General features: G+C 69.2%; 57 protein-coding genes and 1 pseudogene (1 of these 58 cut by a window edge). 33 read left to right on the forward strand and 25 right to left on the reverse strand.

Going from position 1 to position 54,583, the window contains the following annotated elements; genetic code table 11:
- Positions 1-366: 366 nt before the first annotated feature.
- Positions 367-852: a cupin domain-containing protein gene (locus ACWJI7_RS04205; RefSeq protein WP_479935648.1), complete on the reverse strand. Its 486-nt coding sequence runs from the start codon at positions 850-852 to the stop codon at positions 367-369.
- A gap of 567 nt (positions 853-1,419) precedes the next feature.
- On the opposite strand from ACWJI7_RS04205, the gene ACWJI7_RS04210 reads away from it, so the two are divergent.
- Positions 1,420-2,073 carry a cytochrome b/b6 domain-containing protein gene (locus ACWJI7_RS04210; protein WP_479935649.1) on the forward strand — a complete coding sequence of 218 codons (654 nt, stop codon included), beginning with the start codon at positions 1,420-1,422 and terminating at the stop codon, positions 2,071-2,073.
- A gap of 16 nt (positions 2,074-2,089) precedes the next feature.
- Positions 2,090-2,797: a molybdopterin-dependent oxidoreductase gene (locus tag ACWJI7_RS04215; protein ID WP_479935650.1), complete on the forward strand. Its 708-nt coding sequence runs from the start codon at positions 2,090-2,092 to the stop codon at positions 2,795-2,797.
- Between the two features lie 18 nt (positions 2,798-2,815).
- Here ACWJI7_RS04215 and ACWJI7_RS04220 read toward each other — a convergent pair whose 3' ends face one another.
- Entirely contained in the window at positions 2,816-3,274 is a 459-nt protein-coding gene (locus tag ACWJI7_RS04220) for a DM13 domain-containing protein (RefSeq protein WP_479935651.1), read from the reverse strand.
- A gap of 345 nt (positions 3,275-3,619) precedes the next feature.
- Between ACWJI7_RS04220 and ACWJI7_RS04225 the strand changes: the two genes are divergently transcribed.
- Positions 3,620-3,784: a hypothetical protein gene (locus ACWJI7_RS04225; RefSeq protein ID WP_479935653.1), complete on the forward strand. Its 165-nt coding sequence runs from the start codon at positions 3,620-3,622 to the stop codon at positions 3,782-3,784.
- 12 nt (positions 3,785-3,796) lie between these two features.
- On the opposite strand, the gene ACWJI7_RS04230 is transcribed toward ACWJI7_RS04225, so the two are convergent.
- On the reverse strand, positions 3,797-4,234 hold the full coding sequence (locus tag ACWJI7_RS04230) for a hypothetical protein (protein ID WP_479935655.1): 438 nt from the start codon (positions 4,232-4,234) through the stop codon (positions 3,797-3,799).
- A gap of 321 nt (positions 4,235-4,555) precedes the next feature.
- Here ACWJI7_RS04230 and ACWJI7_RS04235 point away from each other — a divergent pair, with 321 nt between their 5' ends.
- Positions 4,556-4,744 (forward strand): hypothetical protein, encoded by a 189-nt coding sequence (locus ACWJI7_RS04235; protein ID WP_479935657.1) that lies wholly within the window; start codon positions 4,556-4,558, stop codon positions 4,742-4,744.
- 62 nt (positions 4,745-4,806) lie between these two features.
- Here the strand turns inward: ACWJI7_RS04235 and ACWJI7_RS04240 are convergent, their stop codons facing one another.
- A complete protein-coding gene (locus ACWJI7_RS04240; RefSeq protein WP_479935658.1) occupies positions 4,807-5,514 on the reverse strand; it encodes an alpha/beta hydrolase in 708 nt (235 codons plus the stop codon).
- 341 nt (positions 5,515-5,855) lie between these two features.
- Between ACWJI7_RS04240 and ACWJI7_RS04245 the strand changes: the two genes are divergently transcribed.
- The 7 genes from ACWJI7_RS04245 (at position 5,856) to ACWJI7_RS04275 (ending at position 12,350) form a co-directional block, all read left to right on the forward strand.
- Positions 5,856-6,695, forward strand: a complete 840-nt coding sequence (locus ACWJI7_RS04245) for a zinc-dependent metalloprotease family protein (protein WP_479935660.1) — start codon at positions 5,856-5,858, stop codon at positions 6,693-6,695.
- A gap of 4 nt (positions 6,696-6,699) precedes the next feature.
- The gene (locus tag ACWJI7_RS04250) at positions 6,700-7,365 is read left to right on the forward strand and encodes a class I SAM-dependent methyltransferase (RefSeq protein ID WP_479935662.1); all 666 of its coding nucleotides are present in this window, start codon (positions 6,700-6,702) and stop codon (positions 7,363-7,365) included.
- 60 nt (positions 7,366-7,425) lie between these two features.
- On the forward strand, positions 7,426-7,803 hold the full coding sequence (locus ACWJI7_RS04255) for a VOC family protein (protein WP_479935664.1): 378 nt from the start codon (positions 7,426-7,428) through the stop codon (positions 7,801-7,803).
- A gap of 110 nt (positions 7,804-7,913) precedes the next feature.
- On the forward strand, positions 7,914-8,165 hold the full coding sequence (locus ACWJI7_RS04260) for a hypothetical protein (RefSeq protein WP_479935665.1): 252 nt from the start codon (positions 7,914-7,916) through the stop codon (positions 8,163-8,165).
- On the forward strand, positions 8,162-9,136 hold the full coding sequence (locus ACWJI7_RS04265; RefSeq protein ID WP_479935667.1) for an EamA family transporter: 975 nt from the start codon (positions 8,162-8,164) through the stop codon (positions 9,134-9,136). Before ACWJI7_RS04260 ends, ACWJI7_RS04265 begins: the two co-directional genes overlap by 4 nt.
- Before the next feature lie 342 nt (positions 9,137-9,478).
- Positions 9,479-11,962, forward strand: a complete 2,484-nt coding sequence (locus ACWJI7_RS04270; RefSeq protein ID WP_479935668.1) for a CPBP family glutamic-type intramembrane protease — start codon at positions 9,479-9,481, stop codon at positions 11,960-11,962.
- 7 nt (positions 11,963-11,969) lie between these two features.
- Positions 11,970-12,350 (forward strand): hypothetical protein, encoded by a 381-nt coding sequence (locus ACWJI7_RS04275; protein WP_479935670.1) that lies wholly within the window; start codon positions 11,970-11,972, stop codon positions 12,348-12,350.
- 11 nt (positions 12,351-12,361) lie between these two features.
- Here ACWJI7_RS04275 and ACWJI7_RS04280 read toward each other — a convergent pair whose 3' ends face one another.
- Complete coding sequence (locus tag ACWJI7_RS04280) at positions 12,362-13,168, reverse strand: prohibitin family protein (RefSeq protein WP_479935671.1); 807 nt, start codon at positions 13,166-13,168, stop codon at positions 12,362-12,364.
- A 164-nt stretch (positions 13,169-13,332) separates the two neighbouring features.
- Between ACWJI7_RS04280 and ACWJI7_RS04285 the strand changes: the two genes are divergently transcribed.
- Positions 13,333-14,052 carry a glutaredoxin family protein gene (locus tag ACWJI7_RS04285; protein ID WP_479935673.1) on the forward strand — a complete coding sequence of 240 codons (720 nt, stop codon included), beginning with the start codon at positions 13,333-13,335 and terminating at the stop codon, positions 14,050-14,052.
- 19 nt (positions 14,053-14,071) lie between these two features.
- Here the strand turns inward: ACWJI7_RS04285 and ACWJI7_RS04290 are convergent, their stop codons facing one another.
- Entirely contained in the window at positions 14,072-15,526 is a 1,455-nt protein-coding gene (locus ACWJI7_RS04290; RefSeq protein WP_479935675.1) for a multicopper oxidase family protein, read from the reverse strand.
- 166 nt (positions 15,527-15,692) lie between these two features.
- On the opposite strand from ACWJI7_RS04290, the gene ACWJI7_RS04295 reads away from it, so the two are divergent.
- The 4 genes and pseudogenes from ACWJI7_RS04295 to ACWJI7_RS04310 all read left to right on the forward strand — a co-directional run bounded on the left by ACWJI7_RS04295 (position 15,693) and on the right by ACWJI7_RS04310 (position 18,322).
- Positions 15,693-16,439 carry a DUF305 domain-containing protein gene (locus tag ACWJI7_RS04295; protein WP_479935676.1) on the forward strand — a complete coding sequence of 249 codons (747 nt, stop codon included), beginning with the start codon at positions 15,693-15,695 and terminating at the stop codon, positions 16,437-16,439.
- A 121-nt stretch (positions 16,440-16,560) separates the two neighbouring features.
- Positions 16,561-16,854 carry a hypothetical protein gene (locus ACWJI7_RS04300; RefSeq protein ID WP_479935678.1) on the forward strand — a complete coding sequence of 98 codons (294 nt, stop codon included), beginning with the start codon at positions 16,561-16,563 and terminating at the stop codon, positions 16,852-16,854.
- A gap of 318 nt (positions 16,855-17,172) precedes the next feature.
- A pseudogene (locus ACWJI7_RS04305) lies at positions 17,173-18,083 on the forward strand (heavy metal translocating P-type ATPase).
- Complete coding sequence (locus tag ACWJI7_RS04310) at positions 18,080-18,322, forward strand: hypothetical protein (RefSeq protein ID WP_479935679.1); 243 nt, start codon at positions 18,080-18,082, stop codon at positions 18,320-18,322. Before ACWJI7_RS04305 ends, ACWJI7_RS04310 begins: the two are co-directional and overlap by 4 nt.
- 45 nt (positions 18,323-18,367) lie before the next feature.
- Here ACWJI7_RS04310 and ACWJI7_RS04315 read toward each other — a convergent pair whose 3' ends face one another.
- The gene (locus tag ACWJI7_RS04315) at positions 18,368-19,018 is read right to left on the reverse strand and encodes an HAD family hydrolase (protein ID WP_479935681.1); all 651 of its coding nucleotides are present in this window, start codon (positions 19,016-19,018) and stop codon (positions 18,368-18,370) included.
- Between the two features lie 47 nt (positions 19,019-19,065).
- On the opposite strand from ACWJI7_RS04315, the gene acs reads away from it, so the two are divergent.
- From acs to ACWJI7_RS04335, 4 genes are read left to right on the forward strand one after another with little or no spacing between them, the layout of a single operon-like run.
- Positions 19,066-21,033: an acetate--CoA ligase gene (gene acs, locus ACWJI7_RS04320; protein WP_479935683.1), complete on the forward strand. Its 1,968-nt coding sequence runs from the start codon at positions 19,066-19,068 to the stop codon at positions 21,031-21,033.
- A 16-nt stretch (positions 21,034-21,049) separates the two neighbouring features.
- Entirely contained in the window at positions 21,050-21,931 is an 882-nt protein-coding gene (locus ACWJI7_RS04325; protein WP_479935685.1) for an FUSC family protein, read from the forward strand.
- On the forward strand, positions 21,928-22,983 hold the full coding sequence (locus ACWJI7_RS04330; protein ID WP_479935687.1) for an FUSC family protein: 1,056 nt from the start codon (positions 21,928-21,930) through the stop codon (positions 22,981-22,983). Before ACWJI7_RS04325 ends, ACWJI7_RS04330 begins: the two co-directional genes overlap by 4 nt.
- The gene (locus tag ACWJI7_RS04335) at positions 22,980-24,683 is read left to right on the forward strand and encodes a TolC family protein (protein ID WP_479935688.1); all 1,704 of its coding nucleotides are present in this window, start codon (positions 22,980-22,982) and stop codon (positions 24,681-24,683) included. Before ACWJI7_RS04330 ends, ACWJI7_RS04335 begins: the two co-directional genes overlap by 4 nt.
- Positions 24,684-24,710: 27 nt before the next feature.
- Here ACWJI7_RS04335 and ACWJI7_RS04340 read toward each other — a convergent pair whose 3' ends face one another.
- The 5 genes from ACWJI7_RS04340 to ACWJI7_RS04360 are packed head-to-tail and all read right to left on the reverse strand — an operon-like array spanning position 24,711 to position 27,800.
- Entirely contained in the window at positions 24,711-24,893 is a 183-nt protein-coding gene (locus tag ACWJI7_RS04340; RefSeq protein WP_479935690.1) for a hypothetical protein, read from the reverse strand.
- Positions 24,890-26,149, reverse strand: a complete 1,260-nt coding sequence (locus tag ACWJI7_RS04345) for an NHLP bacteriocin system secretion protein (RefSeq protein ID WP_479935692.1) — start codon at positions 26,147-26,149, stop codon at positions 24,890-24,892. Before ACWJI7_RS04345 ends, ACWJI7_RS04340 begins: the two co-directional genes overlap by 4 nt.
- Before the next feature lie 31 nt (positions 26,150-26,180).
- Complete coding sequence (locus ACWJI7_RS04350; protein ID WP_479935694.1) at positions 26,181-26,498, reverse strand: DUF805 domain-containing protein; 318 nt, start codon at positions 26,496-26,498, stop codon at positions 26,181-26,183.
- Between the two features lie 59 nt (positions 26,499-26,557).
- Entirely contained in the window at positions 26,558-27,331 is a 774-nt protein-coding gene (locus ACWJI7_RS04355) for a DUF1350 family protein (RefSeq protein WP_479935696.1), read from the reverse strand.
- A gap of 4 nt (positions 27,332-27,335) precedes the next feature.
- A complete protein-coding gene (locus ACWJI7_RS04360) occupies positions 27,336-27,800 on the reverse strand; it encodes a peroxiredoxin (RefSeq protein WP_479935698.1) in 465 nt (154 codons plus the stop codon).
- Positions 27,801-27,931: 131 nt separating this feature from the next.
- Between ACWJI7_RS04360 and ACWJI7_RS04365 the strand changes: the two genes are divergently transcribed.
- The 4 genes from ACWJI7_RS04365 (at position 27,932) to corA (ending at position 30,486) form a co-directional block, all read left to right on the forward strand.
- Complete coding sequence (locus ACWJI7_RS04365; protein ID WP_479935700.1) at positions 27,932-28,792, forward strand: 3'-5' exonuclease; 861 nt, start codon at positions 27,932-27,934, stop codon at positions 28,790-28,792.
- Between the two features lie 100 nt (positions 28,793-28,892).
- Positions 28,893-29,132, forward strand: coding sequence for a hypothetical protein (locus ACWJI7_RS04370; protein WP_479935998.1), 240 nt, complete (start codon positions 28,893-28,895; stop codon positions 29,130-29,132).
- An 80-nt stretch (positions 29,133-29,212) separates the two neighbouring features.
- A complete protein-coding gene (locus ACWJI7_RS04375) occupies positions 29,213-29,362 on the forward strand; it encodes a hypothetical protein (protein WP_479935702.1) in 150 nt (49 codons plus the stop codon).
- Positions 29,359-30,486 carry a magnesium/cobalt transporter CorA gene (gene corA, locus ACWJI7_RS04380; RefSeq protein ID WP_479935704.1) on the forward strand — a complete coding sequence of 376 codons (1,128 nt, stop codon included), beginning with the start codon at positions 29,359-29,361 and terminating at the stop codon, positions 30,484-30,486. The genes ACWJI7_RS04375 and corA overlap by 4 nt, the downstream gene beginning before the upstream one ends.
- Here corA and ACWJI7_RS04385 read toward each other — a convergent pair.
- The gene (locus ACWJI7_RS04385; RefSeq protein WP_479935706.1) at positions 30,483-30,896 is read right to left on the reverse strand and encodes a hypothetical protein; all 414 of its coding nucleotides are present in this window, start codon (positions 30,894-30,896) and stop codon (positions 30,483-30,485) included. The two genes, corA and ACWJI7_RS04385, sit on opposite strands and share 4 nt — an antisense overlap.
- 126 nt (positions 30,897-31,022) lie before the next feature.
- Here ACWJI7_RS04385 and ACWJI7_RS04390 point away from each other — a divergent pair, with 126 nt between their 5' ends.
- From ACWJI7_RS04390 to modB, 4 genes are all read left to right on the forward strand, one after another.
- Positions 31,023-32,105 (forward strand): PstS family phosphate ABC transporter substrate-binding protein, encoded by a 1,083-nt coding sequence (locus ACWJI7_RS04390; protein WP_479935708.1) that lies wholly within the window; start codon positions 31,023-31,025, stop codon positions 32,103-32,105.
- A 67-nt stretch (positions 32,106-32,172) separates the two neighbouring features.
- Entirely contained in the window at positions 32,173-33,072 is a 900-nt protein-coding gene (locus ACWJI7_RS04395; protein ID WP_479935710.1) for a CHAD domain-containing protein, read from the forward strand.
- Between the two features lie 67 nt (positions 33,073-33,139).
- Positions 33,140-33,949, forward strand: coding sequence for a molybdate ABC transporter substrate-binding protein (modA, locus tag ACWJI7_RS04400; RefSeq protein WP_479935712.1), 810 nt, complete (start codon positions 33,140-33,142; stop codon positions 33,947-33,949).
- Entirely contained in the window at positions 33,946-35,826 is a 1,881-nt protein-coding gene (modB, locus tag ACWJI7_RS04405) for a molybdate ABC transporter permease subunit (RefSeq protein WP_479935714.1), read from the forward strand. The genes modA and modB overlap by 4 nt, the downstream gene beginning before the upstream one ends.
- 46 nt (positions 35,827-35,872) lie before the next feature.
- On the opposite strand, the gene uvrC is transcribed toward modB, so the two are convergent.
- Together uvrC and ACWJI7_RS04415 are read right to left on the reverse strand one after the other, a co-directional pair.
- Positions 35,873-37,810, reverse strand: a complete 1,938-nt coding sequence (uvrC, locus tag ACWJI7_RS04410; RefSeq protein WP_479935716.1) for an excinuclease ABC subunit UvrC — start codon at positions 37,808-37,810, stop codon at positions 35,873-35,875.
- A gap of 26 nt (positions 37,811-37,836) precedes the next feature.
- Positions 37,837-38,355: a flavin reductase family protein gene (locus tag ACWJI7_RS04415; protein WP_479935718.1), complete on the reverse strand. Its 519-nt coding sequence runs from the start codon at positions 38,353-38,355 to the stop codon at positions 37,837-37,839.
- Between the two features lie 150 nt (positions 38,356-38,505).
- Between ACWJI7_RS04415 and coaD the strand changes: the two genes are divergently transcribed.
- Together coaD and ACWJI7_RS04425 are read left to right on the forward strand one after the other, a co-directional pair.
- The gene (coaD, locus tag ACWJI7_RS04420) at positions 38,506-38,997 is read left to right on the forward strand and encodes a pantetheine-phosphate adenylyltransferase (protein ID WP_479935720.1); all 492 of its coding nucleotides are present in this window, start codon (positions 38,506-38,508) and stop codon (positions 38,995-38,997) included.
- Position 38,998: 1 nt separating this feature from the next.
- Positions 38,999-39,961 carry a hypothetical protein gene (locus tag ACWJI7_RS04425; RefSeq protein ID WP_479935722.1) on the forward strand — a complete coding sequence of 321 codons (963 nt, stop codon included), beginning with the start codon at positions 38,999-39,001 and terminating at the stop codon, positions 39,959-39,961.
- On the opposite strand, the gene dacB is transcribed toward ACWJI7_RS04425, so the two are convergent.
- From dacB to dapF, 5 genes are all read right to left on the reverse strand, one after another.
- On the reverse strand, positions 39,906-41,282 hold the full coding sequence (dacB, locus tag ACWJI7_RS04430; protein WP_479935724.1) for a D-alanyl-D-alanine carboxypeptidase/D-alanyl-D-alanine endopeptidase: 1,377 nt from the start codon (positions 41,280-41,282) through the stop codon (positions 39,906-39,908). The two genes, ACWJI7_RS04425 and dacB, sit on opposite strands and share 56 nt — an antisense overlap.
- 1 nt (position 41,283) lies before the next feature.
- Positions 41,284-41,832: a DUF4330 domain-containing protein gene (locus ACWJI7_RS04435; RefSeq protein ID WP_479935725.1), complete on the reverse strand. Its 549-nt coding sequence runs from the start codon at positions 41,830-41,832 to the stop codon at positions 41,284-41,286.
- Between the two features lie 55 nt (positions 41,833-41,887).
- Positions 41,888-42,580 (reverse strand): DUF1995 family protein, encoded by a 693-nt coding sequence (locus tag ACWJI7_RS04440; protein ID WP_479935727.1) that lies wholly within the window; start codon positions 42,578-42,580, stop codon positions 41,888-41,890.
- A 78-nt stretch (positions 42,581-42,658) separates the two neighbouring features.
- Positions 42,659-43,843 (reverse strand): cysteine desulfurase family protein, encoded by a 1,185-nt coding sequence (locus ACWJI7_RS04445; protein ID WP_479935728.1) that lies wholly within the window; start codon positions 43,841-43,843, stop codon positions 42,659-42,661.
- Positions 43,827-44,912 (reverse strand): diaminopimelate epimerase, encoded by a 1,086-nt coding sequence (dapF, locus tag ACWJI7_RS04450; RefSeq protein WP_479935730.1) that lies wholly within the window; start codon positions 44,910-44,912, stop codon positions 43,827-43,829. Before dapF ends, ACWJI7_RS04445 begins: the two co-directional genes overlap by 17 nt.
- A 12-nt stretch (positions 44,913-44,924) precedes the next feature.
- On the opposite strand from dapF, the gene ACWJI7_RS04455 reads away from it, so the two are divergent.
- Positions 44,925-45,146: an Hfq-related RNA-binding protein gene (locus ACWJI7_RS04455; protein ID WP_479935732.1), complete on the forward strand. Its 222-nt coding sequence runs from the start codon at positions 44,925-44,927 to the stop codon at positions 45,144-45,146.
- Between the two features lie 113 nt (positions 45,147-45,259).
- Positions 45,260-47,929 carry a leucine--tRNA ligase gene (gene leuS / locus ACWJI7_RS04460; RefSeq protein WP_479935734.1) on the forward strand — a complete coding sequence of 890 codons (2,670 nt, stop codon included), beginning with the start codon at positions 45,260-45,262 and terminating at the stop codon, positions 47,927-47,929.
- Between the two features lie 4 nt (positions 47,930-47,933).
- On the opposite strand, the gene fghA is transcribed toward leuS, so the two are convergent.
- The 3 genes from fghA to ACWJI7_RS04475 are packed head-to-tail and all read right to left on the reverse strand — an operon-like array spanning position 47,934 to position 51,548.
- Positions 47,934-48,794 carry an S-formylglutathione hydrolase gene (fghA, locus tag ACWJI7_RS04465; protein WP_479935736.1) on the reverse strand — a complete coding sequence of 287 codons (861 nt, stop codon included), beginning with the start codon at positions 48,792-48,794 and terminating at the stop codon, positions 47,934-47,936.
- On the reverse strand, positions 48,791-49,906 hold the full coding sequence (locus tag ACWJI7_RS04470; protein ID WP_479936000.1) for an S-(hydroxymethyl)glutathione dehydrogenase/class III alcohol dehydrogenase: 1,116 nt from the start codon (positions 49,904-49,906) through the stop codon (positions 48,791-48,793). Before ACWJI7_RS04470 ends, fghA begins: the two co-directional genes overlap by 4 nt.
- Positions 49,907-49,946: 40 nt before the next feature.
- Entirely contained in the window at positions 49,947-51,548 is a 1,602-nt protein-coding gene (locus ACWJI7_RS04475; protein WP_479935737.1) for a glucose-6-phosphate isomerase, read from the reverse strand.
- Positions 51,549-51,902: 354 nt separating this feature from the next.
- Between ACWJI7_RS04475 and ACWJI7_RS04480 the strand changes: the two genes are divergently transcribed.
- The gene (locus ACWJI7_RS04480; RefSeq protein ID WP_479936002.1) at positions 51,903-52,610 is read left to right on the forward strand and encodes a helicase DnaB; all 708 of its coding nucleotides are present in this window, start codon (positions 51,903-51,905) and stop codon (positions 52,608-52,610) included.
- A gap of 38 nt (positions 52,611-52,648) precedes the next feature.
- Here the strand turns inward: ACWJI7_RS04480 and ACWJI7_RS04485 are convergent, their stop codons facing one another.
- Entirely contained in the window at positions 52,649-53,539 is an 891-nt protein-coding gene (locus ACWJI7_RS04485; protein ID WP_479935739.1) for an N-acetylmuramoyl-L-alanine amidase, read from the reverse strand.
- Positions 53,533-54,583, reverse strand: partial view of a M61 family metallopeptidase gene (locus tag ACWJI7_RS04490; protein ID WP_479935740.1) — the 3' portion only. The gene runs 668 nt beyond the window's last position; the window shows 1,051 of its 1,719 coding nt (coding positions 669-1,719); its start codon lies beyond the right edge, outside the window; its stop codon occupies positions 53,533-53,535. Before ACWJI7_RS04490 ends, ACWJI7_RS04485 begins: the two co-directional genes overlap by 7 nt.

Raw genomic sequence — 54,583 nt, forward strand, 5'->3', positions numbered from 1 at the left:
GTTCCTTCCTGGCTCAAGGACACCACCAGCCACTCCAGGCCTATCAATGCCCGCAATGAAACCGTGGCCAGACAGCCAGGCCAGGTCTGAAGCCTGATGTCGCTGAAGCTTCCTGACGGTGAAGGTTTTCTGCGATCCGAATTGGGAACGAATGCCTCCACTCACGAGCGCCACCGGCTACCCACCATCTGGAGTGACCTGGTCCAACAACGAGACCAGACCGGGATAGCCAAGGTCTGTCAGCGATCTGTCAGTCGGTCCATACACCCTAGTTGTCGAGATAGGTTTACTCAGATTTCAACCGGCTTTTAACCGATTGGTCCTGAGTTCGAATCTCAGGCGACCCATCTCCCAGCTCATTTCAGCTCAATCCTCCACCGGTCCGGCGTCCTCCGGGACGGGAACGCTCAGGGGGCTGCCGGCCGCACCGGCATAGACGACCACGATCACCGCCGGCCCCGGGCCCAGGCTTCTTCCCCGGTGCGGCCTCTCGACCACTTCGATCAGTCCTTCACCAGCCGCCAGCTCCCTGCTCTGACCCCGGTCGGTGGTGATCCGCAATCGGCCTTCAAGCAGCACCCCCGCGTTGATGACCGGATGGAGGTGGAGGGGGAGTTCGGTTCCGGCGGGGATGGTGATGCGCAGGATCGTGATCTCCGGGGGAGCGGAGGGATAGGCGGGCAGGGGAGCGCCATCCCAGGAGCGGGAACTCCGGACCAGGGTCTCGACCTGGATTCCGCTGCCGGAGAGCGCGGCGGCGGGTTCAGCCCGGGAGGGCAGGCCGGGGAGACCCGCCAGGACCGCGCAGGCCAGCAGGGGCGCACACCGGTTCGGCCCGGACAGTGAGCGCATGGGAGTCGGGGGCATTCGCTGCTCCATGCTGCCGTTCCACCCTCCCGCGGGTCTCCGCTCCTGTCAGCACCACGAAGCCCGCCCTGGAGAGGGCGGGCTTGCGCGTCAACTGGCCTCCATGGGCCAGGCCTTTGATGGGACGGTCAGATGGTGGCTTCTTCGGTTGTGGGGACGGAACTCTTCGGCGCTGGCACCTGGGGCCATGGTTCCAGGGGGGCATCCCTTGGGGTCCTGGGCACCTGAAACGATGCGGCGGACGTCCTGATCCCACGCTGAACAACGGGGACTAGGACCTGGGACAGCCAGATATCAAGCGAGCGTGTTGGAGCAGGGGCCGGTACATCCGCGAGTTCCTGATCCCTGGTTGGGCGGCGTGTCGTCCATGCGGTGCCTCCGAATCCGTGGTTTCACTCTCGGCCCGGCAGGCGGGTGGGACCGGGGACGAACGGAAGGACGACATGTCTCGTCACCGAATCCACGTCCCGGGGGCACGGCGCCGTGCTGGCGGCCAGACTGGCCCCCGAGTCCACCCGGATGGCGTTGCCGGTCGGGGAATCCTGGCGTTCCATGGCTGACAGCGAGTTCCAGAGGTGCTCTCCGGCCGAGGCTCGAGCCCAGGCTCCCCTCCCTGGGACCAGCCGCGCCAGCCCACTGTGGACCCGGCTGTTTCATCTGTTCAACATTCCCGTGCTGGTGCTGATGGCCGGCAGCGGGCTGCAGATCTACAACGCCAATCCGGTGTTCGGCGGCCGGGATGGGGCCACCGTGCCCCGGCTGTTCACCCTGGGCGGCTGGCTGGCCGGTGGCCGCGACTGGCATTTCGGCGTCATGGCCCTGTACGCCCTGAATCTTGGTCTCTGGATCGTTTTGCTGCTCCGCAAGCGGCGCCGGCGACTGGCCGATCCCGCCGATCTCGACACCGTGCGAGCCAGTCAGAACGGGGCCAAGCGCAGGCGGGCCGCTCACCGGCTCGTGTACACCCTGATGCTGGTGGTGCTGGCCCTCAGCCTGCTCACGGGTCTGGCCCTCTACAAACCAGCTCAGTTCTGGTGGCTCTCCGGCCTGTTCGCCTTCGGCAGACCGATCGGGGCCACAAGCTGGCACACCCTGAGGGTCAGCCATCTGGCCACGATCCCCGCCATCGTGCTGCTGGTGGGGGCCCATGTGGGCCTGTCCTGGCGGATCGGCGGCCTGAACCTGCTGCGCTCGATCCTGCCCTGATGGCTCCGACGCTGCCATGACCCGCTCCGCCCCGCTCTCCCGCCGGGGGCTTCTTGGCCTCGGTCTGGGGGGAGGGTCCACCCTGCTGCTGGGAGGATGCATCCTTGATCGTTACAGCGAGGCGGTGGGGAACGCCACCCAGCCCCTCAACGAACGGATCGAGGCCCTGATCCAGAGCCCGAAGCCGGTGCCGGAGTTCGGTCGCGACCAGGTGGATCCGGATGCCCTGTTGATCAACAGCTTCAACGGCATCCCCCGGCTGGATCCAGTCCGCTACCGCCTGCGGGTCGACGGACTGGTCAGCCAGCCCCTCAGCCTCGACCTGGCGGCGCTCCGCGCCCTGCCCCAGCAGGACTGCGTCATCCGGCACGTCTGCGTGGAGGGCTGGTCGGCCATCGTGGCCTGGTCCGGGGTGCGACTCTCGGACGTGCTCACGCTGGCGGGCCTCTCCGGACTGGGAAATTACCTTGAGATCGCCTCGGCCGATCAGTATTTTGAGACCTGGGATATCGCGTCGGCCCTCCACCCCCAGACCCTGCTGGCCACGGGCATGAACGGGTCCCCCCTGCCCGTGCGCAACGGCGCACCCCTCCGCCTGGCCAGCCCGATCAAGCTGGGCTACAAGCTCAGCAAGTGGGTCGTCAGCCTTCGGGTTGTCGCCGGCCTCACCCACCGGCGTGGCACCTGGGAGGACAAAGGCTATGAGTGGTTTGCCGGGCTGTGAAGGGGTGGGTGACCAAGCTCAGGGCTTGAGGGGGGCCCAGGCCATGGTGGAGTTGAACTGCTTGCACCAGATCAGCACCGACCCCTGCTGGTTCAACGGGATGGACGGAGGAATCACATAGGTCTGCCCCCCCTGGCTGGACTTGAGGGGGGCCAGCAGGGTGTAGCTGCCCGGCTTGAGCGGATAGGCGGGGGGTTTGGACATCGCCAAGGGCGTGGTGGAGCGGCTGAACACCACCTTCAGATCTGGAGCCGATTCGCTCGTCTTGAAATCCTTGCTGAGGATCAGCAGCGTCTTGCCGTCCTTCGTCTTGATCGTGAATCCGCCGCTGACCGGTTTTTCGGCCCGGCGGAACGTCTGACTGGCCAGGATGCCGGCTGGGGCCATCCGCGTCTCCTGGGCCTGGAGCAGGGTTCCGGAGCCGCCAGCGATGGTCAGGGCCAGGGCGCCGACAAGACAGGTGGACAGGGTGGACATGGGAGGAAGGATTTGGGGGGTGGGGAGGTCGGCAGGGAGTTCAAGCCAACTCCTGCAAGGCCTGTCTTCCATACCGGTCCCACGGTGGATCGGATGTCGGTGGCCGGAGTGGCCCCGGGTGGCCGCCCAGGGCCTCGGCCGGTGAAGATTCCTCTCCCGGGCGGTCGGTGTCGTCGTAATGGCGGGAGGCTGGTTGCATCAAGAGGCAGGTGAGGGCTCCGACTCCCTGTCAGGCGAAACGAGGCGCAGTTGCGTCCGTGTGTGAACGGCATACCCAACCTTGTTCTTCTGAACTCCATACCCATGGCCAATCTCCAATGGCTTGAAGCGGATGCTGGGCCCGTCGTGGCTGAAACCAGCCACGGCTGCCGCATTCTCCGCTCCCCGTCGATCGGCTACGTCGTCACCACGACCCAGTGTCCCGATCGCCACTGGGACGCTCCCAACCTCCCCACCGCCTATGCCTTGTGCGAGTCCCTGGAGGGACGGGGGGGCCATCGCCTCGGCTGAAGCGATCGCGCCTCAGGAGGACGTCCGAAACTGGTCCTGGAGCAGCCCGCGCTGATACTCCAGGGAGAGGGCCTCCAGGTGGCTCCTCGCCTGTTCATGGAGGGCCGGGTCCACCTGGTCAAGCACCTTGCCCTGGGGAACGCGCATCCGCACCACCAGGCCCAAGGCATCGAACAGACGGACCTGATCGCTCTGCCAGCCCTGATAGTCGGCAGCCACCGCTGCCAGCGCTTCGGCGGGAATATCCCCATCCGCCACGTGGGGGCGCATTTCCTGAACCTGGGCCAGACGGGCGGAGGTGACCAGGGCATGGGCGGCCGCCAGAGCGGCGAGGCTGTCGCAGGCTTCACGCTTAAGCACGGAGAGGTCCCTGCTGAGCACGGCGGTCTCCACCGATAGCGGCTCCCGCAGGGAGGGACAGAGAGCGGCCAGCTCCGTGGCCGGGTCCACCGCCGGAAGCGGTGGACGGGGCGATTCGGGCGCTGGTCTGGAGTCCGGTCGGAGGGACTCAGCCCAGCCCTGAAGCCAGCGGGAGAGGCGCAGTCTGATCTTGCGAGCGGCCAGCCTCATCGTTTGTCCTCCTCGCCTTGATCCACTCTGGCGGTGCAACCCCCCTTCGCCCACGGGGGAAGGCCGATCGCTGGGCCTTCGGCAATCCGCATCCGCTGGACCCTGCCGCCTGGGGAAGGCGTGGACACGCCCTGAAGTGCGGGGAACCGCCACGCAACGACGACAAGCACTGTTAATATGTCGTAACATTGGACCGTACCCATGGCTGATTCCCTCTCCCTGAATCGCCAGTTCACCCTGGCTCTGCACAAGCGGGCAATCGAATCCTGCGACGATATCGACCAGCTTCGCGACGTGGCCCTCACCCTGCTCACGGCCTGGCAACTTCAGGCCCAGTTCAGTGAACAGTATGGGGCGGAAATGCTGGGTCTGAAGCGATCGACCCACTGATTCCTGCAGACCCGGTGGATCCAAACGGATCCCAATGGCAGGGGGACATGAATGGGGGGCGCTCAGGAGTTAAGAAAGGTGAGAACATCCCGGCTGATGGGCTGGTTGGGCATCCCCACTGCCCGGTTGATCATTGTATGTTCCAGCCGATAGGACTTGTGGGTGGCACTCCACCCCTGCCGAAGCCGCAGGGAATGGGCGAGGGCGGCAGCACTGCGCAGACTTCCTTGCTTGAGCGTTGTGCACAGGAGCACGTCCAGAGATGATCGAGCGGATGGGAGATCACCCTGTCGGGACAGGAGAAGGTGGGCAGGTGAATAGCGTTCCAGGTGAGTCGTGAGCTCGCGTTCGGCGAGACCCTGAGCGCCGACGAGACGCTTCATTTCCTGACGAACCGGTGGCCGCGCTGATCGGTAGCGGGCCACAAGATCATAGGACGCGGAATCGATCAGAATGCATTTGCTGATCTCCGCTGCCAACAACCCTTTCGCCACGGCCAGAGCTAGAAGATAGGCACCTGCGGAGTGCCCGGAAGCCACCAGATCCGATCCTGGTGGCAGCAGACAATAGGATCCGAGTTGATCCACGATCCAGGAGGAGAGAGCAGAAAGTGCCTCCAATTGAAGATCCAGGCTAACGTCTGACGTCGCACTGGCCAGGGGGTAATTCGCGGAAACAAAATGATAGCCAGAATCCGTGAAAAAACCAGGTTTGACACCAACATGGCGTTTATCCCCGCTGCTGAGACCACCGCCGTGCAGAAAGAACACGACGCCGCGGGGTTCTGGGAGGCTTGTCCGATAGAGATCAATGGAGGTCTGACTGTCAACCAGATGACCCGCCAGGCCTTTGCTATAGATGAGTTCAAGGGGGGCTGGCGCCGCTCTGCCGCGATGGGGCCGCACTCCTCGCTGGGAATCAGCCCGTGGCTCCCGCCCAAGCCAGCGAGACAACGAACCAAACACAAAAGCCATGGGGGGACTGCTTTTGTTTCAGTTTACCAAGGCTGCAATGCGTCGGGTCGGCATCACTCTGAGCTCCCGCTGGAGCTGATTCCCACAACGCTGGGGCCCAGCGGATTCGAGATCCGCCGGCCCAGGGCGAGCGGGTCATGACAACGAAATGCAACAATCTGGCCGGGATGCTTTCACCTTGCGGCATCAAACCAGGGGGCTCGGTAGTCTTTTCGAAACAATTGAAGCCACACTTCATGAAGTTTCCTTTCCTGGATGACTCGCTGACCGGGACGGCTCCCGATCCCGTCACCGGCCAGGCCTACTCGATGGCCTCCCCGGCGACAGGATTCAGGATCGATGCTTCTGATTTCAACCTCTTTCCAGAACCTGAGGTGGTGATCAGCCCAGGCTTCACCTCTTACAATGAGGCCAACCTTGGCAATGACGAGACGCTGGAGATCTATATCGAAACAGATCGGGGATCGGTCAATACTGACCGCGGAAGAGTTGACAGCGTTGGGCTGACTCGAACCGAAGAACAATATGCCGAAGCCGCATTCATTGAGATTGATCCGATCATTGATGCCGATTTTGTCTTCGTCGACAACCCCAATCAAGCTTATATTTCCATCTATTACGTTGAAACGGTTCCCGTTTTTCTTCCCGGAGTGGTCGGCCTGGCCCACCAGACCGGCGATGACTGGGAAATCTTCGTGCAGGATACGGGGAACAATCAATTTGATGCTAATACCTTTATTCATGAGATCGGGCATACGCTTGGACTGCGTCATCCGAACGAGCGTCCATCCAGTCGTCTGTACGACACCTCCGACACCGTGATGTCCTACAACGCCAACAGCAACGGTGATTTCGACACCCGTTATTCCCCCACTGACATTGCCGCGTTGGTGACGATCTGGGGATTCGAATCGGATAACGGCCAGGATGCCGCCCTTGACTCTGCGTTTGACTATCTCGGAGTGCGGCCCGCCTGAGCCGATGCTGCCGCGCATCTGCGAGCCTGAATTGATGGACGAGCCCGGCCAGGCGCACGCCTACGCCGACGCCGATTTCAGCGGCAGTGATCAGGCCCTGGTCCAGCGCATCCAGGCCCGTTTCGGTGATGACCTGGGTCCGCAGATCGTGGATCTGGGCTGTGGACCGGGCAACATCACCTTCCTGCTGGCCCGCTGCTTTCCCCGCAGTCAGGTGATGGGAATCGACGGCTCCAGGGCGATGCTGGCGATTGCCGGGGCGCGTCTTCAGGCCGATCCGGAGCTGTCCATCCGTCTTCGGTTTCAGCAGATAACCCTTCCCGCCACCGATCTGCCCGGTGGTTTCAGCGCGCTGGTCAGCAACAGCCTGCTCCATCACCTGCACAACCCCCAGGTGCTCTGGAGCAGCCTGCGTCAGCTGGGAGGATCCGGAGCCGCCGTGTCCGTCACCGATCTGCGTCGCCCGGGCGAGCGGTCCGAGCTCGAGGAGCTGGTCAACACCCACATGGGCCAGGCACCTGACGTGCTGCGTCGGGACTATCGCCACTCCCTCCACGCCGCCTTCACGCGCCGGGAGGTGCTCGATCAGCTCCGGGCGGCCGATCTCGGCTGCCTCGAGGTGATTGAGCTGAAGGACCGGTATCTGGAGATCAGGGGACGCCTGGACTGAGGCGTCCCGGGGGGTGCTGGAGAGCGGGGCTAGGTTGGGATCAACCCTCGGGTTGGGCCCATGTCCACCAATCCCGTCCACTGGTTCGAGATCTACGTCACGGAGATCGGGCGAGCCAAGGCCTTCTATGAAGCGGTCTTCCAGCTGCAACTTGAGGAGATGCCCTCCGACGAGGTCGACGCGTACTGGACCTTCCCGATGCACACCGACCGGGTCGGGGCCGGAGGGGCGCTGGCGAAGATGGAAGGCATGGCCCCGGGAGCGGGCGGGGGCACCCTGGTCTATTTCAATTGTGAGGACTGCTCCGTTGAGGAAGGTCGCGTTGAGCCGGCCGGGGGCGTGGTGATTCAGCCCAAGCGGGCGATCCCTCCCTATGGCTACATCTCCCTGATCAACGACACGGAAGGCAACCTGATCGGCCTGCATTCGCAGACCTGAGCGTCGGCTCCGATCCACCCCATGCCGCCAGCCGAGGCTCTCCCCGGCGTGCTTCGGGTCAGACTGCATGGAGTGACTGCCCAAGACCCATCCATAGGGGGATCCGGCTGGTGAAGGAGAGGCCGAAGCCGCCACCGGTGGAGTCCGGGGAGGAGAGAGAGTCGTCCGGGATGCATCGGGGTCTGAGGATCCTGGCCGGAGTCGGTGCCGTGTCCTTCGTCATGATCGCGATCAACCTTGCCGTGGTGGGCGTGGGGCTCCTGCTGACACCGGCCGGTCCTCCCCGCCGACCCGAGGCCCCCCGGGGTCCGGGGCCCACTCCGTCCAGCATCAGCGCCGCGACCCACCGGATCGGCCGATGACCGAGCAGAGCCAGCATCGACCGGCCAATCCCTGGGTCGCGGCCGTTCCCCTTCTGCTCTATGTCGTGCTCAAGGGCCTCAACGGCACCGTGCTCAAAGGGCTTCAGGGCTATGGGGCGGCCCATCCGATCAATGGGGAGAACCCGATCAGCTTCTGCAACGTGTTCTTCGTGGCCCAGTTGATGGTGGGGATGGCGGCGCTGCTGCCGGGCCGTCAGCGGCTCCGGGACGCCATCGGTCAGCTCAGCCGGTCGGACCGCCGGCTGTTGCTCATCGATGGATCCCTCGGCCTGCTGATCGGCCCCATTGCCTTCTATTTCGCGCTCGAATCGCTCAGTGTGATCAGCCAGACCCTGCTGTTCTCCCTGGTGCTGCCGTTGTCGGCCCTGCTGGCCAGGCAGCTGCTGGGGGAACCCCTGCCCCAGGGGTTCTGGATCAGCCTGACCCTGATCGCTCTCGGCCTGCTGCTGCCCCAACTGGTGATGGGCCCGGCGGGGGACCGGGCCGGGATGGACGATCCCCGGGGTGTGGCCTGGGCCCTGCTGGCGGTGGCGGCCTTCGCCGGTGCCGGCGTGAGCGGCAAGGCGATCGCCGGAAAGGGCTGGCCCCCCAGCCTCACCGTGGGGGTCAGCACCACCATCAGCTCGCTGATCTTCGGCGTGTTGGCCCTGATCCTGTTCGGACCCGACCACTTCCACCTGCTCAGCCTCTGGTGGGTGGTGGGAGTGATCTTGATCTACGGGCTGACCCTCTCCCTGGGGAGCGAGTTGGCCCTGCGCTGGTCCTACCGGCACTGGAGCGTGGCCGATGTGTCGCTCTGGGGTGCGCTGACGATCCTGGTGGCGGTGCTCAGCGCGGCCCTCCTGCTGGGTGAACCGATCGGCTGGGCCACGGCCGCCGGTCTTGCCCTGCTGCTGCTCGGCACCAGCTGGAGCCGCTGGCCCCGTCGCCAGCCCCTCCGGCGCGGCTGACTCTCAGCCCCGTCCGCCTTCCTGCCAGTGGGAGCAGGTATGTGCCGCCGCCGTTCCGGCCGGGAGTACGGCCTGCCACACCCGACAGACACCAGCCTGGGCGGGGCAGCCTGAAAAGTTGCGGCAGGTGGAGCAACGGGGTGCGAGGGAGACCATCGGCGGCTGTGGAACGGTCAGGAAACCGTCACACGGTAGGGATCGCTGCAGGGGTGTTTCGAGACCTGGCAATACTTCTTCGTCTGCGCGATCCCAAGACTTGCGGGGGAGGCCCGCCCTCCGGGGCCTACGGTCTGCCGGAGCTGACTCCTGGTCATCGGGGAACTGCCGGCCAGTCAGGGGTGGGTGCATGGCAGCCCCATCCGATCCGCACGCCGGTGGCGGCGACCGGTCGCTCTGGTCTCCCTGGCCCTGACGGTGCTGCTGGGCCTGGCTGGCCCCGGGACCTGGGGATCGGAAACGGACCCCGGCCGTCCCGACCGACCGTCCCCCCTGAGCAGCTATGCGCTGGCTCAGGCCGCGCCCTTCAACAGCCCGGCCCATTACCCGCTGAGCCAGCGTCCGGATCCCCGATTCTTCCGACCCCACGCCGAGTGGATCGGGCGCCTGATCCTCCCCCGCAGCCGCGAGGAGGGCCGGGAGGAGGACTGGGTCTGGATCGAGATCGAACAGGCACCTGAGCCCCACCGACGGATGATCGGGCAGGTGGTGCCCCTCTCCTGGCAGGACCGCCCCCAGCTGCGCTCTCTGGTGCGGACGGTGACCACGGATGTGGGCTTCACTCCCGCCGCCGAACGCACTGTCCGAGCGGGCAACGTACTGCCCAGCCGCCTGGGCGGATGGGGTCCGGTGGGTCCCCTGCAGACGCTGGCGGGTGCCCGGCCCCACGATGACGTGATCGTTGCCCTGGAGGAGGTGACCCTCGAACCGCTGGCCGGGGGCGGCAGCAGCCTTCGGATCGGACGGTCACCCATCCAGATCACCGGCCGCTACGAAGCTCTGGTGCGGATCGAGGGCAGGGAAGCGCCGGACTCCGATCGTTTCCGGGTCCGTCACTGGGAGCCTACCCGTGGGGACTTCAGCGGCCCCCTCGACACGGTACGGCTACCCCAGCAGCCCCGGGACCGCTTCGGGCGCTGGCTCTCCACTCCCCTGGGCCTCTCGACCCATCCGCTGGGGGAGCAGGGCTGGTCGCTCTTCGGAGCCCCCGACGCCGATGGGCTGTTCACCGTTCAGGCGATCCGTCCCCGCGCCCTGTTCCGGCTCCAGCCGGACCGGGTTCTGCCGGCCGAATCCGCCGGGTTCCCCTATCTCTTTCATGGCAACTGGCGGGACACCCCCTCCCGTCGCGGCAGGATCGAGCGGGTGCTGCTCCGCCGGGGCGCGGCCGACGCTCCCGGCGGCCCGGACTGGCGTCCGGGCGAGCGGGGCCTGCTGATCCATGCCTTCGGTGGCATCGGGGGCCCGGCCGGGGAACCGACACCTGGGGGCACCGTGACCGGGCATTTCGCCTTCGGAGAAGCCCGGGTGATCCGTGACGGGTTCACCGGTGAGCCGCGATTCGATCTGCGTTACCACCAGATCTACGCCAACAATCCCAACGGCATCGTCTCTGGCACCCAGGACTGGACCGCCTTCACGGGCGATCTGCAGAGGGGCTGGCTCGGCAGCCGGCCGATCTCCGATCTGGTGATTCATCTGGGCGCCTTCCGGGATCTGGACCTCGGCGGTCGCCGGCTTTCCCTGCTCGACGAACTGGCCCTGCAGGCCGAAGTGCTGATGGCGCGCTACCGCAGCGGCGATGGCAGCGGGCTCTCGAGCGTGACCCCGGCCACGTCCTGCGTGCAGGATTCCAGCCAGGCGCTGTTCATCGCGCTGGAGCGACTTCGGGCCACCGTGGAGGAGGATCCTGAGCTGCAGGCCTGGGTGCGGCAGCATCCCCGCGATCCCCAGAGCCAGGCCTTCCGGCAGCTGGTGGAGCTCGCCGGCTCCCTCGACGCCCTGCTGAAACCCTTCGGCACCGTGCGCTCCGACTGGAGCCGGAACGCGGCGGTGCTGGCCGGAACCGCCAGCGATCCGGCGGCACAGCCGCCGGAGGAGGACCTGTTCGTGCGCGGCGAGAACTGGACGGACACCCTTCTGAGCTGGCGCTCGATACTGCCACGCCGCGCCCATGACGACATGGCCGCGGTATTCCTGCGCCACGGAGGGTCTCTGTGGTTCCTGCGCACCAACCAGCTGGCCGGCGGGGACACCACCATCGAACCGCTGGCTCCCACCCTGCTGCTGGGCCGCATCCCCGTGCTTGCGACGCTCCTGCGCCGGCTCACCGATGCCCTCCTCACCCCCCTGGGGCCCGGCGCCACCGGCTGGAGCCTGCTGCTGCTGGGGGGGTACACCGCCCTGGCGCTGACGGTGGGCCGGGCATCGGGCTTCCTGCCACAGCGCTGGATCCACGCCCCCCGCGGCAGCCTGGCGGGCACCGCCGCCGGCCTGTTCCTGACCCCGGCGCTGCTGGAGGAACTGCTGTTCCGGGTGGCCCTGCTGCCCCATCCCCTGGAGGGGGGAGGCCCGCTGGCCGCTCTGGGCTGGGGGGGGCTGAGTGTCGGGGTGTTCGTCCTCTACCACCCGCTCGCCACCGTCTGGTATCCGTCGGGCCGCGGCGTGTTCCGTGACCCCCGCTTCCTGGTTCAGTGCGCCCTGCTGGGGATTGCCTGTGTGCTCGCCTACGGGTTCACCGGTTCGCTCTGGCCCCCCGTGCTGATCCACTGGCTGGCGGCGACCGTCTGGATCCGGGGTCTTGGGGGGGAGGGGAGACTGGAGGGGTAGCCGCAGCATGGCCGTGTCCCTTGATCGCTTCAAGACGGCCCTGGCGGCGCTGATGGAACGGGCCCCCAACGATCCGCTCGAACGGGATGAATTCTTCGAAGTGACGCCCCTTCCCAGCCACGATGGTCCCTTCGAGGTGGTGCTGGTCGACGAGGAGGAGGGTGTGTTCGCCGCCCTCTACCTCGACCGGCTCTTCCGGGAAGGCGAGCATGAGGGTCTGCAGGAGGTGGAGGCGCTGGTGCCCGCCTACCTGCTCAGCCACTTCGGACTGAGCGGGGAGGAATGGAGCGCCACCGCCCCCTTCGATCTGGGCTGGCGCAGCCGGGAATTCCTCTGGTTTCAGGAATTCACCGTGCCAGGTCTCACCCCCACCTGCCGCTACGACTGAGACCCAGACCGTCAGCGGCGCCCGTTGACGATCACCGGGGTTCCGCCACCGGCCAGCGTGCCCGGCAGGGCCGGCACGACGGAGGTCTGGCCATCCCACTTATCAAGGAAGAGCTTGTAGAGCACCTGGTCATCGAGGCTGGAGTTGAGGATCTGGTAGCGCTTGGCCTCCTGATCGGCGATCTTCACTTCCGTCTGGGCCCGCAGCAGGCGCTGGTCGGCGATCTGCTTCTGCTCGATCGCGGCCCGGTACTCCTCGGCGATCTGCAGGCCGGTGAGATCGAGGCCCTGCACGATCACGTAGTTGAACTTCTTGAGTTCCTCGGCCACCTTGTCCTGGACCAGCTCGGAGATGCTGTTCCACTCCGTGGCGATGGTCACCAGCTCGTACTGCGAGAAGACCGACTTCAGGGCCTTCAGCAGCGAAGGCTGGATCACCCGCGCGTAGATCTGGGAGTTGTCGGTGGCGATCGTTTCGTAGATCCGGCCGGCCTCGGAGGGCTTGACGGCGTACTTCACCGTGGCGGTGGCCTCGATCACCTGCAGGTCCTTGGTGAGGGTGGAGAACTGCTCCGGACGCACCTGGGTGCGCACATCAAAGAACGAGGTGGCCTGGATCAGCGGCGCCTTGAAGTTGGCTCCAGGATTGCGCTGGCCCCCCGTGACCTTGCCCAGGGTGGTCACCACCGCCACCGTGCCGGCCGGCACGATGAAGATCGTCTGGGTGAGCAGGATCACCAGGGCCAGCGCCCCGGCCACGATCAGCTGAACGGTCGATCCCGGTCCATCGCCACCGGCCGGTCGCATCGAGCTCTGCATGGAGGAGGGGATCCAAGGGGATGGCAGAACCCTAGGGATCGGCGGAGACCATCCACGGATGGGAGCGGCCCGGCCACGCTTCAGGGGCCGGATCCCCGCCCGATCACCACTTGACTCTCCATCTAACTGGAGATGTAACGGTGAAGGTCCCTGCCTCCAGCGCCATGCCCGCATCCCAGCTCCCCTCCCCCGTCCGACTCCATCGCATCGCCACGGCCGACCATCTCTGCCCCTACGGCCAGCTGGCGGTGGAGCTGCTTCGGGAGCAGGGCATCCCCTTCGAGGACCATCTCCTCACCAGCGAAGAGGCTGAGGAGCAGTTCCGCTCCGTCCACGGGGTTGCCACCACGCCCCAGATCTTCGCCGGCGAGGAGAGGATCGGTGGCTACACCGACCTGGCACGGCGACTCGAGCAGACGCCCCGCAGACCTGGCGGGCGCCGTTATCGGCCCGTCATCACGGTGTTCGCCACGGCCGCCCTGATCGCCCTGGCGCTCGGCCTCGGCCCGGCGGGCTCCATGGGGGTGGCCCTGGCGCTGCTGGCGTGCCTGAAGCTGATGGATCCGGCGGCATTCCGCGCCTCCTTTCGCCGCTACAACCGGCTCAGCCAGCGGCTGGGGATATACGGCACACTCTTCCCCTATCTCGAGCTTCTGGTGGGGTTGGCCGTGCTCTCGGGCCTGGCCGCCCAGCCGGTCGGGATCCTCTCCGTGGCCATGGGCGTGGAGGGCGGCGTGTCGGTGCTTCAGGCGGTGTATGTCCGCAAGCTCGATCTCGACTGCGCCTGCGTGGGCGGGAACATCCGTACCCCACTCGGCCTGTTGAGCGTTCTGGAGAATGGGGCGATGGTGGTGATGGGTCTCGTGATGGTCCTGCGGGGATGAACGACCCACGGGCCACCTCTCACCCGCTCCGCTCCTCGATCTGCAGCACCCCCATCATCCCCCTGTCCTCATGGTCGAGGTTGTGGCAGTGGTACACGGTGCGTCCCGGAAAGGTTCGGAAGCTGACTCGCAGCCGCAGCTCCTCCCCCGCCCGCAGCAACACCGTGTCCTTCCACTGCCGCTGGGGTTCCGGGCGTCCATTGCGACTGATCACCTGAAACGGATTGATGTGCAGGTGGAAGGGATGGTCGAGGTGGGGGTCGCTGTTGACGATCAGCCAGTCTTCGGTGCTTCCCAGGGCGACCCGGGTGTCGATTCGTCCTTGGCTGAAAGCCCGGCCATTGATCAGGAAGGCCATCCCACCCCCACCACCCCTGCCCATGCCCCTGCCCATGCCCATGCCCATGCCCATGCCCATGCCATGGGAGAACACGAAGCGGCGGGTGCGCTCCGGCTCCGGCAGGGAGGGTACGGGAATCAGGGCTGCCGGCAGCTCCAGAGGGTCCACGACTCCGGCATAGGTCAGGGTGGCGAGGGTCTGGGGCCGAGACCAGCGATCCAGCAGACGGTACGTGCCAGGAGTCTGGTGGCCCTGCACCAACAGATCGGCCCGCTCACCGGGGGCGAGAACTAGCTCCTCAAGGGGCTGGGGGCTGCCGATCGCTCCCCCATCGGTGGCGATCAGCACCAGCGGATGGCCCTCCAGGGCGAGGCGGTAGATGCGGGCGTTGGAGGCATTGAGCAGACGCCATCGCAACAGGCCGCCATGGGGCAGGGTCAGGGAGGGTTGGAGCCTGCCGTTGATCGTGAGCAGAGCCCCCTGGCGTCCGAGCCGGCCGGCCCTGCCCAGTCCCCGTCCCATGGCGCCGGCACCGGGGGAGGCGGCGGCGGGGAGATCCTTGAGCACCAGGATGGCCTCCGTGGCCGCCCGCACTTCCGGGATCCGATCCAGTGCGCCGCGCACCACCAGCGCACCTCCCAGCCCGCCGAACACCTGATCGGCGGTGGTGCCGTGGTGGTGGGGGTGGTAATAGAACAGCCCCCCTGGGTGATCCTCGGGCAGGGTGAAGGCATAGGTTGCGGTTTCCCCCGGCTCGACCGTCCGGAAGACGTTGTCCGCGCTGCCGCCCGGGGGGATGTGCAGGCCGTGAAAGTGCAGGTTGGTCGGCTGATCCAGGGCATTGCGCAGCCGCAGCTGTACCCGGTCCCCCGGCTGGAACTCCAGCACGGGCCCGGGGCTGTGGCCGTTGTAGGCGAGGAGGGCGGCGGGTCCGTCGGGGACCAGCCCCGGGGTGGCTGCGGCCACCAGCTCCAGATCGGCCAGACCGGCTCGGGAGGTGTACCACGCCGTTCCGGCGGGGGGCGCGGGGTCCGGCGCCGGCAGCCGGGCCCAGAGGCGCCGGCCGGCCAGGGCCGTGCCCAGGCCCGCGATCCCCAGACCCAGAATCTGCCGGCGGCGAAGTCTGGGGGCCATGGCCGGGTCCTCGCCAGGGGGTGATTCGACCGTAGTTCCTCCCCCTGAGGGGAGAGTCAACCGGCGCTGTCCGTCCCGGCTCCAGCGGCAACCCCACGCTGACGCCAGGGCTTGACTCTCTAGTTGAGTGGAGACCATACGGTGAGCTGAGTTCTGCCCCGTGGCGATGCGCTCCGTTCTTCTGCCCCTGACGCTGGTCTGCCTCAGCACCCTCGCCCTGCCTCTCCTGGCGGCCCGCGCCGAGCCGGATCCCAGCCACGACCACGGACAGCACCAGCACGGCAGTCCCCAGGGACCCCCAGTCCCCGCGCCCGCTCCTGCGACCCGAGTGGACCATGACGACCACGACCAGGGTCACGCCCATGAGATGGGGCCCGCCGGCAGGACCTACGACCTGCGCTTCCTCGACGGCATGGTCCAGCACCACACCGGCGCCCTGCGGATGAGTGAATTCGTGTTCGGGATTGGAGCGCCGGGCGTCGGAGCCCTGGGCCAGTCGATCTGGCGGGAGCAGGCCAGGGAGATCCGGGCGATGGGGCTGTGGCGCAAGGCCTGGTATCCCCAGGCCCCCGTCTACCCCGTGGCCCTGGTGCCGGGCGGGGATCCCAACAGCCTCTCGGACCTCACCCGCATGAGCTCGGCCCAGATCGAGGGCATGCGGATGATGGGTGCTGGCCCCACCCGGGAGAACCGGGTGGTGTGGTTCCTGGAGGGGATGATCGCGCACCACGGCGGAGCGCTGATGATGGCCCATGACGCCCTGGCCAAGAGCACCAACCCCACGATCCGGCGCTTCGCCCGGGAGGTGATCATGGCCCAGCGGGCGGAGATCATCACATTGCGGCGGATGCTGGCGGTGGAGGGATTGCGCAAACCCGCTTACTACACCTTCGACCCCCTCTTCCGGCTCTGAGCCGATCCCGGGGGGGACCGGCTCACCACCCGGAGCCCCCCAACGCCGCCCGGAAGCCTCCCCGCGATCCAGCCATGACCGCCGCCCACAACCTCCTTCCGCCGGACCGGGCCCAGGGGCCATGGCCCTCTCCGCCCAGCGCGGAGGACGGGACAATTTCTTCTGCAGTCAGATGTGCCTGCAGACCTTCCGCAATCCCGAGCGCGTACGGCGTGTGATGCGCCGCCGGGTCGGCCTGGTCTTCGGCGGAGTGCTCGCGCTCGCCGTGCTCCGGGCCGCCGGTTTTCTGGCTCCGGCGGCCGGGATTAGCCTGGTCTCCTGGGTCCCAGTCTCGTTCCTGCCCTGGATGAGCTGGGGGATGTGGCTGTTCCTGCTGGCCACCCCGGTGCAGATCGTCGGGGGCTGGTCGTTCTAGGCCGGCAGCTGGACGGCGCTCAGGCGCCGCACGCTGAACATGGATGTGCTGATCGCCCTGGGCACCTCCGTCGCCTACCTCTATTCGGTGGTGGTGGTCTTTGGAGCGCAATGGCTGCCCATCGGCAACAACCAGCGCGACGTCTACTTCGAGGAGTCCGCCGTGGTGATCGCCTTCGTGCTGCTGGCCTTCATCGCCGTGCTGGTGATCTCCTGCCCCTGTGCCCTGGGCATCGCCACACCGGCGGCGCTGCTGGTGGGGGTGGGCCGGGGGGCGGAACTGGGGATTCTGATCCGCAGCGGCGAGGTGCTGGAGCGGATGGAATCCCTCGACACAGTGGTGTTCGACAAGACCGGCACCTTCAACCGGGGCACGCCGGTGCTCACGGACCTGCTGCAGCGGGAAGGCCAGTCGGGGCTGGAGGTTCTCCAGCTGGCGGGGTCGTTGGTGCATGGCTCGGAACATCCCCGGGCGGCTGCCATCGCCGCTGCCGTGGCGGCACACCCGCTGGAGCCCCAACCCCTGCAGGGGTTCGAGGCCAGGATCGGCGAAGGGATCACGGCCGTGGAGGCCGGCCGTGTGGTCTGGCTAGGCAACCGCTCCCTGGCCAGCCGCTTCCTCCCGGAACCTCCCGATCCGGCGGACGCGCTGCACAAACGGCTCGAATCGGAAGGCAACACGGCGATGCTGCTGGGGCGGGCCAGGCGTTGCGCCTGCTGCGGGGCCGCGGAATGCGGGTGATCCTGCTGAGCGGAGACAACCGCAGCACCGCTCGGGCCGTGGCCGGCCAGGTGGGAATCGATGAGGTGATCGCCGAGGTGAGACCGGTTGACAAGGCCGGCACGATCCAGTCCCTGCAACGGCAGGGGCGGGTGGTGGCGCTGGTGGGGGATGGCGTCAATGACGCCCCGGCCCGCGCCACGGCCGACATCGGCATCGCCATCGGCTCGGGTTCGGATGTGGTCAAGGAGGCGGGCGGCGTCATCCTGATGCGCACCGATGTCCGCCCCGTGGCGACCGCCATCCGGCTGGCGCTCGCCACCATGGCCAAGATCCGCCAGAACCTTTTCTGGGCGTTCATCCACAACACGATCGGCGTTCCGATCGCCGCCCTCGGCTGGCTGAACCCGATGATCGCCGGAGCGGCCATGGCCCTGAGTTCCCTGTCGGTGATCGTCAACTCGTCCCTGCTGCGTCGCTTCCGATCCGTCCGGCCGGACCCACAATGACGGTCCTCCGTTCAGCGGCGATGACCGGCAACCTCCAGGCCATCGGCTTGCTGATCAGCTGGGTGCTGGGCTGGGGGATCGGCGGATCCCTGATCGACGCGGGTCTGATCCAGGCCGGGGTCTATTCGATCGAGACAAATCAGCTGGGCACCCTCGCCACCTTCACGGTCTGGACCCTGCTCTGGGGAGCCCTGGGGCTCCGCCTCTACCGCCGCAGGACCGGCACCGGGGAGGAGTGAGCCCTCGGGCGGCGCACTGGGGCCCCGAACCGGATCGTCTATAGCTCAGAGCGCCACCTCGTCGAGGGATTGAACGCAGGTCACCTCGTCCGGATAGTGGTCATGGGAGAGGCCTGGGGGCAGCAGCACGTGCACCCGACAACCGGCAGCCAGGGCCGCCCGGCTGCCCGCCGGGGAATCCTCGAAGGCCCAGCAGTCGCTGGCCTTCACCCCGAGGCGCCGCGCCGCCAGCAGAAAGATGTCCGGGGCGGGCTTGCCCGCCAGCAATTCCGGATCATCCCCGTGCACCCGCTGGCGGATCCCGGCCAGCCAGGGGTGGGGGCCCGCCTTGAGGGCCACCGATGCCCGGGAACTGCTGGTGGCGAGGGCCATCGGAATGCCGCGCTCCAGGCAGCGACCGACCAGTTCCGGTGCGCCCGCCATCGGCGGGGCCTGCACCAACAGGGCCTCGGCGATGGGCTGCCGCACCGCGAGCAACGCCTCGATGCTGGGACCGCTCCGTCCCTCCTCGCCGATCCAGTGGATCACCTGTCGGGCGCAGTCGAGCCGGCGGCGGCCCCGCAGGGCCAGCAGTGCCGCTTCATCGAGCGGGAGGCCGAACTGCGCCGCCGCCTCGCTCCAGGCCCGGGCATGGAGCGGCTCGGTGTCGAGCAGCAGTCCATCGAGATCAAACAGGCAGGCCGCGGGGGGAATCATGGCCGCATCCTCTCAGTCCACAATGGGGCCCCGTCAGCCCGGAGCCGATGAGCGAGGACACGATCGAATCGGTGCTGCAGGAAGCCCGTGTCTTCGCCCCGCCGGCGGAACTGGCGGCCGGGGCCCGCATCGGCAGCCTGGCGGCCTACCGCGCCCTGGTGGCCGAGGTGGAGGCCGATCCCGACGCCTTCTGGGGGCGCCAGGCCCGCGAACTGCTGCACTGGTTCGAGCCCTTCCACACGGTGCTCGACTGGAGCAACCCGCCCTTCGCCCGCTGGTTCGAGGGTGGCACCACCAACCTCGCCTACAACTGCCTCGACCGGCATCTGCAGGGCCCCCGGGCCGAGAAGACCGCCCTGATCTGGGAAGGGGAGCCCGGCGACAGCCGCCGCTTCACCTACCGCGAACTGCACGCCCAGGTCTGCCAGGCCGCCAATGCCCTCAAGGCCCTCGGGATCGGCAAGGGCGACCTGGTGGCCCTGTACATGCCCATGGTGCCGGAAGCGGCGATCGCCATGCTGGCCTGCGCCCGCCTCGGTGCCCCCCACTCGGTGGTGTTCGGCGGTTTCTCGGCTGAGGCCCTGCGGGACCGGCTGATCGACGGCGGCGTCAAAGCCGTGATCACCGCCGACGGCGGCTTCCGCAAGGACAAGGCGGTGGCGCTCAAGCCCGCGGTGGATCAGGCCCTCGCCGATGGCGCCTGCCCCACCGTGGAGCAGGTGCTGGTGGTGCGCCGCACCGGGGAGCCCACGGCGATGCAGGAGGGCCGCGACTGCTGGTGGCATGCGCTGGTGGAGGCCCAGGGCGCCGATTGCCCGGCCGAGCCGATGGCCAGCGAAGACCGCCTCTTCGTGCTCTACACCTCCGGCTCCACCGGCAAACCCAAGGGGGTGGTCCACACCACCGCCGGCTACAACCTCTGGGCCCAGCTCACCTTCCAGTGGATCTTCGACCTCCGCGACGACGACGTGCACTGGTGCACCGCCGATGTGGGCTGGATCACCGGCCACAGCTACATCGTCTACGGCCCCCTCTCCGCCGGCGCCACCACGGTGATGTACGAGGGGGCTCCGCGTCCGTCGAAACCCGGGGCCTTCTGGGAGCTGATCGAGAAGCACAAGGTGAGCTTGTTCTATACCGCGCCCACGGCGATCCGGGCCTTCATGAAGAGCGGCCGCGAGGTGCCCGATCAGTCCGACATGGGCAGCCTGCGCATCCTGGGCACGGTGGGGGAGCCGATCAATCCCGAGGCCTGGATCTGGTACCGGGAGGTGATCGGCCGTGGCCGCTGCCCGATCATCGACACCTGGTGGCAGACCGAAACCGGCGGCGTGATGATCAGCCCCCTGCCCGGGGCCACCCCCACCAAGCCGGGATCCGCCACCCTGCCGCTGCCGGGGATCGCCGCCGATGTGGTCGACAGCGACGGCCGCAGCGTGGGCGTGGATGAAGGCGGTTATCTGGCGGTGCGCCGCCCCTGGCCGGGGATGATGCGCACGGTCCATGGGGACCCTGAGCGCTTCCGCAGGAGCTACTGGGAGCACATCGCCGGCGCCGATGGCCGCCCGCTCTACTTCGCCGGCGATGGGGCCCGCCGCGATGCCGACGGCTACTACTGGGTGATGGGCCGGGTCGATGACGTGATCAGCGTGTCGGGGCACCGGCTGGGTTCGATGGAGATCGAATCGGCGCTGGTGAGCCATCCGGCCGTGGCCGAAGCCGCCGTGGTGGGCCGCCCCGACGCCCTCAAAGGCGAAGGCATCGTCGCCTTCGTGACCCTGCAGGCGGACCGCAGCGGCGACGAGTCGTTGGCGGCCGAACTGCGCCGGCATGTGGGCATCGAAATCGGCGTGATCGCCCGCCCCGATGAAATCCGCTTCAGCGACGCCCTGCCGAAAACCCGCAGCGGCAAGATCATGCGCCGCATCCTGCGGGCCCTGGCCGCCGGGGAGGAGGTGAGCGGCGACACCAGCACCCTGGAGGACCGTTCCGTGCTTGACGCCCTGCGGGTCTGAGCGGCAGGGGGCGGCCATGCGCGCCGATCTGTGGCATCAGAGCCTGCGGCTGGGTCTGGCCGCCGGGATCACGGCCTCGATCGCGCTCTGGAGCCAGCGGATCGAATTCGTCTGGTATCCGCTGCTGGCAGTGATCTTCGTCATCGACGACAACGACGAGCGCACGCTGGCCTCCGCCCGGGCCCGGCTGCTCGGCACCGCCACGGGGGGGCTGGTGGCCTTCCTGGTGCACACGATCGCGTCCGGCTGGGGAGCGGTGCTGCTGTCATTGCTGATCACGGTGCCCCTGCTGCGCCTGCTGGGCTGGCACCAGGGCCTCTCGACGGCCGTGACGATCACGATCCTGTTCCTGCTGATTCCCGGCTACACCGCCCTGAACTGGGACTACGTCTTCAACCGCACCCTCGACACCAGCGTCGGCATCGGGATCGCCCTGCTCTGCGGCCTGGGGCTCTGGCCCCGCGACCGACTGGAGCGGATCACGGGGCTCGATCGCGAGCTGCGGGCCGCGATCGCACACCAGGAACAGGCCTGGAAGGACTGGCGCCAGGGGCGCCGCGACGGAGCGGCGTCGGCACCGCCCGGGCCCCTGCCCCCCGCCCGGCTCTCCACCGACCTGCTGGAGCTGGAGCGCCTGGTGCAGGCCGAACGCGCTCACCGGGGCGGAACCGTGGTCCGGCGTCAGCGCTGGGACCAGCGGCTGCTGCTCTGGCGCACCATCAAGCACCACTGGGTGCAGTACGAGCGGCTGATGACGCTGCAGGCCGCCCTGCCGGAGGGAAGTCCGATCCCGCTGCTGCTGCGGCAGTCGATCGAGGAGGAGGAGAGCCGGCTGCGCCATGCCCTCCACAGCCAGCGTCTGTGCGAAGGGCATCCCCGCGGCCGGGGGGCTCCATGATCCTGCCCCGACGCTCCGAGCTGCGGCTGGTGGTGGTGGTCGGCCTGAGTGCCGCCTTCGGAGCGCTCAATCCGGTGCCGGATGCCTACTACATGCCCCTGGCGGTGGTGGCGGTCATGGCGGGGAGCTATGGGGGCTCCCTGCGTCTGGCCCTGCAGCGCCTGCTGGGCTCCCTGCTCGGCAGCCTGATTCTCCTGGTCAGCGCCACGGGTCTGTCCGTGCCGCTGCCGCTGGCCCTGGCGGTGGCCCTCACCCTGATGCGTCTGCTCGGGGGGAGCATCGGGCTGGCCTCCGGCTACAAGGTGGGGGGCAACATCATCGTGATGGGCTGGCTGGTGCACACCGCCACCCTGACCAGCTGGGTGCCGCTGCGCCTGCTCTGGACCTCTCTGGGTGTGATCGTGGGCATGCTGGCGATGCGGCTGATCTGGCCGAGCCGGGCCATCAGCCAGCGTCACCGGACCAGCCGGGTGTTGCTGGAGGGGCTGGCCGGCGAGTGCCGCCGCCAGGGGCACGCCCTGGAGCAGGTCACAGCCGGGGACCCGCCGATCCGGATGCGCCGACGGGGGGAAGGGTTGCAGGAGGAGCGCAGCGTCCTCCAAGGGCTGCGTCAGACCCTGCCCGAAGCGATCACGGAGCTGGGCCCCCATCCCCTGAGCCATCCCCTGGCCCGGTTCTGGGAGGTGTTCGATGGGTGCTGCTCCACCCTGATCGGGCTCCTGGAGAGCCTGCGCACCCTGCCGCCGGTCCCGCCGGTCGCCCCCCCCTGGGTCGTGCTCCGGCAGGCGGAGGCCGAGCTGCTGCTCGCCATCGCCGACCGTCTGGAGCAGTGGCACCGAGGGTTCCCCATCCCACCCCGGCCCCGGGAGCTGCCGGAACTGGAGCACCTGCACCGGTGCAGATGCGCGATCCTGGCGGCAGACCCGGCCCAGGGCGCCGAGCTGCTGTCGGCGGGGCGGCAGCGTCAGGTGGCCCGACGGCTCACACTGGCGCACCAGGCTGGCCAGGCGATCGAAACGATGGAGGAGCATTGGGCGGAGCTGCGTCCATGAGCCGGTCGGGATCGGCTGGCCTCGGACTTCTGCTGGTTCTGGGTCTTGCCACTGCCGGCCGGGCGATGGATCCCCCGGTGCCCCACACGGCTCCGGCCGGCACCGAAGGGCTCCGGCGCCGCTGGGAGCGGCTGGACGAGGAGCTCCGGCTGCTCGATGGGGGTCTCCTGCCCCCCGAAGGCAGCGGCCCGGCGGAGGCTCCCGCGGCGCCCCCCACCCGGCCGTTGCCTCCGCCGCCGCCCCTGGCCCTGCCGAGCGCGGCGGCCCTCAGCCGGCCCGGGGAGCTGGAGCTGAGCCTGGAGCAGGCGGTGCTCACGGCCCTGGCCCAGAGCCCGACGCTGGCCGTCCGGCGGCAGGAGGTGGCCGGGGCGCTCGCCACCCTGCAGGGGCGCCTGGGATCGTACTGGCCACGCCTCGCCGCGGTGGGCGGCCTTGGATACGCCCAGACCAACTCCCGTTTCGTCGCTCCCCAGGGCAACAGCGGCCTGGGCTTCGGAGCCAACTTCGTCCCCGACGGACTGCGGGCGGCCGATGGATCCCGGGTGGACGGGCCGTTCGCGGTCCCTTCGGGCGGGAGCGCCCGGCTCACCCAGGGGGTGCAGTCGCTGGGCGGGGGTGTGGAGCTGGAACTCGCCCTGGTGGATTTCGCCCGGCAGCCAGCGATCCAGGCGGCACGCGCCGAGCTGCGGCGCGCGCGCCACGCCTACGCGACCACCCTGCGGAACCTGCAGCTGGAGGTGAGCGAGACCTACTACGGCCTGCAGCGCGCCGACCAGCTGGTGCGGCTGCGCCAGGCGGAGCTGCGCAACGATGCGGTGGTGCTGGAGGAGGTGCTGGCCCTGCAGCGGGCGGGTCTGGTGCCGCGGCTGGATCGTCTGCGTCGCGAGGCGATCGAAGCCGGTGCCGAGGAACGGCTGATCCAGGCCCGCGCCGACCAGGCGATCGGGCGGCGGAGGCTGGCCGCCTTGCTCAATCTGGCGCCGGCCCAGATTCCCAGCGCGAGCGATCCGATCGCCCTGCAGCAGCGCTGGCCCCTGGACCTGGAGGCCAGCCTGCTGGCGGCCTACCGCGATAACCCCGAGCTCGAAGCGGTGCTGGCCACGCGGGAGGCTCTGGCGAACCGGAAGGATGCCCTCGCCGCCACCCTGCTGCCGTCCCTCAGCCTGTTCGCCCTTGCCGGGGTGGAGAACACGCTGACCAACCAGTGGAACGCCTCGGGGGATTGCTGCGGGGTCACGGTGATCCCGAGCCTGCGCAGCCGGGGCACCGACTGGGCGGTGGGGCTGACCCTGCGCTGGCTCCTCTTCGACGGAGGCAGAACCGCCGCCGAAGTGCGGGCCCTGGCGGCCCGGGAGATCGGCGCCAGCCAAACCTTCGCCGAGCGGCGCAACGCGATCCGGCTGCGGCTGGAGCAGGCCTTCTTCGAGCATGAGGCCAGCCTGGCCAAGCTGGCCTCCAGTCGCCGCGCCGTGGCGGCCAGCCGGGAAGCCTTCCGAGACGCACGCCTGCGCTACGGCGCCGGCCTCGCCGACGAGACCACCCTCTCGCTCACCCAGGAGCGGCTGATCGCCAGCCTGGTGACGCGGCTGGAGGCCACCGTGGCGGTGAACGTCACCTACGCCCGCCTGCTGAGGGAGCTGCTGCCGGTGAGCGGTGATCCGGCATCCCCCCGGCCAGCCACGCTGCAGCTGCCGCCCTGAGGGCCAGGGAGTGCCGGCTCCCCGGCTTCAGCCGCCCCCGCCGGCGAGAAAGCGCTCGATGCGGTAGGCCAGCAGGGCCAGGAGCACCGCCAGCCAGAACCAGAGCTCCGGCGCATTGGCCTGGAGCAGAATCAGCAGGAGCACTCCCTCGGCCAGCAGCCAGGGCAGTTCCTGCCGCAGCAGGGGCTCGCGGCGGGAGGGCGGGCTCACGGTGGGCCGGAGTCGGGTGGGACGGAGCCCAGGCCTCGGTAGCCGCCGGTGAGGCTGCGCAGCCCCGGCAGCAGGTACGACAGGGGGGTGCGCCACTCCACGTAGGCATGGGAACGCACCGTCAGCCCGTCCCGGATGGGGAAGACGCCACTGCCCCGGGAAATCGTCCAGCGGTAGCCATCGAGGCTGGTGGCATCCCGCTCCAGTTCAATCTCGGCCCGCATCACGGGACCCCCCTCCACCAGGGCCCTGGCCAGCTGGGGATTGCCGATCGTGGTGGCGATGTCCTCCTCGCTGGCCGGCAGCACGTTGACCCGTCGGACGCGCCCCACGATGCCGCCGAAGCGGCCCCGCTGGTCCCAGTCGGGCACCACCTCCACGGGCAGATCGAGCGGCAGGCGGCGGGCGTCGGCGGGGCGGAAATAGGAGACGGCCCGCAGGCGGCCGGCCCCGACGGAACGCCCGATCGTGCCGAGCCGCTGGCCGGTGGACACCGTCTGCCCTTCGATCACCTGCAGATCCAGCACCCGGCCATCGCGGTCGGCGTGGAGCTTGCCCTCGAAGGCGAGCTGGGCTTCGGTCACCCGGATACGGCGGCGCAGATCATCGACGGCGAAGCGGCGCTGGTCCGCTTCGGTCTCGATCTGGAGCGCCACCTGCTGCTGCTCGGTGAGCAGGCGCTTCCGCTCGATCACCACCTGATCCAGGCTGGCGCCGGTGCCACTGAAGCTCTGCTCCACCGCCACCACTTCGGCGGAGAGCGGCGCCACCACCTCCCGTTCAGCCAGCCAGTCCAGCTGGCGCCGCTTGGTGTCCAGGGTGTCCAGGAGACTGCCGTAGCGGCGACGGTCGGCCTCCAGCTTGGCCAGGCCGACCGCCACGACCCTCGCCTCGGTGGAGAGGCGCCGGGCATCCCGCCCGGTGAGGCGACGATCCTGGCGTTCCAGTTCGCGCAGGTTGGCCCGCTGCTGCTCCAGCTGACGCTCCAGCACCGGCAGGTTGAATTCGATCAGCACCTGCCCCCGCCGCACCGGATCGCCGGTGGCCACGTGCAACCGGCGCACCTGGCCGCCGGAGCGGGCATCGAGCAGACCGGCGCTGTCGGGGGGAAGCAGCACTCCCTGGCCCACCACCTCGGTGGGGACCCGCCAGAAGCAGGCCCAGAGCACCAGGGCTCCGGCCATCACCGCCAGCCCGCCACCCAGCCGCTGGCGCGGGCTCCAGTGGTTCCAGCCAGCGGGCCGCCGCAGATCCATGGGCCCAGCTTGCAGGATCTGCCGCAGGCTGTCAGCCGGGCACCGACGGCAGCACCAGCAGCACGATCAGCCAGATGGCCCCGATGATCGGCACCAGGCCGATGAAGATCCAGGGCCAGGCCTTGCCGGCATCGCGCAGGCGCCGGACGATGAGGGACAGACCCGGCACGATCGTGGCGATGGCATAGACGTTGGAGATTGCGCCCAGCTGGCTCACGGCCTTCGTGAGCAGGCCCAGGGCGATTCCCACGATCAGATTGGCAAGCGCGAACCACCAGTAGTCGCCGCGAGTGGATCGCCCGCTGTAGTCGAAGGCGCGTTGCCAGCCAGAGATGTAGGCGTCGAACATGTACGGAATGGTCCACAGGTATCGGATCGCACAAACACTGTCCGGGCTTGGCAGGGCTGTCAATCGAAGTTGGACGAACCGTTGCGATCGGCCGCTCCGCTCCGGGCCGCCGGCCGATCCCGCCACCAGGCCTCGATCGTGGCCGCGAGCTGATCGATCTGCCGCTGGCGCCTGGGGTCATCGGCCCAGCTCCCCAGCACGGACTGCCGCAGACCGGCGCTGGCGGGGGTGAGATGGTCCCCGGGCTGCTGCTCCAGGCGGCTGGCATCGTGCGGACGCTGTTGCAGCACACCCAGCAGACGGCTGCTCTGGTCGAGCCGGTCGTCGCCGAAGCGCAGCAGCAGGTTGCGGGGCTGGCGGTAGAGCTGGCCCACCAGCCGCAGGGTCTCCTCCGGAGCGGGGCTGAATTCGGTGCGCACCCCCAACCGCGGGGCCAGATCGGCCAGCAATGGAATGGAGCGATCGGCCGAAAAGTTATTGAAACTCAGGGCGACCAGGCCGCTGCAGCCGCGCCCGGCATCGGGGGCCAGCAGGTGCAGCTTGCAACCGAGGCTGTGGCCGAGCCGCAGCACCGGCACCGCCCCTCCGGATCCGGCGGTGCGGGCCTGGCGGAAAGCCCTCCAGGCTTCCGTGGCCTGGGCCTGGTGATCAAAGCCGGGAACGTAGCTCCAGGCGTGGATCGCCAGCCCCAGCCGGGACAAGGCCTCGAGCAGACGCCGGTAGCTCAGCTGGGGGGTGGCCGCCAGGTAACTCCCACCGATGAACTCCACCAGCCCGAGCCGTTCCACCGGCTCGAGGCACCAGAGGCTTCCCTGCTGCCGCCAGCGGGCCATCGGCTCAGGCCTGCAACCGCTCAAGGGCGGCCAGGGCCTCCCTGGCATGGGCCGCGCCATCCAGCAGGTTGCTGAACACATGCCGCACCACCCCCTGCCCGTCGATCACGTAGGTGACCCGGCCCGGCAGGAGATTGAGCAGGGCGCCGGGGACGCCGAAGGCCTGGCGCAGGGCGTTGCCCCGATCCACCAGCAGGGGATAGGGCAGCCGGTGGCGGGCGGCAAAACGGCCATGGCTGCCGGCGTCATCGGCGCTCACCCCCCAAACTTCGGCGCCCAGGGCCTGCAGGGCCCCGTGGCTGTCGCGGAAGGCGCAGGCTTCAGCGGTGCACCCCGGTGTGTCGTCCTTGGGGTAGAAGAACAGCACCAGCGGCCGACCCTCCAGCCGGTCGCTGCGACGCTCCACCCCATCCTGATCGGAGAGCGCCACCAGGGGCGCCGAGGAGCCGGCCAGGACGGCAGTGGGCATGGGAGAAGGACCCAGGGATGACCAGCTTAGGAACGGGGAGCGCACCGGCGCCCCCTGGGGACGGCCCACACCGTTCCCTTGCGCCCGCTGGGATCATGCAGGGGATCAATCTGGCCTGACTCGGGAGTGCGATGGCGGCTGACCTTCCCCGACCGGGCGAGCGCCCCGGACCGGCCGCTCGCAGCGAGAACGCCCGGCAGTGGCAGCAGACCAGCCTGCTCAGTCTGACCCCACCTAAGGAGACGCCGGCGGCCGCAACGGTCGTCGCCCCCGCCCGGGACGGCCCTCCGGACCGGCTGCTGATCGTGGACACCGAAACCACCGGGCTCTCGCCGGAGCGCCACCACTGCATCGAAGTGGGTGCGGTGCTGTTCGCCGTGCCCCAGCGGGCCGTGCTCAGCCAGATCTCCTGTCTGCTCCCGTGCCGGGAGAATCCGGCCGAGGCGATCAACGGCATCCCCGCCGAAGTGAGCCGGCTGGAGCAGCCCTGGCGGCAGTCGCTGGCCACCTTCGAGTCCCTGGTGGACGCCTGTGACGTGGTGGTCGCCCACAACGCGGCCTTCGATCGGCAGTGGTTCGGCCAGGGTCCGCTGCCCGCCATTCACCGACCCTGGCTCTGCAGCATGGAGGAGATCCGCTGGCCCGCCGGCCGCGCCCTGCGGTCCACGCCATCGGTCCGCGACCTGGCCCTGGCCTACGGCGTGCCGGTTTGGGCCGCCCACCGCGCCCTGACCGACTGCATCTATCTCGCCCAGGTGTTCGAGCGTTGCGAGGATCTCGAGGCCCTGCTGTGCGCGGGACTGGAGCCCAGGCGGCTCTACCGGGCCCAGCTCCCCTATGAGGAACGCCAGCGCGCCCGCGACGCCGGCTTCCGCTGGAACGACCCCGTGCCCCGGGCCTGGAGCCGGCGGCTGAGCGAGCGGGAGGCGCAGAACCTCGGCTTCCCGGTGGCCCCGGTCGAGGCGGATGGTCCCAGCCGCAGCGCGGCCTGATTCCGTCGAGAAGCGGAAGCCTGGGGCCGGGGGGATGTCAACCCGGACTGCTGTGCACAAGCTGGGGGGAGCGGAGACCGCCTGCATGGTGACGACGGGCATGGACGGGCGAGCCGGGGCGATCGCCGCCCGACGCCGGCAACTGCGGCGCTGGCAGATGGCCCGCACCTGGGCCCGGCTGATCCGGGAAGCCGAAGCCCTCTGGCACGTGAACGTGCGGGACCTGCGCCGGCTCGGTGCCCTCGAACTGGCCCAGTTGCTGCAGGAGGTGCCCCCCTCCCTGAAGCCCCGCGTGAACCGCTGGCTGGCGGGCTATGGGGCCCTGACCCGCCTGGCATGAGCGATGCGGGCGGGCGTCGTGCAGGCGACAGCAGCGACGGCGATGAGGCTCTCAACTGTGGGCACCGAGGATGTGATGGGATGACTGTCCTGCTCTGGAATCGGCGCCGCCAAATCGGTTGCTGCCTGCTGCTGCAGGCCTCGCTGCTGGGCACGGGTCTGCTGGTGGAGCACTGGTTGGCGCCCACTCCGGTTCCCATCGGAGCCCAGCTGGCTCGAACCGGTGGATGATCCGCACCGCCCCGGGATCTCTGGTGTCGCGCCGGCTCGAGGAACGTCCCGGTGACCTGCCGGGCCATCTCTTCGTTCACGGGGGCCGGCCTCCCACCCGCCTCTCGGTTCTGAGCTTTGAAGCCCAAGGTCCCGTCGAGCGTCAGCTGGCCGGACTTGAGGAGCTCGACCCCTTGCTGGCGGGTGGGGCGCCCCTCTGGGTGCGGGTTCAGGGCCAGGCCGATCCGCAGCTGATCCGCTCGGTGCTCCAGAGCCTGGCCATTCCACCCATCTTTCATGCCCCCTTGATCGACACGCCCCAGCGCACCCGCGTGGACGCCGTCGACGACGTGGTCCTGGTGGTGATGCACCGGCTGAGTTTCTCGAGAACACCGGCCCATCTGATCTCCGAGCAGGTGGGGGTGCTGCTGATGCCCAACCTGCTGCTCAGCCTTGAGGAAGCCCCCAAGCCCCAAGCCTTCCCGGAACTCACCGACTGGCTGACCACCCTGCAGCCTCCCCCGGCGGCGGCCGACCTCGATGACCTGTTGCACTTTCTCCTCGACGAACTGCTCGATGAGCTGTTCCCCATGCTCGAACAGCTGGCCGACCTGCTCGACAGCCTGGAGGAGGCCGCCCTGCGCAGTCCGAGGGCCAGCCTGCTGAATCGCACCTACCAGGTCCGGGCCAGCCTGCGCCAGATCCGCAGCCAGGTTTGGCCGCTGCGGCACCAGATCATGATCCTGCTGCGCCAGAACCAGCGGCTGCTGGGGGTGGAGGCCATGCATGGCTTCCGGGACATGGAACAGCAGGTCTCGATGATCTTCGAGAACGGCGAACTGCTACGCCACCAGTGTGATGCTGTCACCGATGCCTACATGGCCAGCATGGGGAATCGCATGAATCAGGTGATGAAGACTCTCACCATCGTTTCGACCATCTTCGCTCCGCTGACCTTTATGGCCGGCATCTACGGCATGAACTTCCGCAACATGCCCGAACTGAACTGGAGATACGGCTATTTCATCGTGCTGCTGCTGATGGCGTTGATCGCCCTGCTCCAGAGTTTCTGGCTGTGGCGGCGCGGCTGGTTCGAAGACTGGACGGCGATGCGACCGGGCAGCGGGCCGGGCCCGCGCTCCTAGGGGGCCCGGCGGCGCCGTTCGCGACTGGCCTTGGATCGGCAGCTGCTGGAGCAGTAGCGCGCATCGCACCGCCGGGCCAGGAACGGCTCCCCGCAGCGCAGGCAATCCCGCTCGATCAGCTGGCCGGCGGGGCTGCGTCGCAGCAGGCGCATCCAGCGACCGCCCTGGGGACCCAGGGCCAGATCCAGCCCGTAGCCCTGCCGGAGCAGGGTGGCCGCGTCCGCATACCCCAGCGCCTCCGCCAGGATCGGGCCGTCCTCAGCCATGGTCTCCAGCAGCTGCAGGACGCGGTAGCCCTCGCTCCAGATCCAGCGGCGGCGCTCACGCACCAACTCCGGCCAGCGCTCCGGCGGCAGATGGCGGGCCGAATCGCCGATCTCGATCGGACTGCTGTCGCCTTGATCGAGCATCGCGACCCTGCCGGTGGTGCCTGTGGGGAAGCCTATGGGCTGAATCAGTCACAACCCAGCCCTAATCCGCCGTTAACCGTGGAGGTGGCTGCCCCCGCCCACAGTGGGCCGGTCGGGCCCCCCTCCATGCCAACCCTGCTCCCTCCGCTCCCCACCCGTCGTCTGGCCGTTCGAGGGATCGCCGCCTTCACGGCCGGCATGTCAGCCGCCACCCTGCTGGCCACGGTGGGGCTGACCCCCGCAGCCCCGGCCCAGAGCAAGGACGGCCAGATCCGCATCAGTGGCTCCAGCACGGTGTTTCCGATCACCACGGCCGCCATCGCCAGCTTCCGCCGCACCAACGCCGGCCGGGCCGTTCGCTTCGACCTCCAGGAGACCGGCACCAGCGCGGGGTTTCGCGAGTTCTGCTCCGGGGCCGTTCCGATCAGCAATGCCTCCAGACCGATCAACACCCAGGAGCTGAAGGCCTGTACGGCCAGGGGAATCCGCTTCATCGAACTGCCGATCGCCTTCGATGCCATCACAGTGGCGGTGAACCCCCGCAATGACTGGGCCAGCGCGATCAGCCTGAAGGAACTCTCCAGACTGTGGAACAAGCAGGCCCAGGGAACCGTGATGCGCTGGAACCAGGTGAACATCGACTGGCCAGCCCGGCCGATCCGGCTCTGCGGTCCTGGCCAGGACTCGGGCACCTACGAGTATTTCAACAAAGCGATTAACGGATCCGCCGGCAACAGCCGTCGCGACGTCACCACCAGCGAGGACGATGCGGTACTGGTTCGCTGCGTGGCCAGCCAGCCCAACGCCCTGGGATATTTCGGTTTCGGCTGGTACAGCGCCAATCGCCATCGTCTCCGGGCCCTCGCCGTGGCCGGCCCCAGGGGCCCGGTCCTCCCGTCCCTGGAGACCGTCCAGAAGGAGCAGTACACCCCGCTCTCCAGACCGCTCTTTCTATATGTGAACAACCAGGCCATGCTCTCGCGGGCGGATGTGCGCCGTTTCGTGACGCATTACGTCAAGACCGGGCCGAAGCTTGTGGCGGAGGCCCGCTTCATTCCCCTGCCCAGCACCACCTACCGCCTGGTGGAAACGAAGCTGTATCGCCACGTGCTGGGAACCTCCTTCGGAGGCGATCTGCCCGTCGGGCTCACGATCAGCCAGGCCCTGGCCCGCAGCTTCCGGGAACTGCGCCAGCCCCAGGCGCGCTGAGCGCCGCGCTACAGAGGATGGAGGGCTGAGCCGCCCCTCACGGCGGAGGACCGGCATGGATCAGGGTATGGATCACACTCCCGAAGGGTCTGCCCAGGCCAGTGGCCCCTATGCCGCCGATCTGATCCGGACCCAGACGCGGCGCCTGGGAAAACTGCAACCGGACGTTCTTGCCGACGAGGACCCCGAGCCCCTGCATCAGCTGCGGGTCAGCCTGCGACGGCTGCGCACAGCCCTCGGCCAGTTCGCTCCCGCCCTGGATCTGCCGGAGGGCATCAGTGATCGGCGCATCGCCCGGGTGGCTCGGCGCACGGGCCTCTGCCGCGACCTCGACGTGCTGCGCCAGCGACTGGTTGGGGACCTGACCCCCCACCTGCCGGAGTCCGAGCGCAGGGCCCTGCGGCCCATGCTCAAGCGGCTGGGGCGGGATCGGCGGCTCGCCTTCGAGGGCCTGACGGAGGGATTGCGCAGCGCTGCCTACCTGAAGCTGCTGGCCCGTCTGAACCAATGGCAGGCCGGCCCCCGCTTCACGGCCCTCGGCGCCCTGCCGGTTGAGCCGTGGCTGTTCGAATGGCAGGCCCAGGTGTCCGCCGGTCTGTTCCTCCATCCGGGTTGGTTCACGGCGGATCCGCAGGCCAGCGAGCTGCATGACCTTCGCAAGCGGATCAAGGGGGTCCGTTACGCCCTGGAGAACCTGGAACCCTTCGCCGGCGCCGGGCTGGCCGGCTGGATCGGAGAGCTTCGCCGATGCCAGGACAGTCTTGGTGACCTGCACGACCTGCAGGTGCTCAGCGAGGCCCTCGAGGATCAGCTCGACGGCAAACGGCTGGGCTGCCTGCCCGTTCTGCTGGAGGGGATCGCCGCCCGGACACGGGCCCGCTGGCAGGACTGGCAGCAGCAGAACCGCTCCCTGCGCTCCGATCCCAGCCGCCGGGCTCTGTACGAGGCCCTGCTGGGGGTGGGATGACACCCAGTCCTCCGGAGGCCTGCGGCGCCACGATCTGTACCGTTTCAGGGTCCGGGCCCGCCTGCAGATGTCACCGGCTCGGGAACTGCTGATCCGCGCCCCGCTGGCCTCCCTCCTGATCACCCTGTCGGGGATCAGCGGGGCCTGCTCCCTCTCCCCCCCGGCCGAGCCCCTGCTGATCGGGGCGGCAGCCAGCCTTTCCGGTCCGCTGCAGGAGATCGCGCCGGTGCAGGCCTCCTCTTCTGGAGAAGCCCTCCCCCAGTTCCACTTCGCCTCATCCGGCACGCTGCAGCAGCAGCTTCTCCAAGGGGCCCCGCTGGACGTGTTCCTCTCCGCCGGGGAGCGGCAGATGGAGGCTCTCCAGACCGCCGGGCTGCTGCTGGAGGGATCCCACCGGGAGCTGTTCGGCAACCGCCTTGTACTGGTGGTGCCGGCGAGGGCTCCATCCGCAGCCCTCGCCCTCCCCGACCTGGGCCGCGCCTCCATCCGGCGCATCGCCATCGGAGAGGCCGGCGTGCCCGCCGGCGACTATGCCCGGCAGACGCTGGCCAGCTTCGGCCTCACGGCCGCGGTGCAGGACCGGTTGGTACCGCTCGCCTCGGCGCGGGCGGTGGCCCGGGCCGTGGCGAGCGGTGACGCCGATGCGGGATTCGTCTACGCCAGTGATGCCGCTGCCAGCAGCCGGCTGCGGGTGAGCGCGGTAGTGCCCCAGAGCAGCCATGCCCCCATCCGCTACAGCGGAGCGGTGCTCCGCTCGAGCCCCCATCCGGAGCGGGCCGGCGCCTACCTGGATGCCCTCACGCTCCCTGCCGCCAGCGGGGTGCTCCGTCGCCATGGCTTCCTGACCCTGGCCCCCAGCGGCGGGACTGGACCGTGACGGCGCCCCTCCCCAGCCTCTCCCCCCTCTGGCTCTCCCTGCGCAGCGCCGCTCTGGCCGTTGTCCTCGTGGCTCCCCTGGGCCTGCTGGCGGCGCGGCAGGTGAGCCGCTGGCAGGGGTCCCGGCGGGCCGGCGCCGATCTGCTGCTGCTCTCCCCCCTGGTGCTGCCACCCACCGTGGTGGGATTCCTCCTGCTGCAGGTGCTGGGTCGCTACGGCCCGCTCGGCGCGCTGCTGGCCCGCTTCGACCTGGAAGTCGTGTTCGCCTGGCCCGCTGTCGTGCTGAGCGCCGCGGTGGTGTCTTTCCCCCTGATGTACCGCACTCTGCTGGGGGCCCTGGATCAGCTGGATCCATCCCTGGAAGCGGTGGCCCGCAGCCTGGGGGCCGGGCCCTGGCGGCTGCTCCGTCAGATCACGCTGCCGCTGGTACGGCCGGGCCTGCTCGCCGGGATCAGCCTGAGCTATGCCCGGGCGCTGGGGGAGTTCGGCACGACCTTGATGCTGGCCGGCAACATCCCGGGCCGCACCCAGACCCTCCCCCTGGCCCTCTTCGCAGCCGTCGACGCCGGAGATCGGCGGCTGGCCTGGTTCTGGACCGTGCTGGTGCTCGGGCTCAATGCCCTCTGCCTCGTGTTGGTGCAGCAGCTGCTGACCCGTCCCTGGATCCGCCACGCCGCACCCTCACGCGCGGGGGAGTCCGTCCCGCTGCCGCGTCCGCGACCGACCCTCGCCGCCCAACCGCCCGCCCGGGAGTCCGGAACGGCCGGTCGGCCCTTCTCCCTTCAGGTCGACCTGGAACGCCGCCACGCTTCCTTCCAGCTGCGCCTGCGCTTCGAGACCGGCCACCGGCATCTGGCGATCCTGGGCGCTTCGGGCGCCGGCAAGAGCCTCCTGCTGCGCTGTCTGGCCGGCCTGGAGCGTCCTGACCGTGGCCGCATCTGCCTGAACGGAGCGGTGCTGTTCGACAGCTCCAGCGGGCTGAACAAGCCGCTGGAGCAGCGGCGCATCGCCGTTGTCGTCCAGAACAATGCACTCTTCCCCCATCTCACGGTGGCCCAGAACGTGGGCTTCGGCCTGGCCCATCTGCCGGTTCGCCAGCGACAGCAGCGGGTGGCGGCCCAGCTGGAGGCCGTGCAGCTGCTAGCGCTGGCCCGTCAGCTCCCCCACCAGCTCTCCGGGGGACAGCAGCAGCGGGTCGCCCTGGCACGGGCCCTGGCGTTCGAGCCCCAGCTGCTCCTCCTTGATGAACCGCTCTCCTCCCAGGACAGCCACCTGCGGCGGCAGTTGCAGCAACTGATGCGGGAGCAGCTGGCGTTCACCGCTGTGCCCTCCCTGCTCGTCACCCACGACATTGATGAGGCCTATCGGCTGGCCGACGAGCTGGTCGTGATCGACGGCGGCCGGCTGCTGATCCAGGGGCCCAGGCGGGCCGTGTTCGATCAGCCCGGTTCCGTCACGGCGGCGCGCCTCACCGGCTGCAAGAACATCACCCCCATCACCTGGTGCTCGCCCCACCGGGTCTGGGCACCGGCCTGGGGCATCGAGCTGTGGCGGCAGCGACCCTGGGAACGGGGCACGACCCACGTGGGGCTTCGGGCCAATCACCTGGAGCTTCGATCCGCCGCGGAGGGCGGAGGACGTCCGCGGCCCAACGCCTGGCCCTGTCAGGTGGTCAGCCTCAACGACGGCGCCCTGCGGGTTTCGCTCCACCTCCACTGCCACGGAGCGGCGGATCGGGCGGCGGATGGAGCGGGTCACGATGCCATGGAGCCGATTCAGGTGGAGATGGATGCCGAAGCCTGGCTCCGGCTGGCCGGCTCGCCGGAGGACCTGGTCCTCTCCATCCCGGACACCCGGGTGATGCCGCTGACCGCGTGAACCGGGGGGTCACGGGGCCGGCCGGGGAGGGGTGATGCCGGCTGGCTCAGGAGGCGTCCGCCACCTCCTGAGGGTGGAAGTACTCCCAGATCTGACTCGCCAGGGCCGGACCCACGCCCGGCGCGGCGGCGATCTGCTCGGGGCTGGCCAGCTGGATGGCATCGATGGAGCGGAAGTGGCCCAGCAGCTCCTTCACCCGCTTCGGGCCCAGCCCCGGGATGTCCGAAAGACGGGAGCGTTTCATCCGCTCCCCGCGCTGCTGGCGGTGGTAGCTGACCGCAAAGCGGTGGGCCTCATCGCGCAGCCGCCGGAGCAGCAGCAGACCGAGCTGGTCCGGTTCGCTCTCCACGGGCTCGCTGGACCCCGGCAGAAACACCTCCTCCCGCTGCTTGGCCAGGGAGCAGACCACCAGCTCCCCGTGCAGGTCGAGCTCCCGCAGGGCCTCCATCACGGCGGAGAGCTGGCCCTTGCCGCCATCGATCATCACCACATCGGGCCAGTCCGTCAGGCCATCGGTGCTCAGGGCGCTGCCGGCCGACCGGCGCAGCGCGGCCAGGTCGGCCCCACCCGCCTTGGCCTGGGACCAGCGACGGAAGCGACGGCGCATGATCTCGGCCATCGCCATGAAGTCGTCGGAGTGGCCGGCTGTGATGCTGCTGCTCTGGATCCGGTACTTGCGGTAGTGCTGCCGGGCCGGCAGCCCGTCGACGAAGACCACCTGGGAGGCAACGGCGTCACTGCCCTGGATGTGGCTGATGTCGAACCCCTCGATCCGGCGCGGAGGCTCGGCCAGGTCCAGGAGCTGGGCCAGGTCTTCGGTGGCCAGCTGGTGCTGCTCGGCGCTGCGCTGGGCCCTGGCCAGCTCAAAGGCCGCGTTGCGCTCCACCAGCTCGATCAGCTCGGCCTTCTGTTGCCGCTGGGGATGGAGCAGTCGGACCCGCCGGCCCCGCCGTTCACCGAGCCACTCCTCCACCAGCTCCTGCTTCGGCAGCCGGTGCTGCACGAGCACCTCCGGCGGAATCTCCACCGGCTCCACCTGGCCGTAGTGCTCCTCCAGCACCCGCTGCAGGATCTCGCCCGGTGCGGCGATGCCGGCGTCGGCGGTGTACCCCAGGCGGCCCACCAGCTTGCCCGCCCGCATCTGGAACAGCTGCACCGCCGCCACCCGCTGGTCCGCCGCCAGGGCCAGCACATCCCGCGACACCGTGGCGTCGGGCAGGGCCATCTTCTGGTCGGCGGTGAGCTGCTCGAGGCCCTGCAGCTGATCGCGCACCCGGGCCGCCTGCTCAAAATCGAGCCGCTCGGCGTAGCGCTCCATCTGGCCACGCAGCAGCACCAACAGCTCGTCGCTGCGGCCCTGGAACACCATCGCCACCTTGCGTAAAGTGCGCTGGTAGTCGTCCGGGCTGATCTTCTCCTGGCAGACCCCCGGACAGCGGCCGATGTCGAAGTTGAGGCAGGTGCGGTCGCGGTGCAGGGGCTGGGGCCGCTGGCGCAGGGGAAACACCCGCTTGACCAGGAGCAGGGTGCGGCGCAGCAGCCCCACATCCACATAGGGCCCGTAGAAGCGGTCGAGCGGACTGCGCAGGCGGCGGCGGCGGGTGATGAAGATGCGCGGATAGGGTTCGCTCCAGGTGATGCAGAGGTAGGGATATTTCTTGTCGTCCTTGAGCAGCACGTTGAAGTGCGGCTGATGCGCCTTGATCAGGTTGGATTCCAGCGCCAGCGCTTCAGCGTCGCTATCGGTGACGATGAATTCGATCTCGCAGACCTGCCGCACCATCAGGCCGATGCGGGGGCTCAGATCGTGGGACTCGCGAAAGTAGCTGCGCACCCGGCTGCGCAGGCTCTTCGACTTACCGATGTAGAGGATGCGGTCGTCGGCGTCGCGCAGGAGGTAGCAGCCTGGTTCGGCCGGCAGCTCCTTCAGCCGCTGCTCCAGCCGGAGGGGATCCCTGAGCAGCGGCGCCGCGATTGCTCCCACGTCACGCCCCTCCGGCCGCAGTGGCCTCAGCCGCCGTACTGCCAGCCGGTGGCGGCCAGCTCGAGGGCGGCACCGTCCTGATGGAGCACGGCGCTCTTCACTTCCGCCACGAACACGGTGTGATCGCCGTGGGCCACCTGGCCCACCAGCACACATTCCACCGCGCCGAGCGCGTCATCGAGGATCGGCAGGCCGAGGGGGCCGAGCTGGAAGGGGGCGGCATCGAAGCGACCGCCCATCCCTTTCTGCGGCTTGAAGAACACGGCGGCCAGATCCTTCTGTCCGGCCGCGAGGATGTTGAGCGAGAAGCGTCCGGTGCGCTGAATCATGCCGTTGCTGCTGGAATCGGCCCGCACCGCCATCACCACCAGCGGCGGTTCGAAGGAGCCCTGGGTCACCCAGCTGGCGGTGAAACCGTTCACCTCATCCCCCTCCGCCACACCGCAGATGAACACCCCATGGGGGATCTTCCGGAGCAGGGTCTTCTTCGCCGCCGCATCCAGGCTGGGGCCGGCGGTGGCCGGGGAACGGGCGTCTGGGGCCATCGAAGAGCGTGGGCGGGGACATCTGACTCTAGGCATCGCGATCCGCCCCCCTGCCCCTGATCCCGCCGGAGCCTCCATAGGATCCCCGCCCGGGCGTCACCGGCCTCCGGCGCGACCACCCAAGCGACCACCGACGCGTCCCCCCGCCCGATGAAGGCCCTGTACCCCGGCAGTTTCGATCCCCTCACCCTGGGCCATCTGGATCTGATCGAGCGGGCCAGCCGGCTGTTCGATGGGCTCGTGGTGGCGGTGCTGCGCAACCCCGGCAAGGAGCCCAGCTTTCCCCTGGAGCAGCGGCTGGGGCAGATCCGCCTCGCCACCGCCCACCTGGAGGGGGTCGAGGTGGGCAGCTTCGACGGTCTGACGGTCGAGTTCGCCCGCCGCAGCGACTCGGCCGTGATCCTGCGGGGCCTGCGGGCACTCAGCGACTTTGAATTCGAACTGCAGATTGCCCACACCAACCGGAGCCTGGCGCCGGAAGTGGAAACGCTCTTCCTCGCCACGGCAGCCCACCACAGCTTTCTGAGCAGCAGCGTCGTCAAAGAGGTGGCCCGTTTCGGGGGCGACGTGCGGCACATGGTGCCGGCGGGAGTGGCGGAAGACCTCGTCAGGCTCTTTAATCGGGAGTCGCCGCCCCGTTGATATGGCAGAGAATCGCATCAGCGTGCTCGATCAGATCGATCAGCTCGAGGAAATCGTGCTGGAGGGCAGTCGCATCCCCTTCAGTGGCGGGCGTCTGGTCAACGAGCAGGACGCCATCGAACTGATGGATGCCGTGCGCGACGCCGTGCCCACCCAGCTGGAGCAGGCGGAAGAGCTGCTGCGGCAGCGGGAAACCTTCGTGGCCCAGGCCCGTCAGCAGGGTGAGGAGATCATCGTCCGGGCCCGCCAGGAACGGGAGCAGCTGATCAACTCCGCCGCGGTCCGGCAGGAGGCCGAGCGCCAGGTCACCGAGTTGCGGGAGCAGGCCCGCCAGCAGTGCGAACAGATGCTGCTCTCGGCGCGCCAGCAGGTGGCCCAGACCGAGCAGGAGCACCAGACCCGCCTGGCCCAGATGGAGCAGCAGTTCGGCAGCCGCCGCCAGCAGCTCGAACAGGAGTCGATGCAGCGCCGCCAGCAGCTGGACCAGGAATTCGTCGAACTCAAGCGCCAGCTCACCGAGCAGCACGAGCGCCTGCGGCAGCAGAGCCTGGTGGAACTCGAGCAGATCCGCCAGGAAGGCCTGCGGGTGCAGCGCGAGAGCCAGGCGGAAGCCGAGCGCCTGCACAACGATGCCCTCCAGTTCCGCCAGCAGACCCAGCAGCAATGCGAGGGGCTGATCAGTCGCACCCGCCAGGAGGCCGGAGCCGTTCAGGATGGCGCCAATCGCTATGCCGAACAGATCCTGGGCGAGCTGGAAACCCGGCTGGGGGAACTCAGCAAGGTGGTGCTGGCTGGCCGCAGGGAACTGAACCGGGTCCAGAGCAGCGAGTTGAGCGCGGCCTCCGAGCGGGCCACCGGCATCGCCGCCCCGGGGTCAACCCCGGCGGCGGATTCCACGCCGGTGCCGATCAGCCGTGCGCGGCGGGCCGCATCCCGGCTGCGGCAGGTGGCTGGCAGAGGCTGACGATCTGCACCTGGCGGAGCACTTGTCCGATCGTCGTGTTCGGGGAGCCTGCTCCGTTCGAGATCATGCTCACGTAGCGGGGTCCGTCACTGGTGGCGAGCACTCCGCTGATCGATCGCACACCGGTGAGGGTGCCGGTCTTGCCCCGAAAGCGGCCGTCCAGGCTCGTGCCCTTGTACAGGTTGCGGAGCGTGCCCCGCTGGCCCGCCACCGCCATCGAGGAGAGGTAATAGGCCGCGTAGGGGTGGTGATCCATGCGCAGCAGCAGGGCGGCCACGAACCGGCTGGTGAGGCGGTTCGCCCGATCGAGCCCACTGCCATCGGCCAGCACGACGCCCTGCAGAGGCAGATCCTGTTGCCGCAGCCACAGCATGCCGGCCTGACGGCTGAGGCCCAGGTTCCAGCTGCCGGCGGCCTCCCGCAGCAGCACCTCGGCGGTGAAATTGTGGCTTTCGGTGTTGGCCAGGCTGAGCAGGTTGTGCATCGGGGCCGATCGCTCCTCATGGAGCAGCACCGATCCCTGGGGCAGCGGCGCCTCGGAGGACACCACGCTGAGCTGCATCCCGCGTCCGCCCTGGCGAGCCAGTTCGGCGTTGAGCAGGCGCTGCAGGCGGGCGGTGGGGTTACTGACCGCCATGTCGATGGCATTGCTGGTGAGGGCCAGCTGGGTGATGGGCGCGCCATAGGCATAGGCGCGATCGCCCGGATGCCACCCTGGCGGCCACCAGACCTGGGGAGGCAGTTCGGCCAGCTGCAGCCGCAGCGGAGCCGACGGCCCGCCCTCACCGCCCCCGGAACCGAGGGCGAGCTTGGCGATGCGCTGCAGGTGGGCCAGGTCGAGATCGGGATCCCCCTCGCCGGTCAGCCGCAGGGCGCCGTCGGGCAGTCGCCACAGGCGGGTGCTGAGCCGGAAATCGGGACCCAGGCGATCGAGCGCGTAGGCGGTGCTGACCAGCTTCTGGTTCGAGGCGGGAACGCGGGGACGCAGCCCGTTCACATCCGCCAGCAGCCGACCGCTGCCATCGGCCACCGTCACGCTCCAGAGGGACGCCTGTCCCCCCAGGCTGGACTGCACCCGCTGCTGCAGGGCCGGACAGCTGACCCGTCCCTGCAGGTGGGGAAGGCCGAGGGCCGGTGGCGCCTCCGGCAGGGTCGCCAGGGGGACCCTGGTGCCAGAGGCCGGCTGGGTCCCGACCGGGTCGGGCAGCGCCAGGGCGGGGGCGGCCCACCCCGGACCGAGCGGAACCAGAGCCAGGGCCAGGGCCAGGGCCCCACGCAGCGGACGGGGGGTGAACGGGCTGGTGATCCGTGAACTCCTCATCTCAGGACCCTCCCAGCTGCAGGCCGCTGACGGTGCCGCCGATGCGGAAATCGCGACCTTCCAGTTCCACCGGAGCGCCGATCTTGAGATTTTGGTTGCCGAACACGACCCCCCCACCGGTCTTGCGGCCCTGGCCCTCCAGCACGAAGCGAGCATCAAGGGAGCTGACCACCGCCTGGTTTGGATCCACCGCGGTCACCACGCTGCCGTCGGGTTGCACGGCCACCAGACGCCGCTGCAGCGATTGCAGGTCCTTGAGGCGCACGGTGCCGTGGGGCTGGTTGCGGATCACGATGCTCACCGTGCCGTCCTCCCGGGCGGAAGCCAGGAGGGCATTCGGATCAGCCACCGGAACCCCCCGCACGTCGACGGAGACGATCACCGGCTGCATCGCGCCGGTGGCGGTGGCGACCGCGCCGCTGAGCTTGGGGCTCCAGACCACTCCAGCGACCGCCAGCAGCACGGCCGCCGCCGCCCCCAGATCGATGAGGCTCCAGCGGCGTCGGCCGCCGCCGCTGCCTGGCACGGAGGACTTCGCTTCGTTCACCATGGCTGTCGCGGCTGACGCGCAACTGTAAGGACGCCCTCCCGGAACCACCAGGGGCTCAGTTGCTCAGGCTGCCGATGAAGCGATCGAGGGCCTGCAGGCCGGAGGCCAGGGAGGGGCCCTGCTCGCCACTGAGGGCCGCCGCCACCTGCTCGGCGTCGGGCTTGCGCTCGAAGGATGCGGCGGGCCGGTAGCCATCGGGATCCCGCCGGTAGACCTGCCAGGGATCCGGGAACGCGTGGCGCAGGGCGCCATCCTCGAGCGGGGCCAGCAGGTAGGCGCTGCGCCAGGTGGCCAGGAAGCCGCGGCGGCGTTCCCGCGCCACGCTCCCGATGCCCACCGCCGCATCCTCCAGGCGTCCATTGAGCAGCACCACGCCGCCCCGATGGGCCTGGCAGAGGCGCTCGACCTCCTCGTACTCCGACTGGGCCGGCTCCACCAGGATCAGCAGTCCGTCGCAAGTCTGATCCCCCTCCTGGCGGCGCAGCTGATCGCCGAGGGTGCCGAGGCGATCGGCCAGGTCCGGCGCATCCCGGCGGGCCAGGGCGGCGGAGCCAGCATCCGGGAAGAGCAGACGGGCCGGCAGCGATTCCGCCGCCAGCCCGGCCAGAAGCCGCAGGGACAGGGGCAGCGGCTTGAGCCCCTCGAAGCGGAAATCCATGGTCCAGCGGCCGCTCGGGCTCTCGGCCAAGGCCATCCGCATCGCCTCCAGCGCCTCCGCCTCGGCGCTGCGCAGATCGGGAGGAAGCACGGGTCCGGGTGCGGCAGGGGCTGACCCTAACCACCGGTTCCGGGGGACAAGCAGGGACTCGAGCGGCGGCGCGGGGGGTCACGCGGCCTCGCTGTCCACCGTCACGCGGCGGCGGGCGCTGGCAAGGGCGTCGGGAACCCGATCCAGGATGGAGGCGTCCAGCCAGGGCCCCAGGCTAAGCCTGAGCCCACTGGCCGCCCGGGCTTCCGCGAAGCCCATCGCCCGCAGCACGGCGCTACCCCCCAACTGGCCGGAGCGGCAGGCCGTGCCGCTGCTGGCGGCGATGCCCTCGCGCCAGAGGGCCTGCACCAGCCGCCGTCCCGGCAGGGCTTGGCCCGCCGCATCGGAGACGAGCAGGCTGAGGTGATGGGGCAGACGTTGTTCGGGGCAGCCGCTGAGTTCCAGCCCCGGCAGAGCCAGCAGCCGCTCCTGCAGGGCGTTGCGCAGTCCGACGATCGGATCCACACCGCGGTGGGCCGTCAACCGGGCGTCACAGAGCTCCAACGCTGCGGCCAGACCCGCCGCCAGCACCACCGCTTCTGTGCCGCCCCGCAGCCCCTCCTCCTGGCCGCCCCCCGAGATCAGGGGAACGACCTCCAGAGTGGGGCGGCTCACCAGCACCCCCAGCCCCCTGGGCCCCTGGAGCTTGTGGGCCGTGAAGCTGAGCAGATCCACGGGAAGGGCATCGAAGTGGATAGGCCGGTGCCCCACTACCTGCACGGCGTCGGTGTGCAACAGCACGCCGGCGGCGCGGCAGCGGACGCCGATGGCCTCGATCGGCTGCACCGTCCCCACCTCGCTCTGGCCCCAGATCACCGACACCAGCCGGGTGGGCGGCTCCAGCAGCGCGTCGAGCGCCTCCAGCCGCACCCGGCCGAGCCGGTCGACCGGCAGGGTGGCCAGGCTCCAGCCGCGGCGCTGCAGCTGCACAGCGGCTGCGGTGACCGCCGGATGTTCCACCGCCGAGATCAGCAGCCGGCCCGGGGGGAGGGCTGCGGCCACCCCCAGCAGGGCCAGCTGGGCCGCCTCGGTGCCGCCGGAGCAGAACGTGAGCCGGGCCCGGCTGGCTCCGAGGCTGGCGGCGATCGCCTGCCGGCTTCGCTCCAAGCGCTCCGCCGCCGCCAGACCGAATCCATGCAGGCTGGAGGGATTGGCCCAGGCCGTGCGTTCCGCCTCCGCCATGGCCCACCGGACGGCCTCGGCCGGAGGAGCCGTGGCACAGGCATCGAGATAGAGCGTCGCGTCGTCAGGGACGGGAGCCATCGGGCTGGCCCTCACGGGCGAACCGGGCCCTGGTGCGGGCTTCGAGCGAATCGGTCGCCAGGGCGACCAGATCGTCGAGGGAGTGGCTGGCGAGCAGGGTCTCCACGCGGCGGCGGGCCTCCTCAGGGGTCTCCATGCTGGGACTGGAGTCCTGGGAGGTGCCGGGGTCGTCGTCGGTCGGGGGCGCCGCGAACAGCTCCGGGGCGATCACTCCATCGAAGACCGGCTCGGCCGGCCCGCCCATGAAGAGATGGTCGGAGGAGGGGTCCCAGTCGATCCAGAGCGGACCACCGGGCAGATCGACCCGGGCGGAGCGGCCGCTCCGCCCGAGGCGATGGCAGGCGACGAGGGTGGCGCAGGCACCGGTGCCGCAGGCCAGGGTGGGTCCGGCGCCCCGCTCCCAGACCCGCATCGCCAGATGATCGGGAGCCAGCACCGACACCAGATGGACGTTGGTCCGCTGGGGGAAGGCTGGATGGCGCTCCAGCAGCGGGCCGATCCGTTCCAGATCGACGGCCTCCGGGTCGTCCAGCGGAATCACCAGGTGGGGGTTGCCCATGCCGACGGCCGCACCGCTGAACCGGCTCCCCTCCACCTCCAGGTCCCCCTGCGGCAGACCGGCGGGCCCGATGGCCAGGGTGGTGGGAACCTGCTCGCTGCGCAGCAGTGGCGGCCCCATGTCGACCCGCACACCGCCATCGACGAGCAGCTCGGGCACGATCCGGCCGGCCAGGGTCTCCACCTGCCAGCGACGCCCGGGGGCATCCCCGTCGCTGTCGGCCAGGAAGCGGGCCAGGCAGCGGATGCCGTTGCCGCACATTTCGGGCTCGGTGCCGTCGGCGTTGAAGATGCGCATGCGCAGCTCACCGTCCGATTCGGGGGGGAGAGCCAGGATCACTCCGTCAGCCCCCACCCCAAAGCGCCGATCACAGAGGCGGCGCACCCGGTCGGAGCTGAGCCCGAAGCAGAATCCGGGCTCGTCCGCCTCCCGGGCGTCCAGCAGCAGGAAGTCATTGCCCAGGCCCTGGTATTTGCTGAACGCCAGCACATCGCTCAAGCGGTTCGACATAGTCTGATCCCCATGGAGAATCCCAGCCTGGATTCCAGTCTGCCTGGGGTGCGGCACCTGCAGAACTGGATCCGTCTGCGCGCCAAGCTCCAGCTGCAGCTGGTCGACGGCCGGTCGTTCGACGGCTGCCTCGACTGGCAGGATCCGGAATTCTTCGCCCTGCGCCTGGGCGGAGACGACGGGCCCATCCTGATCCGGCGGGCCGCCGTGGCCCTGATCCGTCCCCTCGACTAGGGGAACACCCCCCAGGTCCTGGGAGGGACCTCCCCCAGGGCCCCGTGTGGCACGATCACAACCACGCGTGCGCGGCTGAACCGTCAGGGCCGGCACCTGGCCTGGCCGTGTCCGTGACCCCAACCAGCAGCGGAACGAGCGGAGGAGCCGGCCATGGACCTGGCACCGAGCCCGCTCGTTATCAGCCCGGGCGGATCGAGGCGCACTGGCAGGCGGAATGGGAGCGGCAGGGTCTCCACACCACCGAGGAACCGGACCAAGGAGAGGAGACCTTCTACGCCCTCTCGATGTTCCCCTATCCCTCGGGGACCCTGCACATGGGCCATGTGCGCAATTACGTGATCACCGATGTGATCGCCCGGGTGCAACGGCAACGGGGCCGGCGGGTGCTCCATCCGATGGGCTGGGACGCCTTCGGGCTGCCGGCGGAGAACGCGGCGATCGAGCGGGGCGTCGACCCCGGCGACTGGACCGACCGCAACATCGCCCAGATGCGCGACCAGCTGCGGCGGCTGGGGCTTTCCATCGACTGGGAGCGGGAGGTGACCACCTGCCACCCCTCCTACTACCGCTGGACCCAGTGGCTCTTCCTCCAGTTCCTCGAGGCGGGTCTGGCCTACCGCAAGGACGCCACGGTGAACTGGGATCCGATCGACCACACCGTGCTGGCCAACGAGCAGGTGGACAGCGACGGTCGTTCCTGGCGCTCCGGGGCCCAGGTGGAGAAGCGGCAGCTGCGGCAGTGGTTCCTGCGCATCACCGACTACGCCGACGCCCTGTTGGCGGATCTCGATCAGCTCGAGGGCTGGCCCGAGCGGGTGCGCACCATGCAGGCCAACTGGATCGGCCGCTCGGAGGGCGCCGAACTGCACTTCCCGGTGCTGGCCGCCGATGGCAGCCAGACCGCTGACGCCATCACCGTGTTCACCACCCGTCCGGACACGGTCTACGGGGTGAGTTATCTGGTGCTGGCGCCGGAACATCCGCTCGTGGCCGCCCTCACCACGGCCGAGCGGCGGCTGTCGGTGGAGGCTTTCCAGGATCTGGTCGGCAACGAGAGTGAGCAGGACCGCATCGCCGAGGACAGACCCAAGCGGGGGATGGCCCTCGGCTCCTGGGCGATCAACCCGTTCAGCGGTGAACGGATTCCCCTCTGGATCGCCGACTACGTGCTGGCCGACTACGGCACCGGTGCCGTGATGGGCGTGCCCGCCCACGACCAGCGTGACTTCATCTTCGCCCGGCAGTACGAACTGCCGGTGCGTCGGGTGATCGTGCCCTTGGGGGCCGACGAGCACGCCTACGACGGTGGGGCCTGGACCGAATCCGGCCGCCTGATCCACTCCGGCCCCTTCGACGGGATGACCTCCCACGCGGCGAAGGCCGGGATCATCGACCTGGCGGAACGGGAGGGCTGGGGGCAGGGCCGGGTCCGCTTCCGGCTGCGCGACTGGCTGATCTCCCGCCAGCGCTACTGGGGCTGCCCGATTCCCGTGATCCACTGCGAGACCTGCGGTGTGGTCCCCGTGCCCGCCGCCGATCTGCCGGTGGAGCTGCCCCGCGACCTGGCCTTCAGCGGCAGGGGGGGGTCGCCGCTGGCGCTGCTGGAGAGCTGGGTGAACGTGGCCTGCCCCAGCTGCGGCCAGCAGGCCCGGCGGGAGACCGACACGATGGACACCTTCATCTGCTCCTCCTGGTACTACCTGCGCTACAGCGATCCCCACAACGGCCAGCGGCCCTTCGAGCGCGAGCGAGCCGACCGCTGGCTCCCGGTGGACCAGTACGTAGGCGGCATCGAGCACGCCATCCTCCACCTGCTCTATTCCCGGTTCTTCACCAAGGTGCTGCGCGACCAGGGCCTGCTGGGCTTTGAGGAACCGTTCCGGCGCCTGCTCACCCAGGGCATGGTGCAGGCGATCACCTACCGCAATCCGCACACGGGCCACTACGTGCCGCGGGCCGAGGTGGATGATCCCGCCGATCCCCGCGATCCGATCAACGGCGATCGGCTGGAGGTGGTCTACGAGAAAATGTCGAAATCGAAGGGCAACGGGGTCGATCCGGCCGGAGTGATCGAGCGTTACGGCGCCGACACCGCCCGCATGTTCATCCTGTTCAAGGCGCCTCCCGAGAAGAGCCTGGAGTGGGATGACGCCGATGTGGAAGGCCAGTTCCGCTTCCTGCAACGGATCTGGCGCCTGTTCGAGGCTGCCGCAGAGCGCGGCCTGGTCCTGGCGGAAGCGGAGTTGGAGGCCCCGGACAGCTCCGCAACCGAGGCGGGCTCCCCGGTCGCGGCGGATCAGCCGCTGCGACGGGCCGTCCACACCGCCATCGCCGCCATCGATGAGGATCTCTCCGATGGCCAGTACCAGTTCAACACCGCCATCGCCGAGCTGATGAAACTCAGCAACGCCATGGGCACCCTGCTGGAGACGGCCTCCCCCCCGGTGGCCCGGGAGGCCCTGCGCACCCTGCTGCTGCTGCTGGCCCCGTTCGCCCCCCACCTGGCGGAGGAGCTCTGGCAGCGGCTTGGCGGGGGCGGCAGCGTTCACCGCCAGGGCTGGCCCATCGCCGACCCCGCCGCCCTGGTGGTGGACACGGTGCACCTGGTGATCCAGGTGCAAGGCAAGGTACGGGGCCAGCTCGAGGTACCGGCGGACGCCGATGCCGCCACCCTGGAGCGGCTGGCCCTGGCCAGCGATATCGCCGGCCGTTGGCTGGAGGGACGCCCCCCCCGCCGGATCATCGTTGTGCCTGGAAAACTTGTGAACCTGGTGCCCTGAGGGGTCAGCCGAGCAGGGCGGCGGCGTGGTGGCGCAGGTGGTCCTCGATGAAGCTGGCGATGAAGAAGTAACTGTGGTCGTAGCCCTCCTGGCGCCGCAGCGTGAGCGGATGGCCGGCCGAGGCGGCCGCCGACTCCAGGCTCTCGGGGCGGAGCTGCGACACCAGAAAGCCGTCGGCGTCGCCCTGGTCGATCAGCAGGGGCAGCCGCTCGCGGGCACCCCCGATCAACAGGCTCGCGTCCCAGGCGGCCCAGCCGGTGCGGTCGGGGCCCAGGTAGCGCGAAAAGGCCTTCTCCCCCCAGGGGCAGCCGCTGGGATGGGCGATCGGCGCGAAGGCCGACACCGAACGGTAGCGGCCCGGATTGCGCAGGGCGCAGACCAGGGCGCCATGGCCGCCCATCGAATGGCCGCTGAGGCCGCGTCGCCCGTTCAGCGGAAGTTCCCGCTCCAGCAGATCCGGCAGTTCCCTTACCACGTAGGTGTGCATGCGGTAGTGGAGGCTCCAGGGGGCTTCGCTGGCATCGAGATAGAAGCCCGCCCCATGGCCGAAGTCCCAGGCCCCGTCGGGATCGGTGGGCACCTGGGGGCCGCGGGGGCTCGTGTCGGGCGCCACCAGGGCCAGGCCCAGGCGGGCCGCCAGGCGCTGGGCACCGGCCTTCTGCAGGAAGGTCTCCTCGGTGCAGGTGAGCCCGGAGAGCCACCAGAGCGCCGGCACCGATGCGCCGGCCAGGGCCTGGGGGGGCAGATAGACCGCGAGGGTCATCTCGCAGGCCAGCGCCGACGATGGGTGGCGGTAGCGGCGATGCAGCCCGCCGAAGCAACGGTTCTCGGAGAGCAGGGTGAGCCTGGGTCGATCCGGTCTCACGGCGCGAAGTGGATGACGGAGCGGATGCTCTTGCCCTCGTGCATGAGCGCGAAGGCGCGGTTGATCTCCTCGAGCCCCATGGTGTGGGTGATGAAGGTATCGAGGGGGATCTCCCCGTTCTGAAACCGCTCCACATAGCCGGGCAGTTCGCTGCGACCGCGCACCCCGCCGAAGGCCGAACCCCGCCAAACCCGACCGGTGACGAGCTGGAAGGGCCGGGTGGCAATCTCCTGACCGGCGCCGGCCACTCCGATGATGGTGGACTCGCCCCAGCCCTTGTGGCAGCACTCCAGGGCGGCCCGCATCACCGCCACATTGCCGATGCACTCGAAGGAGTAATCCACGCCGCCACCGGTGAGGTCAATCACCACCTCCTGGATGGGAGCGCTGTCAGCGCCAGGATCGAGGCAGTCGGTGGCCCCCAGCTGACGGGCGATCGGGAACTTGGCCGGATTGGTGTCGATGCCGATGATCCGATCCGCCCCCGCCATCACCGCTCCGATGATGACCGCCAGGCCGATGCCCCCCAGGCCGAACACGGCCACGCTGCTGCCGGGCTCCACCCTGGCCGTGTTGAGCACGGCGCCGATTCCGGTGGTGACGCCGCAACCCAGCAGACAGACCTTCTCCAGGGGAGCCTCCCGGCTGATGCGGGCCACGGCGATCTCGGGCACCACGGTGTACTCCGAAAAGGTGGAGGTGCCCATGTAGTGGTGGATCATCCGACCCCCGCTGGAGAAACGGCTGGTGCCATCGGGCATCAGACCCCGGCCCTGGGTGGTGCGGATCGCCTGGCAGAGGTTGGTCTTGCCCGAGAGACAGAAGCTGCAGCGGCGGCACTCCGGGGTGTAGAGGGGAATCACATGATCCCCCACCACCACCGAGCTCACCGCCGGCCCCACCGCTTCCACCACCGCGCCCCCCTCGTGGCCCAGCACCACCGGGAACAGCCCTTCGGGATCCTGGCCCGAGAGGGTGAAGGCATCGGTGTGGCACACCCCGCTGGCCACCAGCCGCAGCAGCACCTCCCCGGCCCTGGGCGGAGCCACCTCGATCTCGGTGATCTCCAGGGGTTCTCCCGCGGCCCAGGCCACCGCGGCGCGGGATCGGATCATGGCCGTAAAGAGCGGGAACCTAGCAGGCTCCGAGCGGTCAGCCCCGGCGGAAGGTGAGGGAGGACGGACTGCCCCAGTTCCCCGCGGCGTTGTACCCGCGGTCATTGCCACAGAGGTGACGCAGGATCCAGAAAGCCCCTTCCGGACTCGCCAGATCCAGCTCTCGGCGGATCATCTCAAGATCCCGGGGCTGACCGTCGGCCAGCAGCCTCTCAACCCGGCTCTGCAGCTCGAGAATCGTGGCGGCGGCCTTCTTGCCCGCTTCCACGCCGGGCTGGTCGTAGGCGTTGACGTTGACCAGCTCGGCATAGAGACCCACGGCCCGCTCAAACAGGGCGACCAGGGCCCCCAGGGACCTGGCATCGAAGCGGCGCAGGGTGATCGCGATGCTCTGGCGGCCCCCTTCACTGAGGGCAGAGCGGGTGCCCTGCAGAAAACCATCGAGAAAGTCGCCGGGATTCTCCCCATCGATCGGCAGCACCTCGGAGGGATCGTCAAGCACCTCGAGAAAGGTCACGAAGAAATTGTCGACACCATCCCGCAACTGCTGCACATAGGCGTGCTGATCGGTGGAGCCCTTGTTGCCGTAAACGGCGATGCCCTGATGCATCTCCTGACCATCCCGGTCGAGGCGCTTGCCCAGGGACTCCATCACCAGCTGCTGCAGATACCGGCTGAACACCTCCAGCCGGTCCCGGTAGGGAAGCACCACCATGTCGCGGCGCCCCCGGCCCTCTCCGGCCGTATGCCAGGCGGCGGCCATCAGGGCAGCCGGATTGGCGACCAGCTCGGGCACACGGGTGGCCGCATCCATGCCGGAGGCTCCGGCCAGGAAGCCGTGCAGATCAGCCCCGATCAGGGCGGCAGGCAGCAGGCCCACCGCACTGGTGATGCTGGTGCGGCCTCCAACCCAGTCGAACATGTCGAAGCGGGCCAGCCACCCCTCCGCCTCGGCCCGTTGGTCCAGCGGGCTGCCGAGCATGGTGACAGCCACGGCCTGGGCCGACCAGCGGCCTCCGAGGGCCTCCAGCCTGGCCCGGGCCTGCTCCATGCCGATCCTGGGCTCGGGAGTCCCCCCCGACTTGCTCACCACCACCACCAGGGTGGTGCGCAGCCGCTCTCCCAGGGAGGCCAGGGTGCGCGCCAGTCCCTGCGGATCGACGTTGTCGAAGAAGTGGAACGGCAGTCCAACCCCATCCTCCTGCAGGGCCCGCAGGATCAGGAGCGGTCCGAGTCCCGAGCCGCCGATCCCGATCCAGAGCACATCGGTGAAGTGCTGGGCGCCGGGAGGAGCCAGGGCCCCATCCAGCACCTGCCGGGCGAACTGGTCGATCTGGGCGATCTCCGAGCGAATGTGCGCTCCAACCTCGGGATCGGGGGCCAGCTCCGGCGCCCGCAGCCAGTAGTGACCCACCTGGCGCTGCTCATTGGGGTTGGCGATCGCCCCGGCCTCCAGGGCCGCCATGGCGGCAAAGCCGCGCGCAAAGGCCGGCTCCAGCCGCTTGAGCTGACCGGAGTCGAGGGCCATGCGACTGACGTCGACCCAGATGCCCAGAGCGGCGTCATGCCACAGCAGGGCGCAGAAGCGTTGCCACTGGACCTCGGGGGACTGGGTGTGGAAGTCCGGAAGCGTCGTCATGCGCCCTGATCCGCGAAGAAGCTGCCGGAGCCGAACCTATCCGTGACCGTGCCGGGGGGGAAGCGATCGGGTCGCCCGCGGCACTGGCGCGGCCTTCGCTGGGGGGGTCTGGTATGGACAGCCACACAAACGACCCGCGCGGTGGGCCCCCAGCGTCAGTCCCGGTAATCTTTATGACAGAACTGTTTCAGGCTCCCCCTGTTGGTGGTCCCCGGCATCCAGCGATGGTTCACCGATCCGCTGGCCCAGGGAACCCGGATCGGATCCGCTGCGCTGGCCTTCGTCCTTCTGGCCCTGGCCGGGGGAACCTCCCGGCTGCCCAGACCCGCCCCGCTGCTGCTCACCGAACCGGGCCTGGCCTCCAGCCAGACCACCGACAGCAGCGATCCCGCCGGTCTGACCAGCGAAGGTCAGCGGCCTGACCCGTTGGACTTCAGCCCCGAGGAGCTGCGTGAACTGGAGCGTCGCTTCGGGGTCCATGGCCCCCAGCCGGCCCTGGCCCAGCTGTTCACCCAAGGCATCGACCAGCTCAAGCCGCTGCGATCCCACACCTTCGGACGCCTGGAGGAGCTGCGGCCCACGATCCTGATCGAAAGCCGCCGGCAGAACGTCAATCCGATGCTGGTGGCCGCCGTTCTCTTTGATGAGCTGCAGCACGCCAAGCCTGGGGAGGATCTGCCGCTCGCCGCCCAGTCGGGCCTGTTCCAGACCCATGGTCCGGCCCAGCTGGGGGTGAGCGAGATGATCCACCAGGGTCTGCTCGATCCTGATCCCTCCCCCGAGGACGTGGCCGCCGCCCGCCTGGAGCTGCTCGATCCCGAACGCAACGTGACCCTGCTGGTCGGGAAGTTCGCCCGGCTGATCCGGGCCCTCGGCCTGCCCACCGACCGGCAGCTGGAGGCCAGTGTGAGCCCGCGGGACGCCAAGGGCCTGGCCACCCTCGCCTACCTCCACAACGGCAAGCTGGATTACCCGGCCCGGATCCTTAGTTACATGCAGGATCCGGAACTCCACGCCCTGATCTATTCAACCCGCAAGCCGCTGCTCTCGCCGATCATCTGAACGCCCTCCGGCCGGGGCTGCCCTGCGGGCGGGCGGGCTCAGCAGAGTTTGCCCAGGGCACCGAGGCGCCGCTGGAGCGCCTCCCAGTCGAAGCTGCGGGGATCGGCCCTCTCTCCGCCCAGATCCACCTGGCGGTGAGTGGTGATGTGCTCGGGCGGAAAACCGAAACGACCCATCCAGTCGGCCAGAACCAGCGCCAGGGCGTCGTACTGGGCGGCGCTGTAACCACTGTGGCTTCCGGCGTTGTTCTCGCCATCGATCGGGGTCTCCAGGCTGACGTGGAGGGCAAAATTGTTCACCGAACCCACCAGGCGTGGATTGGTGATCACCCAGCTGCCGTTGAAGGCCGAGTTGCCGGCCCCGAAGGCCCGCCGGCCGGGATCAAGCACATCCACGATCTGGCCGTCCTCACCGATCAGGGTGTGGTAACTCACCTGGTCTTCGTCGCGGGGATGGGGGGTGCGGAAGGTCTGGACCGCCGATCCGATCCCGTACACCGTTTCATGCAGCACCACCAGCTGGGGGGTGACATCGAGGGGATTGCCGAAGGCATCACGGCTGAACCGCTCGCCGTAATTGCTGGGGTCGATGTCGATCCGTTCCCGCCGGCTGGGCAGGGCGGCCAACTGGGTCTCCAGCCTCTGCCTGAGGCGGGGATCCCGATCGACGCACTGCCGGCGCAGGGGGGAGACCCAGGCGGGCCGCCCGGGGGGAGCGGGGGAGGGCCGTCGCGGGGGCTCCGGCGAAGCCGGCGGCTGGCCCACCTGCTCCAGCAGGTCCAGCAGCGAGGGCCGGGCGGCCTGCTGCGGATCGGCGGTGACCCCACGGGCCAGCCAGCCCAGCACCCCCAGGCTCAGCGCCACACCGGTCCCGAGGGCCACCAGAGCCGCCCGCTGGCCCGTCAGCAGACCCAGCCAGCGATTCAGCACGGCACCAGCTCCAGCCACTGCCGCCGTCGCTCCAGTGCCGCGGGGCTGGCCGAAGGATCCCCCAGCAGCAACCAGCGGTCCGTCGCGGGGGGGGCGCACTGGAGCACCAGGGTGCGCAGCCTCCCCCAGCGGCCGATCGTGAGCTGCTGCTCCGCGCCGGCCACCAAGGCACCGGTCAGATCCTCCGGCTGGCGCAGGCGCAGGCCATCGATGGCGATCAGCTCGTCACCCACCGCCAGCTCGGCGCGGCCGGCAGGCCCGTCCCGCTCGACCCGTTTGACCACCAGCCCCGCCGCCTCGGCGGCGCAGCGCAGGCCCGGGTCGGGATGGGGGCTGGACCGGGGCTTGAGCTGCAGCCCCACATCGCCGAGATACCCGGAGAGGTCGGGATCCTCGAATCCATCGAGCCAGAGCGGCAGCAGCCGGCCGAGCTCGGGAGCATGGCTGCAGAAGGCCTCCATCAGGTCCTTGTCCCCATAGCCCCGTCCCCAGCGGCCCAGCCGCTGCCACAGATCGCGGAGCACCTGGGACAGACAGGAGCCAGCGCGGCGAAGTTCCAGATCGAGCACCAGAGCCACCACGGAGCCCTTGAGGTAATAGCTGATCTGGCTGTCGTCACTGTCGGCCTCACGGCGGTAAAGCTTCACCCAGGCCTCCTGGGAGCTCTGCCGCAGGCTCTGGCCGCCCAGACGGCCGGGGGTCCGCAGGTAACGGCTGAGCTCACCGCCGAGATCCTCGAGCAGATCGGCCTCGCTGCTGAGTCCGGCCACGAACGGCAGGAACTGGTCGAAGTAGCTGGTGACCCCCTCCGCGAACCAGAGACTGGGCACGATCACGGGCCGGTCGTAATCGATCGGCATCAGTTCGGCTGGCCTGAGCCGCCGCACGTTCCACTGATGCAGGTACTCGTGGGCGATCAGCTGCAGCAGCTTGCGGTAGCCATCCGGGCGGGCCAGGGAGGGCCGGGTGAACTGCAGCACGGAGGAGCGATCGTGCTCCAGGCCCCCCTGGCCCCGATCCAGCAGATGGAGAACGAACAGGTAA

It is taken from the genome of Cryptocyanus atlanticus LEGE 06306, assembly GCF_056633155.1.

Bases quoted from the DNA above. Each gene is read 5' to 3' on its own strand.
- ACWJI7_RS04205 (WP_479935648.1), bottom strand. From the start codon at position 852: ATGCGCTCACTGTCCGGGCCGAACCGGTGTGCGCCCCTGCTGGCCTGC.
- ACWJI7_RS04210 (WP_479935649.1), top strand. From the start codon at position 1,420: ATGGCTGACAGCGAGTTCCAGAGGTGCTCTCCGGCCGAGGCTCGAGCC.
- ACWJI7_RS04215 (WP_479935650.1), top strand. From the start codon at position 2,090: ATGACCCGCTCCGCCCCGCTCTCCCGCCGGGGGCTTCTTGGCCTCGGT.
- ACWJI7_RS04220 (WP_479935651.1), bottom strand. From the start codon at position 3,274: ATGTCCACCCTGTCCACCTGTCTTGTCGGCGCCCTGGCCCTGACCATC.
- ACWJI7_RS04235 (WP_479935657.1), top strand. From the start codon at position 4,556: ATGGCTGATTCCCTCTCCCTGAATCGCCAGTTCACCCTGGCTCTGCAC.
- ACWJI7_RS04245 (WP_479935660.1), top strand. From the start codon at position 5,856: ATGACAACGAAATGCAACAATCTGGCCGGGATGCTTTCACCTTGCGGC.
- ACWJI7_RS04250 (WP_479935662.1), top strand. From the start codon at position 6,700: ATGCTGCCGCGCATCTGCGAGCCTGAATTGATGGACGAGCCCGGCCAG.
- ACWJI7_RS04255 (WP_479935664.1), top strand. From the start codon at position 7,426: ATGTCCACCAATCCCGTCCACTGGTTCGAGATCTACGTCACGGAGATC.
- ACWJI7_RS04265 (WP_479935667.1), top strand. From the start codon at position 8,162: ATGACCGAGCAGAGCCAGCATCGACCGGCCAATCCCTGGGTCGCGGCC.
- ACWJI7_RS04275 (WP_479935670.1), top strand. From the start codon at position 11,970: ATGGCCGTGTCCCTTGATCGCTTCAAGACGGCCCTGGCGGCGCTGATG.
- ACWJI7_RS04280 (WP_479935671.1), bottom strand. From the start codon at position 13,168: ATGCAGAGCTCGATGCGACCGGCCGGTGGCGATGGACCGGGATCGACC.
- ACWJI7_RS04285 (WP_479935673.1), top strand. From the start codon at position 13,333: ATGCCCGCATCCCAGCTCCCCTCCCCCGTCCGACTCCATCGCATCGCC.
- ACWJI7_RS04290 (WP_479935675.1), bottom strand. From the start codon at position 15,526: ATGGCCCCCAGACTTCGCCGCCGGCAGATTCTGGGTCTGGGGATCGCG.
- ACWJI7_RS04295 (WP_479935676.1), top strand. From the start codon at position 15,693: ATGCGCTCCGTTCTTCTGCCCCTGACGCTGGTCTGCCTCAGCACCCTC.
- ACWJI7_RS04300 (WP_479935678.1), top strand. From the start codon at position 16,561: ATGGCCCTCTCCGCCCAGCGCGGAGGACGGGACAATTTCTTCTGCAGT.
- ACWJI7_RS04310 (WP_479935679.1), top strand. From the start codon at position 18,080: ATGACGGTCCTCCGTTCAGCGGCGATGACCGGCAACCTCCAGGCCATC.
- ACWJI7_RS04315 (WP_479935681.1), bottom strand. From the start codon at position 19,018: ATGATTCCCCCCGCGGCCTGCCTGTTTGATCTCGATGGACTGCTGCTC.
- acs (WP_479935683.1), top strand. From the start codon at position 19,066: ATGAGCGAGGACACGATCGAATCGGTGCTGCAGGAAGCCCGTGTCTTC.
- ACWJI7_RS04325 (WP_479935685.1), top strand. From the start codon at position 21,050: ATGCGCGCCGATCTGTGGCATCAGAGCCTGCGGCTGGGTCTGGCCGCC.
- ACWJI7_RS04330 (WP_479935687.1), top strand. From the start codon at position 21,928: ATGATCCTGCCCCGACGCTCCGAGCTGCGGCTGGTGGTGGTGGTCGGC.
- ACWJI7_RS04335 (WP_479935688.1), top strand. From the start codon at position 22,980: ATGAGCCGGTCGGGATCGGCTGGCCTCGGACTTCTGCTGGTTCTGGGT.
- ACWJI7_RS04345 (WP_479935692.1), bottom strand. From the start codon at position 26,149: ATGGATCTGCGGCGGCCCGCTGGCTGGAACCACTGGAGCCCGCGCCAG.
- ACWJI7_RS04350 (WP_479935694.1), bottom strand. From the start codon at position 26,498: ATGTTCGACGCCTACATCTCTGGCTGGCAACGCGCCTTCGACTACAGC.
- ACWJI7_RS04355 (WP_479935696.1), bottom strand. From the start codon at position 27,331: ATGGCCCGCTGGCGGCAGCAGGGAAGCCTCTGGTGCCTCGAGCCGGTG.
- ACWJI7_RS04360 (WP_479935698.1), bottom strand. From the start codon at position 27,800: ATGCCCACTGCCGTCCTGGCCGGCTCCTCGGCGCCCCTGGTGGCGCTC.
- ACWJI7_RS04365 (WP_479935700.1), top strand. From the start codon at position 27,932: ATGGCGGCTGACCTTCCCCGACCGGGCGAGCGCCCCGGACCGGCCGCT.
- ACWJI7_RS04370 (WP_479935998.1), top strand. From the start codon at position 28,893: ATGGACGGGCGAGCCGGGGCGATCGCCGCCCGACGCCGGCAACTGCGG.
- ACWJI7_RS04375 (WP_479935702.1), top strand. From the start codon at position 29,213: ATGACTGTCCTGCTCTGGAATCGGCGCCGCCAAATCGGTTGCTGCCTG.
- corA (WP_479935704.1), top strand. From the start codon at position 29,359: ATGATCCGCACCGCCCCGGGATCTCTGGTGTCGCGCCGGCTCGAGGAA.
- ACWJI7_RS04385 (WP_479935706.1), bottom strand. From the start codon at position 30,896: ATGCTCGATCAAGGCGACAGCAGTCCGATCGAGATCGGCGATTCGGCC.
- ACWJI7_RS04390 (WP_479935708.1), top strand. From the start codon at position 31,023: ATGCCAACCCTGCTCCCTCCGCTCCCCACCCGTCGTCTGGCCGTTCGA.
- ACWJI7_RS04395 (WP_479935710.1), top strand. From the start codon at position 32,173: ATGGATCACACTCCCGAAGGGTCTGCCCAGGCCAGTGGCCCCTATGCC.
- modA (WP_479935712.1), top strand. From the start codon at position 33,140: ATGTCACCGGCTCGGGAACTGCTGATCCGCGCCCCGCTGGCCTCCCTC.
- ACWJI7_RS04415 (WP_479935718.1), bottom strand. From the start codon at position 38,355: ATGGCCCCAGACGCCCGTTCCCCGGCCACCGCCGGCCCCAGCCTGGAT.
- coaD (WP_479935720.1), top strand. From the start codon at position 38,506: ATGAAGGCCCTGTACCCCGGCAGTTTCGATCCCCTCACCCTGGGCCAT.
- ACWJI7_RS04425 (WP_479935722.1), top strand. From the start codon at position 38,999: ATGGCAGAGAATCGCATCAGCGTGCTCGATCAGATCGATCAGCTCGAG.
- dacB (WP_479935724.1), bottom strand. From the start codon at position 41,282: ATGAGGAGTTCACGGATCACCAGCCCGTTCACCCCCCGTCCGCTGCGT.
- ACWJI7_RS04435 (WP_479935725.1), bottom strand. From the start codon at position 41,832: ATGGTGAACGAAGCGAAGTCCTCCGTGCCAGGCAGCGGCGGCGGCCGA.
- ACWJI7_RS04445 (WP_479935728.1), bottom strand. From the start codon at position 43,843: ATGGCTCCCGTCCCTGACGACGCGACGCTCTATCTCGATGCCTGTGCC.
- dapF (WP_479935730.1), bottom strand. From the start codon at position 44,912: ATGTCGAACCGCTTGAGCGATGTGCTGGCGTTCAGCAAATACCAGGGC.
- ACWJI7_RS04455 (WP_479935732.1), top strand. From the start codon at position 44,925: ATGGAGAATCCCAGCCTGGATTCCAGTCTGCCTGGGGTGCGGCACCTG.
- ACWJI7_RS04475 (WP_479935737.1), bottom strand. From the start codon at position 51,548: ATGACGACGCTTCCGGACTTCCACACCCAGTCCCCCGAGGTCCAGTGG.